Source organism: Streptomyces roseolilacinus (assembly GCF_014649335.1).
GTDB lineage: Bacteria > Actinomycetota > Actinomycetes > Streptomycetales > Streptomycetaceae > Streptomyces > Streptomyces roseolilacinus.
In genome coordinates this window covers 344,334-402,004 of sequence record NZ_BMSV01000001.1, presented here as the reverse complement: position 1 = coordinate 402,004, position 57,671 = coordinate 344,334, and the positions used below count along the sequence as shown (strand labels likewise).

The window sequence follows — 57,671 nt, the reverse complement described above, 5'->3', positions numbered from 1 at the left end:
ACCGCCCGCTGCGTCTGCGCCCGCCACTTGGCGTGCGCGGGGACCCGCACCTCGCCCATGGAGTCGTGCTCGACCCGGTAGCCGCCGTCGCCGTCGTGTCGTCCACTTGTGTCCGTCATCGTCCCGTCCTCCCGGAAAAGTTGAGCACCTGTCTGGTTCCCTGTATTCCCAAGTGCTTTACCGGCCAGTAAAAACCGTGGGTAACCCCACTTCCAGGAGGCGCAATGGCGCGCACCAGACGGAAACTCGGATGCGCGGCGGCCGTCGCCGCGCTCACCGCCACCCTCGGCGGCCTCGCCGCCGCCCCACCCGCCACGGCCGCCGACACCCCACGGGCCGTCACCTCCACCCCCCTCCCGGCCGAACTGGAGCGCGTCCGCGCGGCCGAGGCCACCGCCCTCTACGGCAGCCCCGCCGAACGCCCCTTCGCCGAGCGCAGGACCGCCCTGGTCTCCCTCGGCGACAGCGAGATCTCCGGCGAGGGCGTCGGCACGTACGAGCCCGGCACCGACGGCCCCGACAACTGGTGCCACCGCTCACCCGACGCGGCCGTCCACCGCACCGGCATCCCCGCCGACCTCACCTACAACGTCTCCTGCTCCGGCGCCGCCACCACCCACATCCGCATCGGCGGCACCCCGCAGTACGCCGACGAGCTGGTCCAGAGCGACAACCTCGCCGTCAAGGCCCGCAACACCCGCGTCAAGATGGTCCTCCTCGTGGCCGGGGCCAACGACGACCTCCAGTTCGGCCCCGTCATGACGGACTGCGTCACCCGCTACGTCCTCCTCCAGGGCCCCTGCGAGCCGAAGTACGCGCCCGGCTGGCAGGCCCGCGTCGACGGCCTCGTCCCCAAGGTCGAGCAGACCGTCCGCGACCTGCGCACCGTCATGCGCGGCGCCGGCTACGCCGACGCCGACTACCGGCTCGTCGTGATGAGCTACCCCAGCCCCATCGGCCCCGACTTCCGCGACAACCCCGACTTCCCCGGCAAGGTCGCCTGCGGCGGCCTCGGCTACGACTCCGACACCGTCTGGGGCCGCGACAGCGCCGTCCCCGCGTTCGAACGCGGCGTCCGCACCGCCGCCGCGAACACCGGCGCCGTCTACCTCGACGCCTCCCGCCTCTTCCACGGCCACGAGGTCTGCATGGACCAGGCGTGGGCGCGCGGACTCTTCGTCGACGTGTCGAAGTTCCCCTGGGACGAGAACTCCGTCCGCCAGTCCTTCCACCCCAACCGGGCCGGCCACGCCGCCTTCGCGTCCTGCCTGACCCAGCTGTACGCGGCCGGCGTGCGCGAGGCGGGCTGCGCCGACCCCGCCTCCACCGGCAGCCCCGTCCTGGTCCCCGGCGCCTGGGACGACAAGTTCGCCCCCCTCGCCAACGCCGCCACCGGCAGCTGCGTGGACGTCTCCGGCGCCACCACCCGCAACGGCACCGCCGTCATCGGCTGGGACTGCCACGGCGGCCGCAACCAGGGCTGGTGGCACGACCCCGCGCGCGGCTCCGTCCACACCGAGCTCACCCACGACCGGTGCCTGGACGTGCCGGGCGCCCGCTACGAGCCGGGCGCGGCCCTGGTCGTCTGGAACTGCTCCGGCGCGGCCCACCAGAGGTTCACCCGCGACGCGGGCACCCTGCGCCCCGCCGCCGCGCCGCACCTGTGCGCGACCCTCGCCCCGGCCGGGGCCCCGCTGCGCCTGCAGCCCTGCGTCACGGGCGCCGCGAACCAGCGCTTCGCGTGACGCGCCGGGGCCCGGCCGCCCCGCCGTACGGCGTGACGCGCCGGGCCCCGGTCCCGCGCCGGCCCCGGGGCCCCGCCCCGGGGCCGGCGTTTCGTGGTCGGCGGCCGCCCCGCGGCGGCCGCGGCGTCAGGAGCGCACCGGGATCGACGTGAACGTCGGCGCGGGCGCCGGGTCCTTGAAGAAGTCGTTGCCCTTGTCGTCCACGACGACGAACGCCGGGAAGTCCTCGACCTCGATCCTCCAGACCGCCTCCATGCCGAGCTCCTCGTACTCGACGACCTCGACCTTCTTGATGCAGTCCTGCGCCAGGCGGGCCGCCGGGCCGCCGATGGAGCCCAGGTAGAAGCCGCCGTGCGCGGCGCACGCGTCGGTCACCTGCTGGGAGCGGTTGCCCTTGGCGAGCATGACCTTCGAGCCGCCCGCCGCCTGGAACTGCTCCACGTACGAGTCCATGCGGCCGGCCGTCGTCGGGCCGAAGGACCCGGAGGCGTACCCCTCGGGCGTCTTGGCCGGGCCGGCGTAGTACACCGGGTGGTCCTTCAGGTACTGCGGCATCTCCTCGCCGGCGTCCAGCCGCTCCTTGATCTTGGCGTGCGCGATGTCGCGCGCCACGACCAGCGGGCCGGTCAGCGACAGCCGGGTCTTGACCGGGTACTTGGTCAGCTCGGCGAGGATGTCGTCCATCGGCTGGTTCAGGTCGATCCTGACGACGTCGCCGCCCTCGTCGAGGTGCTCGTCCGTCGTGTCCGGCAGGAAGCGCGCCGGGTCGGTCTCCAGCTGCTCCAGGAAGACGCCCTCGGCGGTGATCTTCGCGACGGCCTGGCGGTCGGCGGAGCAGGACACCGCGATCGCGACCGGGCAGGACGCGCCGTGCCGCGGCAGGCGCACCACGCGCACGTCGTGGCAGAAGTACTTGCCGCCGAACTGCGCGCCGATGCCGATCCGCTGCGTCAGCTCGAAGACCTTCTCCTCCAGCTCCTTGTCGCGGAAGCCGTGGCCGAGGACCGAGCCCTCCTCCGGCAGCTCGTCCAGGTAGTGCGCGGAGGCGTACTTGGCGGTCTTCAGCGCGTACTCGGCCGACGTGCCGCCGACGACGATCGCCAGGTGGTACGGCGGGCAGGCGGCCGTACCGAGGGAGCGGATCTTCTCCTCCAGGAACTTCATCATGGAGGCCTCGTTCAGGACCGCCTTCGTCTCCTGGTACAGGAACGACTTGTTGGCCGAGCCGCCGCCCTTCGCCATGAAGAGGAACTTGTAGGCGCCGCCGTCCGTCGCGTACAGCTCGATCTGCGCGGGGAGGTTGGAGCCGGTGTTCCGCTCCTCCCACATCGTCAACGGGGCCATCTGCGAGTACCGCAGGTTGAGCCGGGTGTACGCGTCGAAGACGCCGCGCGACAGCGCCTCCTCGTCACGGCCTTCGGTCAGCACGTTCTGGCCGCGCTTGCCCATGACGATCGCGGTTCCCGTGTCCTGGCACATGGGCAGGACGCCGGCGGCGGCGATGTTGGCGTTCTTCAGCAGGTCCAGCGCCACGAACTTGTCGTTCGGCGACGCCTCGGGGTCGTCGACGATCTTCCGCAGCTGCGCGAGGTGCGCGGGCCGCAGGTAGTGCTGGATGTCGTGGATGGCCTCCTCGGCCAGCTTGCGCAGCGCCTCCGGCTCGACCTTGAGGAAGGTCCGCCCGTCGGCCTCGAAGGTGGACACACCCTCCGAGGTCACCAGGCGGTAGGGCGTGGTGTCCTCTCCCAGCGGGAGCAGATCGGAGTACGCAAACTCTGGCATGACGGCCATTCCTCACTCGGCAGACAGCGGCGCGGCCTCCCTTGGCAACGCGTCCACAAGCGTAGAGCGCCGCCGGGCGCCCGGGTCTGTGAGGTAAGGCTCATCCCGCCCTAGTCGCGATCTATCGCGTTTCGCTACGCTGAGGCCGTGGACTTCGACAAGCAGCCCCAGAAGCAGCCCGATTCCCGCGCCCCGCAGTCCGCCCCGGCGATGCGCGCCTCGGACGCCGACCGCGACCGGGTCGCCGACATCCTCCGGGAGGCGCTGGTCGAGGGGCGGCTCGACGCCGAGGAGCACGGCGAGCGCATCGACGCCGTGTACCGCGCGAAGACCCTCGCCGAGCTGGAGCCGCTCGTCGGCGACCTCCCCGCCGCCGCGCAGGCCGCGTCCCGCGCGCAGGCCGCGCACGGCGCGTACGACGCGGCGGGGGCGGACGGCGCGGTGGAGCGGCTGGTCGCGGTGTTCTCCAGCAACACCCGCCGGGGCCGCTGGCGGATCGGGGCCCGCACCACCGTCTTCTCCCTCTTCGGGAACGTCGAGATCGACCTCACCGAGGCCACCTTCACCCAGCGCCTCACCACTCTCGACGTCACCGCCGTCTTCGGCAACATCGAGGTCCGCGTCCCCGAGAACGTCTCCCTGCGCGGCAACGGCACGGGCGTCCTCGGCAACTTCGAGGTGCGGGCGCTGGAGGCCGACGACCCGGAGGCGCCCGTCGTGGTCGTCAACGGCTACTCGGTCCTCGGCAGCGTGGAGGCCCGCCCCAAGAGCGGCAAGCGCATCGCGGACCTCCTCCACGACAAGCTCCGCAAGCACCTCGGGCACTGACCCGGGGCGGGCCCCGGGCCCGTTCGCCGACCGTCGGGTTTCGGCCGCACCCGGCCCCCTCCGGGGAAGCGCGCGCCACGCAGTGCATAGGCGTGCGCACAGCGGGTAGGGCTTGCTGCATCGTCTCTCTCTCCCGCGTAAGCCGTCGTCAGGAGTAGACCGTGCTGCAACTGCCGCATCAGCCCCTCCAGGTCGCCGCCGTCCCGTCCCAGCGCGTTCCGGCGCGGGAGGACGAGGGGGGCCCCTGGCACACGGAGGCGGTGTGCCGCCGCGACGAGGCGGGGCTCTTCTTCGCCCCGTCGAAGGAGCCCACGGCCGCGCGGCTCGCCCGCGAGGAGGCCGCCAAGCGGGTCTGCGCCCGCTGTCCCGTGATGGTCGAGTGCCGCGAGCACGCGCTGCTCCAGCCCGAGCCGTACGGCGTGTGGGGCGGCCTGACCGCCGCCGAGCGCCGCGTGGCGCTGGCCCGCCGCCGGCGCCGCGAGGTGGAGCTGAAGAAGGCCGCGTCGGCCGGCCAGCAGATCGCCGCCGCCGGCTGACCGCCCGGGCGGCGGCACGGACGGTACGGCGGACCACGCGGCACGGCCCGCACGGGAAGGGGCGCTCCCACCGCACTGGGAGCGCCCCTCTTCGTATCGCCGTCCCGCGGACCGGGCCGGAGGCCGTCCGGCCGGAAGACCGCCGTCGGGCGTGGTCCTTCGGCTACTTCGCCCGGTCGAAGTCGATCTGGCTGTACGCGCGCAGCTTGGACAGCCGGTGCGTCGAGTCGATCTGCCGGATCGTGCCGGACTTCGAGCGCATCACGAGCGACGAGGTCGTCGCCGTCTCGGAGCGGTAGCGGACGCCGCGCAGCAGCTCGCCGTCGGTGATGCCGGTCGCCACGAAGAAGACGTTGTCGCCGCGCACCAGGTCGTCCGTGGACAGCACCCGGTCCAGGTCGTGGCCCGCGTCGAGGGCGCGCTGCCGCTCCTCCTCGTCCTTCGGCCACAGCTTGCCCTGGATGACCCCGCCCAGGCACTTGATGGCGCAGGCGCTGATGATGCCCTCGGGCGTGCCGCCGATGCCCATCAGCAGGTCGACGCCGGTGCCCTCGCGGACCGCCATGATCGAACCGGCCACGTCACCGTCCGAGATGAACTTGATCCGGGCGCCCGTCTCGCGGATCTCCTTGACGATGCCCTCGTGGCGCGGGCGGTCCAGGATGACGACGGTGACGTCCTCGGGCGCGGAGTTCTTCGCCTTGGCCACCCGCCGGATGTTCACCGACACGGGCGCGTCGATGTCGACGAAGTCGGCCGCGTCGGGGCCGGTGACCAGCTTGTCCATGTAGAACACGGCGGACGGGTCGAACATGGCGCCCCGGTCCGCGGCGGCCAGCACGGCGATCGCGTTGGGCATGCCCTTCGCGGTGAGGGTCGTGCCGTCGATCGGGTCCACGGCGATGTCGCACTCGGCGCCGGTGCCGTCACCGATCCGCTCGCCGTTGAACAGCATCGGCGCCTCGTCCTTCTCGCCCTCGCCGATGACGACGACGCCGTTCATCGAGACGGTGGAGACGAGGGTGCGCATGGCCCGCACGGCGGCGCCGTCGGCGCCGTTCTTGTCGCCGCGGCCGACCCAGCGGCCCGCCGCCATCGCGGCGGCCTCGGTGACCCGGACCAGCTCCAGGGCGAGGTTGCGGTCGGGGGCCTCGGGGGAGACCACGAGTTCGGACGGCAGATGATGCTCGGTCATCGGAGCGCACCTTTCTGTACGGCGACGGCCGGTGGTGAAGAGGGTGCTGCGACTCTATCGGTACGTCGACAAATTGAGCAGAGGGGCCCACGTATGAGCGGGATGCCCTGATGCGACCATGGGGGGGTGGCAGGTATGCGAGGCAAGCAGACAGTGCGCGGGATGTTCCAGTCGATGGCGGTGATCTGCGCCGCCGCCGGGGTGATCTACCTCTTCATCCCGCACGACGACACGGCGGACCCGATCAAGCCGGTCGACTACCGCGTCGAGCTGGTGACGGCCCAGCGCGTCGCGCCCTACCCGGTCGCGGCCCCCGAGGGCCTGGGCGCGGGCTGGCGGCCCACGTCGGTCTCGTACGACAGCCGGGAGGCCGACGCCTGGCACCTGGGCTTCCTGACGCCGGAGCGCGAGTACGTCGCCGTCGAGCAGTCCACCGACTCGCCGATGCGGCACGTGGTCAGGGTCACCCACGACGCGCGGGACACCGGCGAGGTGCAGCAGGTCGCCGGGCGGGCCTGGCAGCGCTGGGAGGGCCCCAAGTACGACGCCCTGGTGCTGCGCGAGGAGGGCGTGACGACGGTGGTCACCGGCACGGCGTCCTTCGAGCGGCTGGGTCAGATGGCCGCGGCGCTCAAGGCGAAGCAGGGCTGAGCCGGGGCGCGGCGCCCGCCGTCCGGGCGCCGCGCCGCACGCTCCTAGGTCGTGTCTTCAAAGTCCCGTCTGCCGGGCGGCGCCTGGCACGCCCTCCCCCGAGCTCTCGGCTGCGCTCGAGCAGGGGGGACCCCCAGCCGCGTTGTCGTCGGTCGCCCATGCTCCGCAGTGGCTCCCTCCTCCGCCTTGCGATCGCACGCACCAGACGCCGCCCGGCCCGCCCTGCGGGCGGACGACGCCACTTTGAAGACACTCCCTAGCGGCGCCCGGCCGCGGCCATGGCCGCGCCCACGATGCCGGCGTTGTTCTGCAGCTGCGCCGGGACGACCTCCGCCCGGATGCCGTCGATCAGCGGCAGGAACTTCTCCGCCTTGCGGCTCACCCCGCCGCCCACGATGAACAGCTCCGGCGAGAACAGCATCTCCAGGTGCGCCAGGTACGCGCGCACCCGGTGCGCCCACTCCTGCCAGTCGAGGTCCTTGTCCTCCTTGGCCTTCGTCGAGGCGTGCTTCTCGGCCTCCTTGCCGTTCAGCTCCAGGTGGCCCAGCTCGGTGTTGGGTACGAGGCGGCCGTCGACGAAGAGGGCGCTGCCGATGCCCGTGCCGAACGTCAGCATGAGCACCGTGCCGGTACGGCCCCGGCCCGCGCCGTGCGTCATCTCGGCGACGCCCGCCGCGTCCGCGTCGTTCAGCACCGTCACCGGCAGCCCGCCGAGCCGCTCGCCCAGCAGCACCGCGGCGTCCACGTCGATCCAGCCCTTGTCGACGTTGGCGGCCGTACGGATCGTCGACCCCGTCACCACGCCGGGGAACGTCACCCCGACCGGCCCCGACCAGCCGAAGTGCGCCACGACCTCCGCGACGCAGCCCGCGACGTCGGACGGCGTCGCGGGCTGCGGTGTCAGTACCTTGTGGCGGGGCTCCGCCAGATCGCCGCGGTCCAGGTCCACGGGAGCGCCCTTGATCCCCGACCCACCGATGTCCACTCCGAAGACGTTCATGGACACCACGTTACGGCGCCGGGGCGGCGCGCACCGCGAGGACCGCGGGACCGGCGGAGCGGAGCGGTCCGGGGCGGTCAGCCCTCCGACATCGCGGCGGCCTCGGCGCGCAGGTCGCGGCGCAGCTCCTTCGGCAGCGAGAAGGTGATGGACTCCTCCGCCGCCTTCACGATCTCCACGTCCTCGAAGCCGCGCTGCGCCAGCCACTCCAGGACGCCCTCGACCAGGACCTCGGGCACCGACGCGCCGGAGGTGACCCCGACCGTCGACACGTCCCGGAGCCACTCCTCCTCGATCTCGTCGGCGAAGTCGACCAGGTACGCCTCGCGGGCGCCGGCCAGCTTGGCGACCTCGACGAGGCGCTTGGAGTTCGACGAGTTGCGCGAGCCGACGACGATGACCAGGTCCGACTCGGCGCCCATCTGCTTCACGGCGAGCTGGCGGTTCTGCGTGGCGTAGCAGATGTCGTCGCTCGGCGGCGAGACCAGCAGCGGGAACTTCCCCTTCAGCGCGTCGACCGTCTCCATCGTCTCGTCGACCGACAGCGTGGTCTGCGACAGCCAGACGACCTTCGACGGGTCGCGCACCTCGACCTTCGCCACGTCGTCGGGGCCGTCGACCAGCTGGATGTGGTCGGGCGCCTCACCGGACGTGCCGATGACCTCCTCGTGCCCCTCGTGGCCGATGAGGAGGATGTCGTAGTCCTCGTCGGCGAACCGCACGGCCTCCTTGTGGACCTTGGTGACCAGCGGGCACGTCGCGTCGATCGTCGCGAGCTTCCGCTCGGCGGCCTCCTCGTGGACGGTCGGGGCGACGCCGTGCGCGGAGAACATCACGATGGAGCCCTCGGGCACCTCGTGCGTCTCGTCGACGAAGATCGCGCCCTTCTTCTCCAGGGTCTGCACGACGTACTTGTTGTGGACGATCTCGTGCCGTACGTAGATCGGCGCGCCGTACTGCTCCAGCGCCTTCTCGACGGCGATCACGGCGCGGTCCACGCCCGCGCAGTAGCCGCGCGGAGCGGCGAGGAGTACCCGGCGGGCAGGAGGCGTAGGAGTCATGCCCCCCATCGTAAGGGTGGGCGGATCAGGCCGAAGATCCCCCACGGGCGGCGGGGGCGTGTTGTCGGCGGCGGCGCGTACGCTCCCCGTATGTCACTGACTACGTCCGCCGAAGCCCCGCTGCCCGTCGGTCAGGTCTCCCGGCTCATCGGGGGGTGGATCGACCGGCTCGGCGCCGTCTGGGTGGAGGGCCAGATCACGCAGCTGTCGCGGCGGCCGGGCGCCGGGGTGGTCTTCCTGACGCTGCGCGACCCGTCGCAGGACGTCTCGGTGAGCGTGACGTGCTACCGCCAGGTGTTCGACGCGGTGGCGGACGTGGTGTCCGAGGGCGCGCGGGTCGTGGTGCACGCGAAGCCGGAGTGGTACGCGCCGCGCGGCCAGCTGTCGCTGCGGGCCGCGGAGATACGGCCGGTCGGCATCGGGGAGCTGCTGGCCCGCCTGGAGCAGCTGAAGCGGACGCTGGCCGCGGAGGGGCTGTTCGCGGCGGAGCGCAAGCGGCCGCTGCCGTTCCTGCCGCAGCTGGTCGGCCTGGTGTGCGGCCGGGCGTCGGCCGCGGAGCGGGACGTGCTGGAGGTGGCGCGGCGCCGCTGGCCGGCGGTCCGCTTCGAGGTGCGCAACGTCGCGGTGCAGGGCGTCCACGCGGTGCCGCAGGTGGTGCGGGCGGTGCGGGAGCTCGACGAACTGGAGCGGGTCGACGTGATCGTCGTCGCGCGCGGCGGCGGCAGCGTCGAGGACCTGCTGCCGTTCTCCGACGAGCAGCTCGTACGGGCGGTCGCCGAGTGCCGTACGCCCGTGGTGTCCGCGATCGGGCACGAGCCGGACTCGCCGCTGCTGGACCTGGTCGCCGACCTGCGGGCGGCGACGCCGACGGACGCGGCGAAGAAGGTCGTCCCGGACGTGCGGGAGGAGCTGGAGCGGGTGCGCGCGTTGCGGGACCGCGCGCTGCGCTGCGTGCGCGGGCTGCTGGAGCGGGAGGAGCGGGGCCTGGCGTACGCGCTGGCCCGGCCCGTGATGGAGCAGCCGCAGCGGATGGTCGAGGAGCGCGGGGCGCAGGTCGAGGCGCTGCTGGCGCGCAGCCGGCGGGTGCTGGGGCACCTGCTGGACCGGGCCGACTCGGAGCTGGCGCACACCCGCGCGCGCGTGGTCGCCCTGTCGCCCGCGGCCACCCTGGAGCGGGGGTACGCGGTGCTCCAGCGGCCGGACGGCGCGGTGGTGCGCTCGCCGGACGAGGTGGCGGAGGGCGGGGAGCTGAGGGCCCGGGTCGCCGCCGGCGAGTTCACGGTGCGGCGCGTGGACGGCGGCGGTGTCGGATCCCGACCGTAGGGTGGGGGCATGGCGAGGGCACAGGACACGGCGGCGGACACGACGGACACGGCGGCGGCCGGGGAGGACACGGCGGTGACGGGGGGCGGCGCGGCGCTCGGGTACGAGCAGGCGCGCGACGAGCTGGTGGACGTGGTGCGCCGCCTGGAGGCGGGCGGGACGACGCTGGAGGAGTCGCTGGCGCTCTGGGAGCGCGGCGAGGAGCTGGCGAAGGTCTGCCGCCACTGGCTGGAGGGCGCCAGGGCGCGGCTGGACGCGTCGCTCGCGGAGGAGCGGGAGGGCTCCGACCGGGAGGACTAGACACCGGGTGGAGTGGGTGCCGGGCGGGTGCGGCGCTGTGAGGCGGCACACCGCGCCCCGCCTTTAGTTGAAACTTCACCTATCTCGGCGTACGGTGGAGGCATCGCGCGGCACCCCGCCGCGCGGTAGCCCGGACTCCGTACGTCGGAAGGCACCACCCCCATGTCGCTCGTCCTCGACCCCGCCGCGCAGGACCTGCTGTTCCGCGAGGCCCGCACCGCCAACACGTTCACCGACGAGCCGGTGACCGAGGAGCAGGTCCAGGCGATCTACGACCTGGTCAAGTACGGCCCGACCGCCTTCAACCAGACCCCGCTGCGCGTCGTCCTCGTCCGCTCCGCCGAGGCCCGCGAGCGCCTGGTCCCGCTGATGGCCGAGGGCAACCAGGCCAAGACCGCGACCGCCCCGCTCGTCGCGATCCTCGCCGCCGACAACGAGTTCCACGAGGAACTGCCGAAGCTGTTCCCCGCGTTCCCGCAGGCCAAGGACGCCTTCTTCGCCGAGCGCCCGGCCCGCGAGTCGGCCGCCGCCATGAACGCCGCCCTCCAGGCCGCGTACTTCATCGTCGGCGTCCGCGCGGCGGGCCTCGCGGCCGGCCCGATGACCGGCTTCGACTTCGCGGGCGTCCAGAAGGAGTTCCTGGACGACGACCACACGCCGCTGATGATCGTCAACATCGGCAAGCCCGGCGACGACGCCTGGTACCCGCGCTCCCCGCGCCTGGCGTACGACGAGGTCGTCACCACCGTCTGACCCCCTCCCGCGAGGAGGGCCACAGAGCCGGCGGCCCCGCGGCACCACCCCCCTGGTGCCGCGGGGCCGCCTTCTTCCGCACCGGCTCCGCGCCGGGACGGGCAGGCGTCCGTCAGGGCCGCCGCTGGGCCGCCGCCGCCCGCGCGGCGGCCGCGGCCGCCCGCTGGCGCCGCCCCATGAGCCGCACCTTCCGCACGCAGGTGATCAGGCCGGCCACCAGCGTCCCGCCGTACAGCCACCCGGCGTGCACGGCGAGCGCGGTCACCAGGGCCATCGCGTGGCCGCCGAACCCGCCCTCCCCGCCGGCGATCGGCACGACCCCGACGGCGAACGCGATGGGCACGCTGATGGGCGCCGACACCAGGTCCGCCGCCCGCACCCAGAGCGCGGTCACCGCGCTGACCGGCAGGAACAGCAGCCCGTACACGAGCGGCGAACCGTCGAACAGCCACCCGTCGACACACCCGACGAGCAGCATGGCGGCAGCCGCGAAGAGACCCCCGCCGAGCCCGGTGAGCCGGGGCCGGGGCAGCCGCCGCACCGCGGCGAGCACCCCCGCGAGCCCCCGCCCGCCCGTGCCGGGCGCCCCGCCGCCCCGCGCCCCGGGCCGCGCCGCGGCCGGAACCGCCCCGCGGCCCCCGCGCCCGGCGCCGGGCGGGGCGGGACGCCCGCCGTCCCGCGCCCCGGGCCGGCCGTCGCGCCGCTGCGGCCGCCCACCGGGCTGACCCCCGCGCGGTGCCTCCGGCCGGGGATCGAGCCGCCCGCCACGCCGTCCACCGGACCGCCCGTCCATGTGCGCACCCTCCTGGCTGTCGCGCCGCGAACCGGTCCCGCCGGCCGCGCCCTCCCCAGCTGCCCCGGTGGCGCCCTCCGGGACCGCGCCCCGGGGCGGCCCGGCGGGCCGCGGGGGCCTCGGGCGGCGAGGGGGACTGCTCCTGTGCTGCTCCACGGTGACAAAGTAGGCGGGGGATGGCCCGAGAACCGGTACGAGACACACCTTTGGGATGACCTTGGCGTGAAGTCCACCGGCCGGACCCGGCCGCCCGCCCGTCGCTGCCGCCGCCGGCACGCCCGTAAACTGGGGGGTCGGCCCACCATCCACACTTCTAGGGAAGTCGCCAACGTGTCGCTCACGATCGGAATCGTCGGCCTGCCGAATGTCGGCAAGTCGACCCTGTTCAACGCCCTGACCAAGAACGACGTGCTGGCGGCCAACTACCCGTTCGCCACGATCGAGCCCAACGTCGGCGTCGTCGGCGTCCCGGACGCCCGCCTCGACAAGCTGGCCGAGATCTTCTCCTCGCAGCGCGTCCTGCCCGCCACGGTCGACTTCGTCGACATCGCGGGCATCGTGCGCGGCGCGAGCGAGGGCGAGGGCCTGGGCAACAAGTTCCTGGCGAACATCCGCGAGTCCGACGCGATCTGCCAGGTCATCCGCGCCTTCAAGGACGAGAACGTCGTCCACGTCGACGGCAAGGTCTCGCCGAAGGACGACATCGAGACGATCAACACCGAGCTGATCCTCGCCGACCTCCAGACCATCGAGAAGGTCCTGCCGCGCCTCCAGAAGGAGTCCCGGATCAAGAAGGACGTGGCGCCGAAGGTCGCCGCCGTCGAGGCCGCCAAGGAGATCCTGGAGCGCGGCGACACCCTCTTCTCGCAGGGCGTCGTCCAGGGCGGCGAGAAGGCGGAGCTCCTCCACGACCTCCACCTCCTCACCACCAAGCCGTTCCTCTACGTCTTCAACGTCGACGAGGACGAGCTGACGGACGAGGCGTTCAAGGACGAGCAGCGCGCCCTGGTCGCCCCGGCCGAGGCGATCTTCCTCAACGCCAAGCTGGAGGCGGACCTCGCCGAGCTGGACGAGGAGGACGCCATGGAGCTCCTGCAGTCCGTCGGCGCCGAGGAGCCCGGCCTGGCCACGCTGGCCCGCGTCGGCTTCGCCACCCTGGGCCTCCAGACGTACCTGACGGCCGGCCCGAAGGAGGCCCGCGCCTGGACGATCAAGAAGGGCGCGACGGCCCCCGAGGCGGCCGGTGTCATCCACACCGACTTCCAGAAGGGCTTCATCAAGGCGGAGGTCATCTCCTACGAGGACCTGGTCGCCACGGGTTCGGTGGCCGAGGCCCGCGCCGCCGGCAAGGCCCGCATGGAGGGCAAGGAGTACGTGATGCAGGACGGCGACGTGGTGGAGTTCCGCTTCAACGTCTAATACGTTCGGCGAAAGGCCGTCTGACCTGCGGCGGAGCGGGTTGGGCGGCCTTTGTGGTCCGCACAGAGTCCGCACCGCGCCCGGCGACCGCTACCTCACCGACGCCGAGTGGGCCGAGGTCGCCCGCCGCATCGTTCACGCCGCCGGCATCGCCCCCGACGGCGACGAGAAGGCATGCCGGTGGATCGCGGTACGCTACGCCGACGACCACATCCACATCATGGCCACCACCATCCGCGCCGACGGACGCCGCCCCCGCACCCACCGCGACGGACAGCGGCCCAAGCCGAGTGCCGCAAGATCGAAGCCGAGTTCGGCCTGCGCCGCCTGAAGTCCGGCGACCTCACCGCGCCCCGCACCCCTACCGGTGCCGAACGCGCCAAGGCCGAGCGCCAGGGCCAGACGGCCACGGCACGGCACTGGCTGCGCGAGCAGGCGTACGCGGTCGCCGCCGCCGTACGAACCGAAGCCGACTACTTCACCGTGCTGCAGTCCCTCGGCATCAAGGTCAAGACACGCCTCGGCCCCGAGACAGGCGACGTGATCGGCTACAGCCTCGCCGCCCCCGGCGACACCAACGCGGCCGGCGAACCCGTCTGGTACGGCGGCTCGAAACTCGCCCCCGACCTCTCCATCAACCGCCTACGCGAACGCCTCCCCGACCGGAAGGTGGCCGACCACCCGCGGTATGTGGCGGACCCCGCCGACCCATGGCGCCACACCACCACCGCCATACACACGGCACGCACCGTCCTCGACTCCGGTGACGATGCCGCCGCTCAGGGCCACCTGGCCGCCTTCGGCGACGCCCTGTACAACATCGCCAGCGCCACGACCGGCCCACACCGGGCGGAACTGCGGGCGGCGGCGATGGCGTTCAACCGCGCCCGCCGCTCCGCGACCCGCGCCGACCACCAGGCCGCCACCGCCCTGCACAAGGCCGCCAAGGAACTCGCCTACGCCTCCAACGAGCCGGGCGGACTCGCCATCGCCCTGCTCTTCGCCACCGTGCACCTGGCCCGCGCCGCCGCCAAGTGGCACGAACAGCGCGGCCACGCACAGCAGGCCGCCGCGGCCGAAGAAGCCTTCCGTCACCTCCAGGCGGGCTACCAGCAGGCCGCCACACCCGTCCTGGCTGGCCTGACCCGCCGCGCACCACGAGCCGCAACCGCCCGCCGCTACGAACAGGACGTGCGCGCGGCCCTCCCCGACCACGCCGACCGGATCTTCACCGACCCCACTTGGGCCGCCCTGACCACCACCCTGCCGCCAGCGCCGCAACCGGCTATCGGGTGTAGGGGGATCCTGGCAGGAAGGGCAAGTTCCTCGATGGGATCCCGGAGCTCGATGAGGAGCATGGGTAGCCCGAGATGCGGTTGTGCTCGCCAGGATGGCGGATGAAGTACAGAAGACTCGCCAACTGTGTTCCACCGTAGTGTCGTTGTCAGTCCTCCGGTTTAGCCTTCGGCCATGCGACCGCCTCTTGAAAACGTTCTGCGCGACGCGCTCGTACAGAACCTGCAGTTGATCGAGCCAGGGCTCCGGCCGGTTCAGTTCGCGGAGTACCCGCTGCCCAACGCACACGGCACCAGGGGGAGCATCGACATCCTGGCCCGTGACCGCCATCACATGTGGGTGGTCATCGAGCTAAAGCGGTCCCGGTCCAGCGCGCGGCAAGCCCTGCACGAGGTCAACAAGTACACCGAGCTTCTCTGCCGGGAGAAGAACCTTGCGCCGGATCGCATCCGTGCAGTGATCGTTGCCATGCCGGATGACTGGGAAGAACTCCTGATCGCGGTCAGTCATGCCGCGCGCGACTGGAGTCATGATCTTCGTGGGTACCGACTGCTCTTGGACAGCAGCGGTACCCCCATCGGGGCCGAGCGGGTGGAGCTTCTGCCCCGGGCATTCGAGCCCCGTGTCACCCCCATCCACAACCTGTTCTTCTTCACCACGGAGGAACAGCGTGAGCAGGGCTGGAGGATCATCAGCAAGGTCGCGGACGAGCTGGGGGCGCTCGACCTGCTGGCGGCGGATCTGGACCGGGTAGCGGAGAAGCACTACATCCCGGCGCCTTTCGGCCTGTACCTGGCGGTAGGCCGGGTGAACGAGGAACTAGCCTCGGCGGATCTCCTGGGTGGTTACGACGGGCCCGAGCCATTCGCCGCCGAGCACCAGGCTGAGTACCTGGCCCTTTCCGAGATCTGCAACCGTCTTGCCCGCAGCAAGCTGCGTGGAATGAACATGGAATCTGCCCGGCCAGGGGTCTTGAAGAATCTCGCCGAGAACCCCAACTGGGCCATCCAAGGCTTCCGAGGCACCGGCGCCTACGACGACACAGCCGCCTTCGAACAGCAGGACCTGTTCCGCTTCCTTGCCGGGGACGAACGAGGAGACAGCCAGATCCTCTACACGGGCACCGCCAGCCCGCAGGTAGCCAGCCGCTGGAAGGCGTTCAGGCAGGAGACTCGGCAGAGCCTGGCCGGCAACTATGAGTGGGAGTCACTCGTGGACGGCTGGCTCGACGAAGTGGGCCCGAAGGTTGGTGAGGGAGACGTCGGATTGCACGTCTACAACCCCTGCGACCTCCTGCAAGCAATCATCCATGGGTGGCCGGACCGCATGGAGAACCTCCTGCCCATGGTGGTGGGCGAAGCCGTACCCAGCCAAGGGCTGCGGCACTCGGTACGTGGCGCCCTGTGCTGGAACGGCCGAGGCATGTCCTTCCCCGATGCCGTGCGGCTCGTGTACCGAGCCCCGCTGTTCCTTGTGAGCAACATGTACGCGGGGACAGTGTGGGAACGTGATCGAGAGCTCTTGGACCTCCTGGGGCTGCACTATGTGCTCCTGGAGAAGGTCGGACCCGTTTGGGCCGAGGCGACCATGGCCGACGAGCACCGCATCTGGGTACATCAAGATCAGGGTGCTCGCGTCTATTCCTCGGACACGGACCCTCGCGGGTACGCACAGGCGTACGCAAGCATTGCGGCTGATGGCGAGATCGTCTCGATCGGGCAGTACCTCAACAGGCATTCCCGCGAGGTGGAGCTGGTGGCCAAGGAGTACCGCGCCTTCGTTCATACCGTCTAGCTCTTACAGGATCCAGCTGTGGCTGGCCCCAGAGCACTGCAATGGGCGGGTCAGCGCGCGGCAGGCCAAAAAGGCTGGACTGATCCATTGCTCCGGTCCCTGGTGCGACTGACCTGACCGCCGGCGAAGCCGCTGTCATCGCCGGGTGCTTCCAGGACGCCTTCGTTCCCGCCCAGCACCTCGTCTGGTTCGGGAGTAGCCTCGCTGTGGCGAAACGTCGAACAGGAACCATGGCCGCTGCCCAGTCGAGGGCGGTGACGAAGGCGTCACGGCGGAGTTGCGCAGGCACGTCGACGCCTTCGAGACCCAGTAGGCCAGTCCGCAGACAGTCCGCAGGACACTCGTAAGAGACTGTCGGACCCTAACGCTCGCCAACGGAGAAACGCCTGCTCAGGGCGCTTTACAGGGCTCCGCCGCAGGTCAGGATCAGTCCGCAAACATTCCGCTTCAACGTCTGACGTGTCGTCGAGAGCCATGTCCGGCCGGCTCGTCGGCGGGTCGGGTACGGGCTTCTCCCCGCAGGGAGACCTCACCCCGCCGCGAGGGTTCGCGGCCGGCGGGGTCGGCGTGGCAGTGGCACTGCCTCAGACCTTGACGACCTCCACGGAAGGGCCGCACAGGAGTGGCAGGTCCTCGGGGTCGGAGGTGAGGACGGTGACCGGTCGGGATGCGTTGCGGGCGGTGACGGCGAGGACGGCATCGATGGCGTACGTGTGGCCGGGAGAGCCCACGCAGGGGCCTTTGACCTGCGGCAGCGCAGGGCAGGCCCCCTGTCCGACGGGACATCGGCGTCTTGTCCGAGCTCGACGGGCATTCCGTCCGGGGCCGGAGTGGGGGGTGGGAGGATGCGGGGGATTGCGAGAGAGGGGCGGGACGCGTGGGGCGGGGCGAGCGGGACACGGTCGCGAGGGGAGCGCGGCTGTACGAGGCGGCGCAGGCGGTGGTCGGCGACCACGGCAGGGCGGTCGAGGCGGTGCGGGCGGCGCTCAAGCCGATTCACGACGCGGCGGTCGCGCGGGAGCTCGGCGCCATTCCCGTCGCCCGGCTGCAGGACGCCACAGAAGGACGCCTGCGGCTGGGGGCCGTCGAGAAGAACGGCTTCGGCACGGTGGCTCGTGTCCTCGAAGCGGGCCCCTACCGGTTGCGGCAGATCCCCGGTGTCGGGCAGCGCACCGTCGACCAGATCCTGGCCGCTGCGCGCCGGCTGTCCGAAGCGGTGCACGAGACGGTGGCCGTCCACATCGACGTGGACCGGCCGGAACCGAGCACCACCGCGCTCGTCATGGCCCTGCACGTACTGGTGGAAGCCGGCCCGGAGGCCCGGCGCGCGGTGGACCGAGCCACGACCCTGTCGGAACGGCTCGCCCCGTTGCTGGCCGACGCGAGGCCCGCCGCCGGGCGTTTCGGGATGCTGCTGGCCGGCCGGGAGAAGAAGGCACGCGCCCTGGCGGCGGTCGCCGAGATCCGCTCACTGGCGGACGAAGCGGAGCAGGCCGACCTGCCCGAGCTGTTCGCCCAAGCCTCGGTGGACCTGCTGCGCGGATCCTCGTCCGACATCGCGGCGTGGGTGGACTTCGAACTCCGTTCCGCGGAGTACTACAGCCTGCTCGCCGAGATCTCCGGGCGGCTGCCGGACGCCGCGGCCGCCGAGGGGTTCCTGCCGGAGGAGATCGCCGAGCGGGTACGGACGCAGCAGCTCGACGACTCGCACCGACGGGTCTCCCTGCGCGGTTACCAGGCGTTCGGCGCGCGATTCGTCCTCGCGCAGCGCAAGGTGATACTCGGTGACGAAATGGGTCTCGGGAAGACCATCCAGGCGATCGCCGTGCTGGCGCACCTGGCCGCCGAGGGGCAGAGCCATTTCATGGTCGTCTGCCCGGCGAGCGTTCTCGTGAACTGGACCCGGGAGATCGAGGCCCGCAGCACCCTTCGCGTCATGGTGCTCCACGGCCCCGACCGGCACTACGCGTTCGCCGACTGGAAGGGGCGGGGCGGGGTGGGGGTGACCACGTTCGACGCACTGCGCGGATTCCCGGCGCCGGGCGGCGGGGAGGTCGGGCTGCTCGTCGTCGACGAAGCGCACTCCGTGAAGAACCCGAAGACCAAGCGGTCCCAGTCGGTCGCCCTGTGGACGGAGCGCTGTGAGCGCAGCCTCTTCATGACCGGAACCCCGATGGAGAACCGGGTCGTGGAGTTCCGCAACCTGGTCCGGATGCTCGACGGAGGGGTGGCGGACTCCCTCGGCGAGCGGGACGCCCTGGCAGGATCGGTCGCCTTTCGCAAGGCCGTCGCTCCCGTCTACCTGAGGCGCAACCAGGAGGACGTGCTGACGGAACTCCCGAGTCTCCAGCAGACCGACGAGTGGGAGGAACTGAGCGCGTCGGACGAGGAGGCGTACCGGGAAGCCGTGCGCGCGGGCAACTTCATGGCGATGCGCAGGGCCGCGTACATGCGCCCCGAGAAGTCGGCCAAGCTGGACCGGCTCCGCGAGATCGTCCAGGAGGCCGGCGAGAACGGGCAGAAGACAGTGATCTTCTCCAATTTCAAGGACGTGCTGGGCGTGGTGCAGGCGGCACTCGCCGCGCGTCCCACCGCCGGTATCCCGATGTTCGGTCCGCTCACCGGCAGCGTCCCGGCCGGGCGGCGGCAGCAGATCGTCGACGATTTCGCCGGGGTCTCGGGACCAGCGGTCCTCCTGGCGCAGATCCAGGCGGCCGGCGTCGGCCTCAACATGCAGGCTGCCTCCGTCGTCGTCATCTGCGAACCGCAGATCAAGCCGACCATCGAACACCAGGCGGTGGCCCGGGCCCACCGCATGGGCCAGGTCAGGACGGTCCACGTGCATCGCCTTCTCGCCACGGGGGGAGTGGATGAACGCATGGTGCGGATGCTGGAGGAGAAGACCCGCCTGTTCGATGCGTACGCCCGCCGTAGCGCCGTGGCCGAAGCCACCCCGGACGCGGTGGACGTGTCGGACACCGAACTGGCCCGCCGGATCGTCGAGGAGGAGCAGGCGCGTCTGGGTGTGACGAACGGGAGGCCCGCGGCATCGGAGTGAGGGCGCCCTCCGATCGCGACCGGTCCGCGGGAAGCCCGCGAGGCCCTCCCCACTGATCGAGAAGGTCAACGACGATCACGGGGCTACCGGGATCGCCTCCAGGCACGGCGACGCCGTACTCGTCCCGGCCGAGGAGTGCGCGGCGCCACGTGAGGGCTCGTGACGGACGAGGAGATCGTGATCCTCGCGGCCCGGCCGACCCGTTCGGCTCGGCCGTCCGCGCGCCGGCCGTGCCGGCGGGCCCCCGCCGTGCCCCCGGGGCGGGCCGCACCCCGGGGCAGGGCGCGGCCCGCGGCCCGGGATCAGGAGGCGGGGGGCGACGGGGGCGCCGGGTGGGACAGGTGGGCCGCCAGGTGTTCGCGGGTGGTCGTCGGGTCGGCCACCAGGGCGGCCAGGGTGTCGTCCGCCAGGGGGGTCGTCGCCACGGCGGGGCAGCGGTGGCAGGCGGCGGTGCCCGTCTGGTGCCACCACTTGCAGTGCGCCCGCAGGTGGCAGCGGGGGACCGGGGCCGTGTCCGGGGGCGCCGGCAGGGCCAGCATGCGGTCGGCGAGGCCGCAGTCCGGGCCGACGCGGTTGGCGCACCCGCTCACGCAGTGGGACGCGAACCGCAGGACCCGGGTGGGCGGCACGCCCTCCGGCAGGGTGGGGACGACCTCCGCGGCGGCGACCGGCGTCGCCAGGTAGGCGACTTGGCCGTCCGGCCCCGACCGTACGCCGAGCACCACGGACTCCGGGCGGTCGGGCGCGCCGCTCGGACACCACCGGACGGCGGGCTCCTCCGCGTCCACGGTCAGCAGGGCCGGGTGCCGGTGTCGGCCTGGGGCGCGAGGTAGCCCACCACGTTGCCCTCGGCGACGTCGCCGCCGTGGCTCCGCTCCCGTTCGACGGCCTGGCGGAGGCTGTCCGCGAGCTGCTCCGGGGTGGCGATCCGGCCGACGGCCGGGCGGTCCGCCGGGGCCGGGGCGGCCGCGGCCGTCGTCACGGAGGCCGCGGCCAGACCGGTGGCCAGGGCGGCGGCCGCCGCGGCGGAGCGCAGAGTGGACTTCTTCATCCTCAACTCCCAGGAGGAATAGCGGGATTCGGGCAGACTCCACCGTGCCCGGTGCCGTCCGCCACGGCAAGATCCCCGTCCGGGTCGCCGGCGGCGAGTCCCGTCTTCGCCCCCGCCCCGCACAGCGGCACCATCGTCTGGCCCCGCGGCGGTTCCGCCGCGACCGCCGCCCAGCACGCCGCCCCGGTCGGCTCGACGAACAGGCCGCGCCGCGCCAGGTCGAGCTGTGCGTCCCGGATGCCGGCGTCGGTCACCGTGCGGAACGTGCCGCCCGACTCCCGTACCGCCCGCAGGACCTGCCGGGCGCGCCGCGGGTGCGGGACGGCGATGCCCTCCGCCAGGGTCGGCGCGGGCGGTACGGGCTCCGCGTCCGCGGCCCCCGCCGCGAACGCCCGCGCCAGCGGCGCCACCGGCTCCGCCTGGACCGCCACCAGCGGCGGGCGCCGGTCCACCAGGCCCGCCGCCAGCAGTTCGGCGGTCGCCAGGGCGGCGCCCAGCAGCAGCGTGCCGTTGCCGACCGGGACGACGAGCGTGTCGGGGAGGCGGCCGCCCAGGTCCTCCCACAGCTCGTACACGTACGTCTTGGTGCCGTGCAGGAAGTACGGGTTGTCCGCGTGCGACGCGTAGAACACGCCCGGCGCGCCCGCCGCGGCGCGGGCCGCCCGCGCCGCCGCCTCCCGGCCGCCCGGGACGACCTCCGGCCGGGCCCCGCGCGCCCGGATCTGCTCCAGCTTCTTCGGCGGGGTGGACTCCGGTACGTACACGGTGCAGTCCAGCCCCGCCCGCGCGCAGTACGCGGCGACCGCCGTGCCCGCGTTGCCGCTGCTGTCGCAGACGACCCGGTCCGGGCCGAGCCGCCGGGCCAGTTCGACGAGGAGCGCGGCGCCCCGGTCCTTGAAGGACAGCGTCGGCATCAGGTGGTCGAGCTTGGCCGAGACGGTGTCCGTCAGCCGGACCAGCGGGGTGCGGCCCTCACCGAGCGTCACGTACGGGTCGGAGAGCGGCAGTGCCTCCTCGTACCGCCACAGCGGGCCCACCCGGCCGGCCGGCGCGCCGCGCGGGACGGGGGAGGCGGTGAAGTCCAGGTCCCAGGGCCCGGCGCAGCGCGGGCAGTTCCAGGTCAGTGCCGAAACGGGGGCCCGCACTCCGCATGTCCCGCAGCTGTGGTGCGCATCCTCCAGCATGGCGACCAGCATGACAGTTGTGTGGCACACCTGTTAACGACGGTTCAGCACCCTTGTGGGATTCCTATGGATCGGCCAACCTTTCGCGTGGCAGGCCAAGGTGGTCGGCGTCGCTCACCCCGCGGCGTCCTCCGTCGTGCATGCGTACATCAGGGGTTGTCATGCACCTGCCGAAAAATCCCCCACAGCAACGCACCACCAATGAGGAGGATCCCTCACATGTCAGTGATGCGTACGTCGCGGCGCAGAGTCGCCACCGCCGCCGGCGCGGCAGTCGTCGCCGCCCTCGCCCTCGGCACCCTCTCCGGCCACCCGGCGGCCGCCGCCGGCGCCGCGCAGGAGGGCGTGATCCAGTACGCCGACGCCCCCAACGCCGTCCAGGGCAGCTACGTCGTCACCCTCGACGAGTCCGCCGCCGACTCGGACGCCGCGTCCGGCAAGGCGGTCGCGGCGCGGTACGGCGCGAAGATCAAGAAGACGTACACCGCCGCGCTGAACGGCTACTCCGTGACGCTCTCCGAGGCGCAGGCGAAGAAGCTCGCCGCGGACCCGGCCGTCGAGTCCGTCGTCCAGGACCGCGTCTTCACCATCAACGGCACGCAGCCGAACCCGACGTGGGGCCTCGACCGCATCGACCAGCGGAGCCTGCCGCTCGACCGGAGCTACACCTACCCGGACCCGGGCGGCGAGGGCGTCACCGCGTACGTCATCGACACCGGCGTCCGCATCACCCACAGCGACTTCGGCGGCCGCGCCTCCTACGGCTACGACGCCGTCGACAACGACAACACCGCCCAGGACGGCCACGGCCACGGCACCCACGTCGCCGGCACCGTCGGCGGCACCGCGTACGGCGTCGCCAAGAAGGCGAAGATCGTCGGCGTCCGCGTCCTCAACAACCAGGGTTCCGGCACCACCGCCCAGGTCGTCGCCGGCATCGACTGGGTCACCAAGAACGCGGTCAAGCCGGCCGTCGCCAACATGAGCCTCGGCGGCGGCGCGGACACCGCCCTCGACACCGCCGTGCGCAACTCCATCGCCTCCGGCATCACCTACGCCGTCGCGGCCGGCAACGACAACGCCAACGCGTCGAACTCCTCGCCCGCCCGCGTCGCCGAGGCGATCACGGTCGGCGCGACGACCAACTCCGACGCCCGCTCCAGCTTCTCCAACTACGGCAGCGTGCTGGACATCTTCGCGCCGGGCTCGTCGATCACGTCGGCGTGGAGCACCGGCGACACCGCCACCAACACCATCTCCGGTACGTCGATGGCCTCCCCGCACGTGGCGGGCGCGGCCGCCCTGTACCTGGCCAACAACCGGTCCGCCACCCCGGCCCAGGTCTCCACGGCGCTGACCTCCGCCGCCACCAGCGGTGTGGTCACCAACCCCGGCACCGGCTCCCCGAACCGCCTGCTGTACGTCGGTGACGGCGGCACCACGCCCCCGCCGACCGGCCCCCGCTTCGAGAACACCGGCGACTACACGATCAACGACCTCGCCACCGTCGACTCCCCGGTCACCGCCACCGGCGTCGAGGGCAACGCCCCGACCGACCTGAAGGTCGAGGTCAACATCCAGCACACCTACATCGGCGACCTGCGCGTCCAGCTCGTCGCGCCGGACGGCACCGCCTACACGCTGAAGGACTACAGCACGGGCGGCAGCGCCGACAACATCAACACCACGTACACCGTGGACGCCTCGTCCGAGGTCGCGAACGGCACGTGGAAGCTGCGGGTGAACGACAACGCCCGCTACGACACGGGCAAGATCGACTCGTGGGCGCTGCAGTTCTGACGCACCGCGGGATCTGATCCGACAGGGGCGGTCGCCGGTCTCGGCGGCCGCCCCCACGCGTGCCCGCCGCCGTCCGGGCGGGGGAGGGCACGCGGGGCCGGAGGCCGGAGGCCGGTCGGGGGGGAGGCCGAGGGGCCGCGGGGCCGGAGGCCGAGGGGGCGAGGGCCGCGGGGTCGGGGGCCGGTCCGGGGCGGGGAGAGGCCGTGCGCCGCGCCCGGAACCGTCCGCCCGGCGAACCGGCCCCGGCCGCAGCCGTGTTGCCGCAGGTCCCCGCTCCGCGGGCCACCGGACGGGCCGCCACCCGGATTGTCCGGTTCGTCGGCCGTCTTGGGGCGCCTGCCCCGCACCGCGTACGATGCGCGCCGCTCATACGTTTGTTCGTCTATTGCCCCGACAGGAGCACCGTACCCGTGTCATCGTCTCCCCAGGGCTGGCCCGCGCCGCAGCAGCCCTACCCGCCGGTGCCCCCGCCGCCCGGGGCGCCGCACCCCTCGGCCACCACCAACGGCCTGGCCATCGCCTCCCTCGTCACCGGCATCGTCTGTCTCGTGCCGCCGCTCGGCCTGGTCCTCGGCGCGGTCGCGCTGGGCCAGATCAAGCGCAAGGGGCAGCGAGGCAAGGGCCTCGCCATAGCCGGCATGGTCCTGTCGCTGATCAGCACGCTGCTCGTCGCGGCCGGCTTCGCCACGGGGGGCTTCAAGGAGTTCGTCGACGACGCCCGCAAGGTGCAGGAGGACGTCGCCAGCACCGACTCCGCGTTCAGCCTGCGCACCGGCGACTGCTTCAACCAGCCCGGCGGCACGGTCGACCAGCAGGAGGTCGAGACGATCAAGAGCGTCGACTGCGCCAAGCCGCACGACGCCGAGGTGACCGGCGCGTTCCAGCTGACCGGCAGCGCCTACCCGGGTGTCCCGGCGATCGAGAAGCAGGCCGAGGAGCGCTGCCTCAAGATCAGCGAGCAGTACTCGCTCGACTCCTGGGCGGTGCCGGAGAACGCGGTGACGTTCTACTACCACCCCACCGAGGACAGCTGGCGGCGGGTCAAGGACCGTACGGTGACGTGCGCGTTCGCCGCCGAGAAGGGCAAGCTGACCGGCTCGCTGCGCGCGGACGCCACCACGCTGGACGCCGGCCAGGTGGCGTACCTCAAGGCGATGAACTCCCTCGACGCCGTGCTCGTCGCGGAGCCCGAGGACGACCCGGAGACCGACCTCGACGCCAACGTCGCCTGGGCCGGATCGCTGGAGAAGGCCCTCGACGGCTCGATCGCCCAGCTGGAGGGCCACACCTTCCCCGGCGCCTCCGCCCAGCCCGTCGCGGACGTGGTGAAGGAGCTGGAGAAGGCGCGCAAGCACTGGGCGAAGGCCGCGAAGGCCTCCGACGCCGACACCTTCTGGACGCACTACGAGCCCGGCTACGAGGCCCTGCCGCTCGACCTCGGCAAGGAGGCGCGCGCCGCGCTGAAGCTCTCCACCAAGGCGCCGGTCGAGCCGACCAGCTGACGCCGCCGCTTCCGGGGCGCACGACGGCCACCGCCGCCGTGCGCCCCGCGCGTGGGGGACCGGCGGACCGCCCGCCAAACAGCTGTCATCACTTCGAGTGAAACCCTGGCCCATGCTTGCGGGGGTGAGCGCCGGATTGCCAGGCTGTCGCTGTCCGTCAAGCTGATGGGAGTGGCCTGTGACATTCGGCGAGCAGCCCGCCTATCTGCGTGTTGCGGGCGATCTCCGGAAGAAGATCGTCAACGGCTCGCTGCCCCCGCACACCCGGCTGCCCTCCCAGGCGCGCATCCGCGAGGAGTACGGCGTCTCGGACACCGTCGCCCTGGAGGCGCGCAAGGTCCTGATGGCCGAGGGCCTGGTCGAGGGCCGCTCCGGATCCGGTACGTACGTGCGGGAGCGCCCCGTGCCGCGCCGGATCGCCCGCTCCGGGTACCGCCCGGCGCACGGGCCGGTGACCCCGTTCCGCCAGGAGCAGACCGCCGAGGGCGCGCGCGGCACGTGGGAGTCCGGCAGCGAGCGGGAGCAGGCGCCGGCGCAGATCGCCGCCCGGCTGGGCATCGCGCCCGGCGACCCCGTGATGCGCACCCGGTACCTCTTCCGGGACGGCGGCGAGCCGATGATGCTCTCCACGTCCTGGGAGCCCCTCGCCCTCACCGGGCGCACGCCCGTGATGCTGCCCGAGGAGGGCCCGCTGGGCGGGTGCGGGGTCGTCGAGCGCATGGCCGCGATCGACGTCGTCGTGGACAACGTGGTGGAGGAGGTCGGCGCGCGCCCCGGCCTCGCGGAGGAACTGCTGGCGCTCGGGGGCGTGCCGGGGCACGTGGTGATCGCCGTGGAGCGCACCTACTTCGCGTCCGGGCAGGCGGTGGAGACGGCCGACGTCGTCGTCCCCGCCGACCGCTACCGCGTCGCGTACCACCTGCCGGTGCGCTGAGCGCGGAGGGCCCGAGGCGGGGGAGGCCCGGTCCGCGGTAGAGCGTGGGGGCGTGCTCGGACGAGTGCGCCCCCTCTTCCCGTAGGGCCCCTGGCCGGATCCGTATCTCTTTGTGCAAATGCGTATCCGGTCCGTAAAGGTCAGGCGTAAGCTCAGGCATATGCGGATTGCGGTTTCGACGGAATCCTTCGACACAGCCGACCGGGCGGGGGGAACGGCGTGATGCCCGACAGCGGTACGACTCTTCTCTGGCAGGTCATCCGGCAGGACGGCAACGGCAACCACTACCGGGTCGGCCGGTACGCGACGCAGGACGAGGCGCAGAAGGTCGCCGACAGCCTCGACTCGCCCGGCCCCCGGCAGCTCTACTGGGTGGAGCGCATCGGGGAGCCCGCGCGCTGATCCCCGCCGGCGGATACGCTCCGGCGCATGACGGATCGTGTGGTGGTCGCCGGAGCCGTGTACGACCGGGGGCGGCTGCTCGCCGCGCGCCGCAGTGCGCCGCCCGAGCTGGCCGGCCGCTGGGAGCTGCCCGGCGGCAAGGTGGAGCCGGGCGAGACCCCGCCCGAGGCCCTCGTGCGCGAGCTGCGCGAGGAGCTGGGCATCGAGACGGAACCGGGGGAACGCGTTCCGGGTGCCTGGCCGCTCGGACGCGGCCACGTGTTGCACGTGTGGACGGCCCGCGTGCTCTCCGGTGAGCCCCGGCCCCTCCAGGACCACGACGAGCTGCGCTGGCTGACCCGCGCGGAATGGGACACCGTCGATTGGCTGGAACAGGACGTCCCCGCGGTCGTCGAAGCCCTCCGGTACCTCCCCCCGGACGGCGGTTCCCCGCGCCCCTGACCGCGGCCCGTCCGACGGTACGACGACCCGAATATCGGGTATGTGCTGATTAACCCCCTGAAATCGGACGCGGGTCTGTTCTTGGTCCGGGGAAGTGATCGGCGTGAGCGACACCGACGGCGCGTGTGCCGAGTGGACCTTCCCCGGACGGCCCGACGCCGTGCGCACGGCCCGGCGCGCCGTCCGCGACACCCTGCGCGACTGGCGGCTCGACGCCGCCCTCGGCGACATCGCCGTCCTCCTCGTCAGCGAGCTCGTGACCAACTCCCTGCGGCACGCCCGCGGTCCCGTCGGCCTGCGCATCAGCCGTCCCCCCGCGTCGCACGGACCCCTCCCCCCGCACGCCGCCCTCCTCGTCGAGGTCTCCGATCCGGTTCCGGATCCGCCCCGCACCCGCCCCGCAGGCCCCGACGACGAGAGCGGACGAGGGCTGGGACTGGTCGCCTGTTCCGCCCGTCGCTGGGGTACGAGGAAAGGTCGGGCCGGCAAGACCGTGTGGTTCGAGCTGCCTCTGCCGGGTTAGAAGAGGGAAGGGACAACGATCACCGCAGGCTCGGCTCAAAACGAACGAGACCACCCTGTGATCGTGAACGGCGTGCCGACGGGGGCCGTAGTGCTGAATACTGCGGGAATGGCCGGTCCGGTGCGGTGAGCTGGAGGGGACGGTCGCGTGAGCGAGATACCTGGGACGGCGGACGGCGTCGTGTGGCAGAGCAACCCGCCTGGCTCGATCTACGACTACATCAGAGTGGCGTCGTTCTCCATCGGCCCCGACGGGCTCGTCGACCAGTGGAGCCTGCGGGCCGCCGAGATGTTCGGCATCCCCGCCGAGGCGGTCAGGGGCATGGACCCCGTCGAGGCGTTCATCCCCGCCGAGCTGCGGCCGCGCGGCCACCGCAAGGTCGCCGAGATCCTCGACGGCAAGGAGTGGACGGGCCTCGTCCCCTTCCGCGTCCCCGGTGAGCGGCACGCGCGCGGCCTCGCCGAGGTGTACGTCATGCCGAGCGAGACCGAGCACGGCGAACGCGGTGCCGTCTGCATCGCCGTGGACGTGCGCGCTCTGCGCCGGATCGAGACCGACCTGGCCTCATCACAGGCGATATTCGGACAATCTCCCTTCGGTTTCCTGCTGTTCGGTACGGACCTGACGGTCCAGCGCGCCAACCAGCGCTTCGCCACCGTCTTCGGCGGCACCGCCGAGGGCCACCGCGGCCGCACCGTCCACGACTACCTCTCCCGTCCCGAGGCGGACCGGATGACCGCCGCGCTCCGCCGCGTCCTGGAGACCGGCGAGGCCGTCACCGACCTGGAGATCGTCGGGACCGTCCCCGGCTCCACCGAGCGCCGCCACTGGTCCGTCAACCTCTACCGGGTGCACAGCGGCTCCGGCCGCCCCATCGGCGTCGCCGGTCTCAGCACCGACGTGACCCGCCGTCACAACGCCGCCCGCGAGGCCGCCAGCGCCCGCCGCAACCTCGCCCTCCTCAACGAGGCGACCGCCCGCATCGGCACGTCCCTGGACCTGGAGACCACCGCCCGCGAACTCCTCGACGTCGCCGTCCCCGGCTTCTGCGACCTCGCCGCCGTCGACCTCTACCAGGGCCTCCTCGCCGGTGACGAGGCCCCGCCGGGCCAGGCCGGCGGGCGCACCGCCCAGCTCCGCCGGGTCGCCTTCGCCAGCGCCGTCTCCGACACGCCGCCCCTGGTCGGCCCGTCGGCCGGCGGGCCCGCCTGCTGCGAGGCCCGGTCCCCCCTCGTCGGCTCCGTCCACCGCTTCCCGTTCCACTCGCCCTGCGCCAAGGCCCTGCACACCGGCCGCCCCGTCCTCGTCCCCGCCGACGACGGCCTCGTCCACTCCACCCTCGCCGTGCCGATGGTCGCCCACGACACCGTCGTCGGGCTCGTCCAGTTCTCCCGCGCGAAGGGCAGCGAGCCGTTCGGGGAACGCGACCGGGCCCTCGCCGTCGAGCTCGCCGCCCGCGCCGCCGTCTGCATCGACAACGCCCGCCTCTACCGCCGCGAACACGAGCGCGCCCTGATCCTCCAGCGCAGCCTCCTCCCGCCCGGCGACCCGGAGGCCGCCGGACTGGACATCGCCTGCCGCTACCTCCCCGGCAACGCCGCCACCGAGGTCGGCGGCGACTGGTTCGACGTCATCGACCTGCCCGGCCACCGCACCGCCCTGGTCGTCGGCGACGTCATGGGCCGCGGCCTGCGCGCCGCCGTCGCCATGGGCGAACTCCGCACCGCCGTACGCACCCTGGCGCAGCTCGACCTCGAACCGGCCGAGGTCCTCTCCCACCTGGACGAGATCGCCCGTGGCCTCGGCGCGCCCATCGGCGCCCAGTCGTCGCGCGCGGCCCACAAGCCGCGCGGACCCGAACTGTCCGAGGTGTACCTGGCGACCTGCGTGTACGCCGTGTACGACGCCGTCACCCGGCGCTGCACGTTCGCCAACGCCGGCCACCTGCCGCCCGTGCTGGTCGCGCCCGGGCAGGAGGCGCGGCTGCTCGACGTACCGCCGGGGATGCCGCTCGGCGTGGGCGGGGAGCCGTTCGAGGAGGTCGAGGTCGAACTGCCCGAGGGGGCGCTGCTGTCCCTCTACACCGACGGGCTCGTCGAGTCCCGCGACCATCCCCTGGACGAGGGCCTGCAGGCGCTCCAGCGCGTCCTCACCGGTCCCGAGCGGCCGCTGGAGGACGCCTGCGACCACGTCCTCAACACCCTCGACACCCGGCACGGCCAGGACGACATCGCGCTGCTGATGGCCCGGGTCCGCGGGCTGCCCGCCGAGGCGGTCGGCGACTGGCGGCTGCCGCGCGAGCCCCGGTCCGTGGGACGCGCCCGCGAACTGGCCCGCGCCCAGCTGACCGCCTGGGAGCTGGAGCCGCTGATCGACACCGTCGAACTGCTCGTCAGCGAACTCGTCACCAACGCCCTGCGCTACGGCGAGGGCGAGATCCGGCTGCGCCTGCTGCGCGACCGCACGCTGGTGTGCGAGGTGTGGGACGCGGGCCTCGTCCAGCCCCGCCGCCGCCGCGCCCGCGACACCGACGAGGGCGGCCGCGGGCTCCAGCTCGTCGGGCTGCTCAGCGCCGGCTGGGGCTCACGGCGGACGCCCCGCGGCAAGACGGTCTGGTTCGAACTGGCCCTCCCCGACGGGGAGAGCACGACGGAACCCACGGTGGACCAGCTCCTGAGCATGTTCTGACGCACCCCCGCACCCGGGGCGCCCCTCCAGGCCGCCCGTGGAACCGGGAGGGCGCCCGGGTGCCGTGCCGGCGGGGGCGCGCTTCGTGCGGGGCCACACCTGTGCCGAGGAAGGGGACGGCGCCCCTCCAGGCCGCTCGTGGAACCGGGAGGGCGCCCGGGTGCTGTGCCGGTGGGGGCGCGCTTCGTGCGGGGCCGCATCTGTGCCGGGGAGGGGGATGCCCCCTGTAGTGCTCGTGGAGCCGGGAGGGCGCGCGGGTGCCGGGCCGGTGGGGTGCGCTTCGTGCGGGGCCACCTCTGTGCCGGGGAGGGGGAGGGTGCCGTGTTGGGCCGCTCGTGGAGCCGAAGGGGCGCGCGGGTGTCGGGAAGACGAGCGCGCGCAGGCCCCGAGGTACGAGGGGCCGAGCACGGTCGACTTCCCGACACCCGCTCCCAGCGCCCCGGAGGCGGAACGAGCCAAAAAAATCACGCAGCCTTCAACGCCGCCAACCGCGCCTCGATCTCCGCCGTGTCCCCCGCCGCGTCCAGCTGTTCGAACTGGGCGTCCAGGGACGAAGCGGCCAGTTCCTGCTTGCCCAGGGCCTTGGCCTCCTCGCGGCGCACCTTGTCCTCGAACCGGCTGATCTCGCTGGTCGGGTCCAGGACGTCGATGCTCCGTACGGCGTCGAGCATCCGGTTGCGGGCCTCCGCCGAGCGGGCGCGGGCCACGAGTTCGTCGCGCCGGGTCCGCAGGTCGGCCAGCTTCTCCCGCATCCGGTCCAGGCCCGTCTTCAGCTGTTCGACGACCTCCGTCTGGGAGGCGATCATCGGTTCGGCGGCCTGGGCCTCCTTCTCGGACCGGAGCTGCCGGCCGAGTGCGACCTTCGCCAGGTTGTCGAACTTGTCGGCCAGTTCGGGCCGCTGCGAGCCGCGCAGTTCGTCGGCCTTGGCGCTCGCCGCGCGGGCCTTCTCGCCCCACTCGCGGGCCGCCTCCACGTCCTCCCGGTGGTCGTCCTCCAGCAGCCGCAGGTTCCCGATGGTCGCGGCGACCGCCTCCTCGGCCTCGCCGATGTTCTCCGAGTAGTCGCGGATCAGCTGGTCGAGCATCAGCTCCGGGTCCTCGGCCTGGTCGAGGAGGGCGTTGATGTTGGCCTTCGCCAGCTGGGCGACCCGGCCGAGGACGGAGTGTTTGGTCATGGCACCTCTCCTTGTGCGTGTCGTGCGGTACGCGCCCGCGGCGCGCGGTCCGGGTGCGGGTGCGGTACCCGTGGGGCGTGCGGGCACCCGGCCCGCCGTGCGTGTGGTCAGAAGCGCCCCCCGCCGCCGAGCCGGCCCCGCGTCCTCCCGCCGCCGAAGCTCGCCGGGCCGCCCGGGAAGTCGCCGGGCCGCCCGCCGCCCATGAGGCCGCCCAGCAGGATCCCGCCGAGCACGGCGCCCCCGAGGCCCCCGGGAGGTCCGCCGAGGGTGCCGCGCAGCCGTACGTCCTGCTCGGCCAGCGCCTGTGCCTGCCGGGCCAGCGCGTCCGCCTGCTGGGCCCGTGCCAGCGCGGTGCGCGGGTCCGTGTCCGTGCCGGCGCCGGACGCCTCCGCCAGGTGGCGCCGGGCCTCCGCGAGCCGGGTGCGGGCCACGCCGGCCACGGCGCCCCGGTGCGTCGCCAGGTAGTCCTCCGCGGCGCCCACCGACGACCGGGCGGTCAGCAGCGCCTGGTCCAGGAACGCGCGCGCCCGCCGTGCGCCGTCCTCCCGTTCCAGCGCCTCGTCCAGCGCCGCGTCGGCCTCCTCGGTGCGGCGCAGCACGTCGAGGGGGTCGTACCGGCCGGCCTCCACCGCGCGCCGCACGTCCCGTACGACGGATTCCAGCCGTGCCGCCCGGCCCCGCAGCCCGGCCGTCGGGGCTCCGCCGGGCGTGCCCTCCAGTACGCCGCGGGCCTCCGCGAGGTCGGCCTCGGCCTCCGCGAGCGCCCCGGGCAGCTTCCCGGCGGCCTCCGCCAGTTCCACGGCCCGCCGGTCCACGGCCTCGATCAGCCGGGCGGCCTGCCCGACGGCCCCTTCGGCGGCCCGCAGGTACAGGGCGGCGGCCGCCGGCCCGCCGGCCTCCTCCGGTCCTCCGCCCGTCCGGGCGGCGCCGTGCGCCGGGTCCGGTCCGGTGCCGGGCGGCGGGGGCCCGCTGCCCGCCGCCGTGCGGGTCTCCAGGGCCTGCCGGGCCCGGGCCAGGTTCGCCGCCGCGAAGGCGAGGCGGGCCCTGGCCTGGTCGGGGGCCGTGGCGACGGGGGCCGCCGCCGTGTCCGCGTAGCGGGAGCGCATCGCCGTGAGCGCGGCCTCCGCCGTCGTCAGGCGCCCCTCCAGGTCCCGGTGCGCCGCCTCCGCCGCCGCCAGGGCCGCCGGGGCCGTGCGTTCCAGGTCGCGCAGCGCGTCGAAGGCCGCCGACTCCTCGTCGAGGCGCCGCTCCGCGTCCGCGCACCGGGCGGTGATCTCCTCCAGCATCGTCCGCCGCGTCACCTCGTCCTCCGGTTCGGCGTCGTCGAGCCGCTGCCGCAGCCGGAAGGCCGCCGTCAGCTCGTCCTCCGCGTACGCGACGGCCTCGGCGAACGGCTTCGCCGCCGCCTCGCCGAACTGCGCCACCGCGAACCCCAGCTCCTCCCGGCTCGTCCGCACCGCGTCGTCCGTCTCCACCAGCGTCCGCCGCGTCCGCTCGTCCAGGTCCCGGACCCCCGGCACGGCCGTCCCGCCGTGCGGTGTCGTCCGGGTCCGGGCCCGCCGGCGCCGGCTCGTGTACGCGTACCCGGCCACCGCCAGCGCCCCGGCGACCAGCACCACCGGGACGACCAGGTCCGCGCCGGGGCTCCCGCCGTCGCCCGGGTCGGGCGTGCCCGGGGTGATCGCCGGTACCGGTACGGGCCGTCCCGCCAGGACCGCGCCGTACCCCTCGGCGGCCCCGATCGCGGCGCCCGCCCAGTCGTCGGCGCGCAGCGCGGGCTCCACGGCGGTGCGCGCCACCTCGTCCAGCCGGTCCTGCGCCAGCCGGCCCGCCGCGTCGGCCGTGTACGCGTACCGCCGCTCCCGCGTCGCCACCGCGAGCAGCACGTCGTCGGTGCCGAGCCCGTTGCGGTCGGCGGTCGCGTCGGCCCACTGCTGCGGGGAGCGCCCGGAGAAGTCCCGCACGTACACGACGAACAGCTGGAGGCGCTGTTCGTCGTAGAGCCGGTCGAGGGCCCGGGCCACGTCCGGCGCGCGCGTCCCGAGGGCGTCGACCCGGTCGGTGATCTGGCCCCGCCGGGCCAGGGGGCCGGGGTCCTCCGCGCGCCCGTCCGGGGCGGCGGGTCCCACCAGCCAGCACACCGCCGCCAGCAGCCCGGTGAGGAGGGCCACGAGGGCGCGGGGGGCTCGGCGCGTCACAGGAGTGAGGCTAGGCCGGGCCCCGGACCGCCGCGACCGGACGGCCGGGTCGTCACGGGGCCCCGCGGCGCCGGGCACCGGGGCCCTCGTCGTCGGGGTCCCGCCCCGGGGAGGTGCCGTACGGGGGGCCGGAGAGCGGCACCAGGCCCTCCGGGCGGCCCGGCGCGGCGTCGGGGCGGCGGTCCGCCTCCGGCCGTTGCCGCGCGAGGTCCCGTTCCAGCTGCCCGATCGAGCGGGCCAGGTCGTCGAGGCGCCGCCGGACGGCGGCCACATCGTCCTGGAGCGACATCGGTTGCCCTCACCTCCGGGGCCCGTTGGGCCACACGGGTGGGCTTTCGGACCGCCCCCGCCGTGTCGCCGCCGACCCACCCGTCCGTTCCCCTTCAGTGTATGGGCAATAGGTGTGATCATCTCCAAATTCAGGAAACCCGGACGAAGAGGTACAAGCCATGTCCCAGGTCGGCGTCCGCGCCCTTCGGTCCGCCGCGCTCCTCACCAGCGGGGCGCTCGCCGTGTCCGTACTCGCCGGCTGCAGCTCCGGGGACGAGGAGAGCGAGGCCCGGGCCGTCCCCGCGGACATCGCGGCCGCGCCCCGCCCGGCGGTCGCCGACGGAGGCACCCTGAGCTGGGCGGTCGACGCGCTGCCCAGCACCCTCAACGCCTTCCAGGCCGACGCCGACGCCGCCACCGCCCGGGTCGCCGGGGCCGTGCTGCCCGCCCTCTTCACCCTCGACGAGCGCGGCCGGCCGCAGCCCAACCCGGACTACCTGGAGTCCGCCGAGGTCATCGAGCGCGAACCCAAGCAGGTCGTCCGGTACCGGCTGCACCAGCAGGCCGTGTGGAGCGACGGCCGCGAGGTCGGCGCCGCCGACTTCGTCGCCCAGTGGCGGGCCCTGCGCGGCCGCGACAGCGCGTACTGGACGGCGCGCAACGCCGGGTACGAGCGCATCGAGAAGATCGAGCGCGGCGCCGACGACCTGGAGGTCCGGGTCACCTTCGGCAAGCGCTACGCCGACTGGAAGTCGCTGTTCACACCGCTGTACCCGAAGGAGGTCACGGGGTCGCCGGCGACCTTCAACGACGGCGCCCGCACCGGGCTGCCGCGGACCGCGGGGCCGTTCCGGCTGAAGGCGGTCGACGCGAAGGCCGGCACCCTCACCCTGGTGCGCGAACCGCGCTGGTGGGGCGAGCCCGCGAAGCTCGACAGCCTCGTCCTGCGCGCCGTCCCGCGCGAGCGCCGCGCCGCGGCGCTCGCCACGGGCACCGTCGACGTCGCCGAGGTCGACGCGTCCGTCGCCGCCCGGGTCGCCCGCGCGGCGCGCGAGGGCCGGGCGGGCGCGAAGGGCCGCTCCTCCTCCGCGCACGGGCCCGACGCCGCCAAGGCGCCCTCCGCCGCCCTGAAGTCCTGGGCCACCGCGCACGGCTCCGACGAGGAGAAGGCCGCCGAGGCGCGCGCCGCGCGGCTTCGCGACCGGCGGGCCGCCGCCCTGCACGAGGCCGAGCAGCGGGCCCTGCGCGGCTACGTCGTCCGCAGGACGCTGGAGCCCGCGTACACCCAGCTCGCCCTGAACGGCGAGTCCGGGCCGCTCGCCGACGAGCGGGTGCGCCGGGCGGTCGCCCGCGCCCTGGACCGCCGCGAGCTGGCCGAGGCCGTCCTGGCCCCGCTGGGGCTCCCCGCCGAGCCGCTGGGCTCCCACCTGGCGCTGGCCGGGCAGGACGCGTACGCCGACAACAGCGGCGCCCTGGGCGGCCAGGACACCGAGGAGGCCCTCGCCCTGCTCGCCGACGCGGGCTGGACGAAGGCGGGCGCCCGCGCGAGCGCCGCGCCGAAGGAGGGCACCAAGGCGGGGGCGCCGGCCTCGGGGAGCCCGTCGAAGGGCGCCTCGCCCGCCGCCGCGCCCGCCGCACCCCCCGCGCCCGTCGCGCCCGCCCGTCCGCCGGGCACGGCGGGCGGGGCGAAGACGGTGGACCTGCCGTCCGACGAGGGCCTGTACATCGTCGGCGACGACAAGCGGGCCGCCGACGGCGGGCCCGGCACGCACGTCCTCGCGCCCGCCCCGGCCGCGGCCGTCCACAGCAGGCTCGTCCTCGGCCAGGCCCGCGCCGTCACGGCCGCCCTCACCACCGGCGCCCGGACCGGCGCCCGGGGGGCCGGGGCCGCCGAGGACCCCCGGGACGCCTCCGGCCCCGAACACCCCAAGGCCAAGGGCGGCGCCCCCGGCGCGTACGCCCCCGCCGGCACCGCCGCCCCGACCGGGAAGCCCGCCCCCGGCCCCGCCGCGGGCCCCCTCGGCAAGGACGGCCGGCCGCTGAGCCTCCGCTTCGTCCTGCCCGCCGGCCCCGGCTCCGGGTCGCTGCGGGCGGTCGGCGACAGGATCGCGGCGATGCTGGACCGCATCGGCGTCCGCACCGAGATCGTCAAGGTCCCGGACGAGAGCTTCTTCAAGGACCACATCGCCTCCGGCGACTACGACCTCGCCCTCTACTCCTGGCCCGGCACCGCCTTCCCCGCCACGGACGGCCGGCCGATCCACGCCAAGCCGGAGCCCGCCACGGACGGCTCGCTGCTGGTGGAGCAGAACTACACGCGCGTGGGCACCGACCACATCGACCAGCTCTTCGACCAGGCCGCCGCGGAGCTGGACGAGAAGGCCGCCCGCGACCTGGTGCGCCGCGCCGACGCCCGCATCTGGGCCGCCGCCGGGTCGATCCCCCTCTTCCAGCGGCCCGAGCTCGTCGCCGTCAGGAAGAACGTGGTCAACGCGGGCGCCTTCGGCTTCGCGACGCCGCGCTACGAGAACATCGGGTTCGCGGTGCCGAAGAGGAAGTGAAGGCGCGGCGAACAAGCTCAGAAACCGCTCAGATCCGTTGCCCGCCGGGGCTCCCGGCGGGCACGATCATGCCCGGGAGGCCGAGTGTGCGGCAGCCCCGTACCATGGACAGAGCCGTGGCGCGTCCGCCCGGCGGGCGTACTGAGGAAAACGAGACGCCGCACCCACGATCCGAGAGAAGCGCCAGCCACCCATGCCCACGCGCCACGACATCCGTAACGTAGCCATCGTCGCCCACGTCGACCACGGCAAGACGACCATCGTCGACGCCATGCTCAAGCAGGCGGGTGCCTTCGCCGCCCACCAGCTCGACTCCGTCGACGACCGCATGATGGACTCGAACGACCTGGAGCGTGAGAAGGGCATCACGATCCTCGCCAAGAACACGGCGGTGAAGTACCACCCCAAGGACGGCGGGGCCCCGATCACGATCAACATCATCGACACCCCCGGCCACGCCGACTTCGGCGGCGAGGTCGAGCGCGGCCTGTCGATGGTCGACGGCGTCGTGCTCCTGGTGGACGCCTCCGAGGGTCCGCTGCCGCAGACCCGCTTCGTGCTCCGCAAGGCCCTGCAGCGCCGCATGCCGGTGATCCTCTGCATCAACAAGACGGACCGCCCGGACTCCCGGATCGACGAGGTCGTCAACGAGACCTACGACCTCTTCCTCGACCTGGACGCGGACGAGGAGCAGATCGAGTTCCCGATCGTCTACGCCTGCGGTCGCGACGGCATCGCGTCGCTGACCAAGCCGGAGGACGGCACGGTCCCGGCGGACTCCACCAACCTGGAGCCGTTCTTCTCCACGATCCTGGAGCACATCCCGGCCCCGGTGTACGACGAGGAGGCCCCGCTCCAGGCCCACGTCACCAACCTGGACGCCGACAACTTCCTCGGCCGCATCGCGCTGCTCCGCGTCGAGCAGGGCGAGCTGCGCAAGGGCCAGACGGTCGCGTGGATCAAGCGCGACGGCACCGTCTCCAACGTCCGCATCAGCGAGCTGATGATGACCGAGGCGCTGACCCGCAAGCCGGCCGAGAAGGCGGGCCCGGGCGACATCTGCGCCGTCGCCGGCATCCCCGACATCATGATCGGCGAGACGCTGGCCGACCCGGAGAACCCGATCGCGCTGCCGCTGATCACGGTCGACGAGCCGGCGATCTCGATGGTCATCGGTACGAACACCTCGCCGCTGGTCGGCCGTGGCGCCACCGGCAAGGGCGCGGACAACAAGGCGGCCGTGAAGGACCGGAAGGTCACCGCCCGCCAGGTGAAGGACCGCCTGGACCGCGAGCTGGTCGGCAACGTCTCGCTGCGCGTCCTGGACACCGAGCGCCCCGACGCCTGGGAGGTGCAGGGCCGCGGCGAGCTGGCGCTGGCCATCCTGGTCGAGCAGATGCGCCGCGAGGGCTTCGAACTGACCATCGGCAAGCCGCAGGTGGTCACCAAGGAGATCGACGGCAAGGTCCACGAGCCGGTCGAGCGCATGACCATCGACGTGCCCGAGGAGCACATGGGCGCCGTCACGCAGCTCATGGGCGTCCGCAAGGGCCGCATGGACAACATGTCCAACCACGGCTCCGGCTGGGTGCGCATGGAGTTCGTCGTCCCGTCCCGCGGCCTGATCGGCTTCCGTACCGAGTTCCTGACGCAGACGCGCGGCACGGGCATCGCCCACTCCATCCACGAGGGCCACGAGCCGTGGTTCGGCACGCTGACGACCCGCAACAACGGTTCGCTCGTCGCCGACCGCTCCGGCGCGGTCACCGCCTTCGCGATGACCAACCTCCAGGAGCGCGGCGTCCTCTTCGTGGAGCCCGGCACCGAGGTGTACGAGGGCATGATCGTCGGTGAGAACTCGCGCTCCGACGACATGGACGTCAACATCACCAAGGAGAAGAAGCTCACGAACATGCGGTCGTCCTCGGCCGACTCGTTCGAGGCGATCGTCCCGCCGCGCAAGCTCTCCCTGGAGCAGTCCCTGGAGTTCTGCCGCGACGACGAGTGCGTCGAGGTGACCCCGGAGGCGGTCCGCATCCGCAAGGTCAACCTGGACGCGCGCGAGCGCGCCCGCACGGCGTCCCGCGCCAAGCACGGCTGACACGCGCGCACGGGGAGCGGCTCGCCGCCGCGCACGCCACCACCGACGGCCGCCGGGTTTCGAACCCGGCGGCCGTCGCCGCGTCCGCGCGACGGTGTGACGGACCTCTCGACCGACGCCGTGACGGACCTCTCGACCGGCGCTTTCCGGCCACCACGCGGCCCTTCCGGAGGGCCGGCGCCCGAGATGCCTGACGCGTCTGCGTCAAGGCGTTTTCGCCCGCGAAGCGTCCGGTTATCGACCGTCGCTCTCCGGAACTTGTGTTAACAGTCCGTTTCGCGGGTGTCTGTCTGTGCTCAGTTTGTCTGGATTTCGGGCAGTGGCACTTGGGCGATGTTGTCAAAACGAGACCCTTTAAGTGTGGTTTACAGCCCGGTCGTACTTAATAGTTGGCTCCACTGAGCTCGGGTCGATGGGTCACGCGCTGTGGGGAGCGCCGACTCACGAGCACACGTGGTACAGCACTTCGCCGTCAGGGGTGTCGGCGGAGTGCCCCGTACCCAACCATGCAGTGAATACGTGGACTCATGAGGAGGAACCCATGCGCGGTGCCACGAGCGCCAGTGGGGTCGGGTCGTCGCAGCTGGCTCCAACGGCCGGTCACCCGTGTACGTCAACCGGTCGGGCCGCCTGCAGCGGTCGGCGATTCTGAGACCCGGTCAACCGCTCGGCTCGCGCTCCTCGGGGGAGAAACCACCCCTGCTGACCTTCCTTCCGGCCCACGCCCTCGGGACGCTTCCCGTCCGGCGTGCGGTGCTGCCGTCGTACCCGGCCACGGGTGCCCGGCATGCCCGGAACGTCCGGGAGGATGTCAGGCAGCGGCCCTGATCGACCGGGTGCACCCACCCGGCCGTCGCCGCACGCGCAGGATCGCGGGTCATCCGACACCCGTGAAATGGACACACCATGACCAGTCCAACTGAGATCGAGGGCCCCGAAGCCTCCGTCGCCTTGGACAAAGACGCCACGGCCGAGACCGAAGCCGCGGAGGAGACCAAGCAGGGCCACCAGGGGCGTTCGCCCGGCCAGCTGATGTGGATGCGCTTCAAGCGCGACCGCGTCGGTGTGGTCTCCGCCTTCGTGGTCGTCTTCTTCTTCCTCATCGGCGCACTGGCGCCCGTGATCTCCTCGCTCTACGGCAAGGACCCGTACACGCTGTACCCGTCCGTGCCGGGATACGAGGACATCCTCGACGACTTCGGCATGCCGTACGGCACCTTCGGCGGCGTCTCCGGCGAGTTCTGGTTCGGCATCGAACCCAACCTGGGCCGCGACGTGTTCACGATGCTGCTCTACGGCATCCGCACCTCGCTGTATCTGGCGGTGGTCGTGACGGTGCTCTCCGTCCTCACCGGTGTCCTGATCGGCATGGTCGGCGGCTTCTTCGGCGGCAAGGTGGACTACTGGCTGGGCCGGGTCACCGACTTCTTCCTCGCCTTCCCGAGCCAGCTCTTCTTCATCGCCTTCATGCCCGTCGTGACCGCGCTGTTCGTGGACCCGCGCGAGGAGACGCCGACCTACCTTCGGGCCGTGGCGATCGTCCTCGTGATGTGGTTCCTCGGCTGGATGGGCATGGCGCGCCTGGTGCGCAGCTCCGCACTGACCATCCGTGAGCGCGAGTTCGTAGAGGCCGCGCTGGTCTCCGGTGCCTCCCGGTGGAGGATCGTCCGCAAGGAGATCCTCCCGAACATCGTGACCCCGATCCTGGTGCAGGGCACCTACATGCTGCCCAGCGCCATCCTGTCGATCGCGTTCCTCTCGTACGTCGGTGTCGGCTTCAACGAGTCCACGCCGGACTGGGGGCGGATGTTCTCCATCGGCTCCAAGATCTACGAGCAGGACCCGGCGTTCATGTTCTTCCCCGGTATCGCGTTGGTGGTCTTCATCCTCGCCTTCAACCTGCTGGGTGACTCGGTCCGCGACGCGTTCGACCCCAAGACCGGACGGTGACGTCCACGGGCGGGGGAGCTGCCGCCCCCGCACCGGGCAACCGGACGGCAGGCAGCACTTTTCTGGACAACAACTCACAGGTAGGTGCACGAGCATCATGAAGTCCATCCGATCGCGCTCCGCGCGCGCCATAGTCGTCGCCATGGCGGCCGGCTCTCTGGTGCTGACCGGCTGCAGCAGCAACGAAAAGGGCAAGGGCGACACCGGCAAGGCCGCCCCGGGCGCCAGCGACGCGGCCGAGCAGTCGAAGCCGGTCGTCTACGGCGACGCCGCTGCCTCCACCGGTCCGGCCAAGGAGGTGCCGGGTGCCAAGTCCGGTGGCTTCATCGAGGTGTACCAGCAGTCCGACCTCAGCCACATGGACCCGGGCCAGATCTACGTCTCCGACGGCGGCCAGTTCGCCAACCTGGTCTTCCGCAAGCTGACCAACTACCAGGAGGACGCCAAGGGCAACCTGACCGTCGTCGGTGACATCGCCACCGACTCCGGCCAGACCACCGACGGCGGCAAGACCTGGAAGTACACGCTGAAGGACGGCGTCAAGGACGAGGACGGCAACGTCATCACGTCCGCCGACATCCGGCACTCCGTCGAGCGCCTCTACTCGAAGGTCATCTTCGACGGCCCGACGTTCCTGCAGACCTGGCTGTCCGGTGCGGACTACCGCAAGGCGCTGCCGGACGGTCCGTACACCGGCAAGCACCTGCCGAACACCGTCCTGGAGACCCCGGACGCGAAGACGGTCATCTTCAAGTTCGACCAGCCGCGCCCCGACCTGCCGCAGGCCCTGGCCATGGCCGGTTACGCCATCGTGCCCGCCAAGCAGGACACGAAGGAGAAGTACGACAAGGCGCCCAAGGCGCTCGGTCCGTACAAGATCGCCGAGTACAAGGCCGGCAAGTCCCTCAAGCTGGTGCGCAACACCAACTGGGACCCGAAGACCGACTCGGTCCGCCACCAGTACGTGGATGGTTACAACTTCACCAACACCATCGACGCGACCAGCCAGACGAAGCGTCTGATCGCCGACCAGGGCGAGGCGAAGAACGCCATCCAGTTCACCGACTCGGTCGAGACGTCGCTGGTCCGCGACGTCGTCACCAAGCCGGAGGTCAACAAGCGCACGGTCAAGGGCTACCAGCCGTACGTCTGGCAGCTCACCTTCAACCTGGACCGGGTCAAGGACAAGAAGGTCCGTGACGCGATCACCTACGCCATCCCGAACGAGCGGATGATCCAGGCCGACGGCGGCAAGTACGGCGGCGAGATCGCTGGCGGCCTGTTCGCCCCGACCCTGCCGGGCCACGACCCGAACTACGACCCGTTCGGCAAGAAGAAGAAGCCGAACGGCGACATCGAGAAGGCCAAGCAGCTCCTCAAGGAGGCCGGCGTCAAGGAGGGCACCAAGCTGTCCTACGCCTACGCCAACACCCCGCGCGGCCAGAAGCAGTCGGTCATCATCAAGGACTCGCTGAAGGCGATCGGCTTCGACGTCCAGCTCAAGGAAGTTGAGCGCGCCACCTTCTACGAGCAGGTCGGCAAGCTCAAGAACCCGTACGACATCTACATGACGGGCTGGGGCCAGGACTGGTCCTCCCCCTCCACGGTCGTCACCCCGGTCTACGACGGCACGCAGATCGCCGACGGTGCGCCGAACTACTCGCACATCAACGACCCGAAGGTCAACGCCCTCATCCAGGAGGCCCTGAAGCTCCAGCCGGAGCAGGCCGCCAAGAAGTGGGAAGAGGCGCACAAGCGCATCGTCGAGGAGGTCAACCCGGCCGCCCCGGTCTACTACTCGAAGCAGCTGCAGCTCTTCGGCTCGAACATCGGCGGTGCCCGGTACAGCACCAACTCGAGCTACATCAACATCAACGACCTGTACCTGAAGCAGCCGTAATCCCGAACCTCGGCTGACCCGCGGGGGTGCGCGCCAGGCGGAGCGCACCCCCGCGGGCCCCCACCTCTCACCGCCCGCCGCTTCCGAAGAGAGCAGCTGCCCGCCATGCTTCAGTTCCTCATCCGCAGGTTGACCGGCGCCGTCGTGATCATGTTCCTGATCGGCGCCTTCACGTTCTTCCTGTTCTACACAATCCCCCAGGACTTCGCCGCCCTCTCCTGTGGCAAGAACTGCTCGCCGGAGAACCTGGCCGTCATCCGGGAGAACCTCGGTCTCGACAAGCCCATCACCACGCAGTTCTGGACCTTCATGGTGGGTATCGTCGCCGGCCGCGACTTCGCGCAAGGGCACTGCGCGGCGCCGTGCCTGGGCATGTCCTTCGACTCGGGCGACTTCGTGTGGGACTCGATCGTCGACCGCTTCCCGCTCACCGTGTCGCTCACCGTCGGTGGCCTCATCATCTTCCTGGTGCTGGGCCTCGGCTCCGGCATGCTCGCCGCCTGGAAGCGCGGCACCAAGGTCGACAAGTTCGTCAGTGGCGCCTCGATGGTGCTCAGCTCGTTCCAGATCTACTTCCTCGGCGCCATCGTGCTCGGCCTCATGGTCTACTCCACCGGCTGGATGGAGAACCCGAGCTACACGCCGTTCACCGAGGACCCGCTCGCCTGGGCCACCGGCCTGCTGATCCCCTGGGCCGTGATGGCGACCATCTTCACCGCCCAGTACACGCGTATGGCGCGCTCGACGATGATCGAGCAGCTCCAGGAGGAGCACGTCCGCACGGCCCGCGCAAAGGGCATGCCGCAGCGGTACGTCTTCTTCCGGTACGCCTGGCGTGGTTCCCTGACGCCCATCGTCACCATCATCGGCATGGACCTCAGCGCGCTCCTCTCGGGCGCCGTCGTCACCGAGTTCACCTTCGACCTGGCCGGTGTCGGCCGTCTCGCGGTCGACGCGTCGGTGAGCAAGGACCTGCCGCTCACGATGGGCGTGATGCTGTTCGGAGCCTTCTTCATCCTGCTCCTCAACATCGTCGTGGACATCGCCTACGCCTACATCGACCCGCGCGTGCGCCTCGCCTAGGAGAACGACCGTGACCACACTGACCAAGACCGAAGACAAGCCGGCCCCGACCGGGCCGGAGGCCTTCCTCTCGGTCCGCGACCTGCGCGTGGCCTTCTCCACCGAGGACGGCGTCGTCCGGGCCGTAGACGGACTGTCGTTCGACATCGAGCGCGGCAAGACGCTGGGCATCGTCGGCGAGTCGGGTTCCGGCAAGTCCGTGACCAACCTGACGGTCCTCGGCCTGCACAACCGCAAGACGACCGACATCCAGGGCGAGATCATCCTGGACGGCCAGGAGCTGACCACCGCCTCCGAGAAGGAGATGGAGAAGATCCGCGGCAACAAGGCCGCGATGATCTTCCAGGACCCGCTGACGGCGCTCTCGCCGTACTACACGGTGGGCCGGCAGCTGTCCGAGCCGTTCATGAAGCACCGCGGGGCCTCCAAGAAGGAGGCGAAGGACCGCGCGATCGAGATGCTGGCGAAGGTCGGCATCCCGCAGCCGCAGACCCGGTTCGACGACTACCCGCACCAGTTCTCCGGCGGCATGCGCCAGCGCGCCATGATCGCCATGTCGCTGATGTGCGACCCCGAACTGCTCATCGCCGACGAGCCGACCACGGCCCTCGACGTGACCGTGCAGGCCCAGATCCTGGACCTGCTGCGCGACCTCCAGCAGGAGTTCGGCTCGGCGATCATCTTCATCACCCACGACCTCGGCGTCATCGCCAACATGGCGGACGACCTGCTGGTGATGTACGCGGGCCGGGCCGTCGAGCGCGGCAGCGTCCGCGAGGTGCTGAGCGAGCCGAAGCACCCCTACACCTGGGGCCTGCTCAGCTCGATGCCGCGCCTCGGCGGTGACACCAGCGAGGCGCTCGTGCCGATCCCCGGCACCCCGCCGAGCCTGCTGAACCCGCCCACCGGCTGCCGCTTCCACCCGCGGTGCCGCTTCAGGGACGAGGTCCCCGGCGACCTCTGCTCGACCGAGCGGCCGCTGCTGGCCGACGGCCGCGCCGCGGCCTGCCACCTCACGGGTGAGCAGAAGCAGTCCATCTTCATCGATCAGATCAAGCCCCGGCTGGGCTGAGGAGACGCAGAGACATGAGCGAGAACGTCACTCTGCCGCAGCAGGGAGCAAAGCAGCAGGGAGAAGCGCTGCTGAAGGTGGAGGGGCTGCAGAAGCACTTCCCCATCTACGGCGGTTTCCCCTTCAAGCGCCAGGTCGGTGCCGTCAAGGCGGTCGACGGCGTGGACCTCACGATGTTCGCCGGCGAGTCGCTGGGCCTGGTCGGTGAGTCCGGCTGCGGCAAGTCGACCACCGGCCGGCTGATCACCCGGCTGCTGGAGCCCACCGGCGGCAAGATCGAGTACGCGGGCCAGGACATCACCCACGCCAAGCGCAAGCAGCTGGCGCCGATCCGGTCCGAGATCCAGATGATCTTCCAGGACCCGTACTCGTCGCTGAACCCGCGGCAGACCGTCGGCACGATCATCAAGAGCCCGATGGAGGTCAACGGGATCAACCCGCCCGGCGGCCGCGAGAAGCGCGTCCGCGAGCTCCTCGAGACGGTCGGCCTGAACCCGGAGCACTACAACCGCTTCCCGCACGAGTTCTCCGGCGGCCAGCGCCAGCGCATCGGCGTCGCCCGCGCCCTGGCGCTGCAGCCGAAGCTGATCATCGCGGACGAGCCGGTGTCGGCCCTGGACGTGTCGATCCAGGCGCAGGTCGTGAACCTGCTGCAGAAGGTCCAGGAGGAGATGGGCATCGCCTTCCTCTTCATCGCCCACGACCTGGCGGTCGTGCGGCACTTCTCGCAGCGCGTCGCGGTGATGTACCTGGGCAAGGTCGTGGAGGTCGCCGACCGCGACTCCCTGTACAACCGGCCGCGCCACCCGTACACCCACGCCCTGCTGTCCGCGGTGCCCGAGGCCACGGTCGACGGCCCGCAGCGCGAGCGCATCCGCCTCGCCGGTGACGTGCCGTCGCCGATCAACCCGCCGACCGGCTGCCGGTTCCGCACCCGGTGCTGGAAGGCGCAGGAGAAGTGCGCGACGGACGAGCCGCCGCTGGTGCAGATCTCCGGCAACGCGGAGGGGCACCTGACCGCGTGCCACTTCCCGGAGGAGCCCACCATCAAGGGCGGCAAGGAGGTCGTCCTCGACCCCGCCCTGGCGTCCCTGGAGTCCGACTCCAAGTGACCCGTGCTCCGAAGGCCCCCCCGCCGCGGCGGGGGGCCTTCGGGCTTTCCGGACGCGGTACGCCACCGGCGCGGGAAGCCGGAACCCCTGCCCCGTCCGCCCGCGGAAGGCACCGGGGCGTCCACCGTGTGGGGGCGCGTGGGGTGCGGGGTGCGCCGTATGCGGTGATATTTGGGCCTAGGTCCTGCCCGCGGCCCAACCCCAGGAGGCACCCCATGCGCGGAGCCAGCCACCCCACCCCGTGGGTCGCCTGCGCCGTCGCCGCGGTCCTCGCGGTCACCGCGTCCGCCTGCGGCGGGGGCGGCGGCGGTGGGAGCGACGGCGTCCTGAGCTCCTCCTGGAGCGACCCGCAGAACCCCCTGGAGCCCGCCAACACCAACGAGGTCCAGGGCGGCAAGGTCCTCGACATGGTCTTCCGGGGCCTCAAGCGGTACGACCCCGGGACGGGCGAGGCCCGGGACATGGTCGCCGAGGCGATCGAGACGACCGACTCGCAGAACTTCACCGTCACCCTCAAGAAGGGCTGGACCTTCAGCAACGGCGAGAAGGTCACCGCCGGGTCCTTCGTCGACGCGTGGAACTACGCCGCCCACATCGACAACAAGCAGAACAACGCCCCGTTCTTCTCCGACATCGTCGGCTACGAGGACGTGCACCCCGAGTCCGGCGCCGCCCGGGCGAAGAGCATGCGCGGACTCGTCGTCAAGGACGAGCGCACCTTCACCGTCGCCCTGAAGGACAAGTTCTCCACCTGGCCCGAGACCCTCGGCTACCAGGCGTTCATGCCCCTGCCGCAGGCGTTCTTCACCGACCGCGCCGCCTGGCTGAACAAGCCCGTGGGCAACGGCCCGTACACCGTCGACTCGTACACCAGGGGCAGCGAGATGCGGCTGCGCCGCTGGGACGGCTACCAGGGCCCCGACAAGGCCCGGAACGCCGGTGTCGACCTGCGCGTCTACACCGACAACAACACCGCCTACCAGGACCTCATCTCCGGCAACCTCGACCTGGTCGACGACGTCCCCGCCCAGCAGCTCAAGAACGTCGAGAGCGACCTCGGCGACCGGTACATCAACCAGCCGGCCCTCATCCTCCAGACCCTGGTCTTCCCCCTCTACCGGCCCGAGTGGTCCAAGCCCGGCATGGAGAAGGTCCGCCTCGGCATCTCCAAGGCGATCAACCGGGAGCAGATCACCCGGCAGATCTACCAGGGCACCCGCACCCCCGCGAAGGACTGGACCTCCCCGGCCCTCGGCGAGAAGGGCGGGTACGCCGACCTCTGCGGCGACGCCTGCGTCTTCGACGCGGCCGAGGCCAAGCGGCTCATCGCCGAGGGCGGCGGCCTCCCCGGCGGCAGGATCACCCTGACCTCGAACGTCGACACCGGCTCCCACCGCCAGTGGATGGACGCCGTCTGCAACAGCGTCAACAACGTCCTGGGCCGCGGCCCCGTCTGCACCGTCAACCCCGTCGGCACCTTCGCGGACTTCCGCAACCAGGTCACGGAGGCCCGTGTCACCGGCGCCTTCCGCTCCGGCTGGCAGGCCGACTACCCGCTCATCCAGAACTTCCTGGAGCCCCTGTACTACACCGGCGCCTCCTCCAACTACGGCAAGTTCACCGACCGGCGCTTCGACGCCCTCGTCGACCGCGCCAACGCCGAAGCCGACCAGGCCGCCGCCGTCAAGCACTTCCAGGACGCCGAGCGCATCCTCGCCGCCCAGATGCCCGCCGTCCCCCTCTGGTACCAGAACGGCAGCGCCGGCTACTCCGAGCGGCTCTCCGACGTGAAGCTCAACCAGTTCAGCGTCCCCGTGTACGACCGGATCACGGTCGGCTGAGCCACCCGCACCCCGTCAGGAGGCCCCATGGGACGTTACGTCGTCCGGCGGCTGCTCCAGATGATCCCCGTGTTCATCGGGACCACCCTGCTGATCTTCCTCATGGTGTACGCGCTCGGCGACCCCGTCGCGGCGCTGTTCGGCGACAAGGCGCCCGACCCCGCCACCGCCGCCCGCATCCGCGAGGACCTCCACCTCGACGAGCCGCTGTGGAAGCAGTACCTGCTCTACATGGGGGCGATCTTCCGGGGCGACTTCGGCACCGCGTTCAACGGCCAGCGGGTCACCGAACTGATGGCCACCGCCTTCCCGGTGACGCTGCGCCTCACCCTCGTCGCCGTCGTCATCGAGATCGTCGTCGGCATCACCCTCGGCGTGGTCAGCGGCCTCAAGCGCGGCCGCCCCCTCGACACCGGGCTGCTCGTCGTCACCCTCGTCGTCATCTCCGTCCCCACCTTCGTCTCCGGGTACCTCCTGCAGTTCCTCCTCGGCGTGAAGTGGGGGTGGGTCAGCCCGTCCGTCTCCTCCGACGCCCGCCTCGACGAGCTGATCCTCCCCGGCGTCGTCCTCGCCCTCGTCTCCCTCGCGTACGTCACCCGGCTCAGCCGGACCTCCATCGCCGAGAACACCCGCGCCGACTACGTCCGCACCGCCATCGCCAAGGGCCTCCCGCGCCACCGCGTCATCACCCGGCACCTGCTGCGCAACTCCCTCATCCCCGTCGTCACCTTCATCGGCGCCGACGTGGGCGCGCTGATGGGCGGCGCCATCGTCACCGAGCGGATCTTCAACATCCACGGCGTCGGCTACCAGCTCTACCAGGGCATCCTCCGCAACAACTCGCCCACCGTCGTCGGCTTCGTGACGATCCTCGTGATCGTCTTCCTCGTGGCGAACCTGCTCGTCGACCTGCTCTACGCGGTCCTGGACCCGAGGATCCGCTATGCCTGAGCCCTACGAGAAGGGCCCGTACGAGAAGGGCCCGTACGAGAACCCGCGCGAGGCGATCGCCCCGACCGGCGCCGGCGGCGCCATGGACCTGGCCATGAGCGAGGCGGAGACCCTCGACAAGCGGGAGACCGAACCGACCGGCGAGGAGGGCACCCCGCCCGGCCCCGGCGGCAGGCCCCGCAGCCTGTGGACCGACGCCTGGCACCAGCTGCGCCGCAACCCCGTCTTCCTCGTCTCGTCGCTGCTCATCGCCTTCCTGGTGCTCATCGCGATCTGGCCGCAGGTCCTCACCGACGCCGACCCCCTCCGCTGCGACCTCGCCAAGTCGCAGGAGGGCTCGGAGCCCGGCCACCCCTTCGGGTACGACACCCAGGGCTGCGACGTGTACGCCCGCACCGTCCACGGGGCCCGCGCCTCCATCACCGTCGGGATCGCCGCCACCCTCGGCGCCGCCCTGCTCGGCAGCCTCCTCGGCGGGCTCGCCGGGTTCTTCGGGGGCTGGGGCGACGCCCTGCTGTCCCGTACCGCCGACGTCTTCTTCGGCATCCCCGTCGTCCTCGGCGGCCTGGTCTTCCTGTCCGTCGTCACCAGCACCACCGTGTGGCCCGTGGTCGGGTTCATCGTGCTGCTCGGCTGGCCGCAGATCGCCCGCATCGCCCGCGGCTCCGTCATCACCGCCGCACAGCACGACTACGTCCAGGCCGCCCGCTCACTGGGCGCCGGCAGCGGACGGCTCCTGCTGCGGCACGTCGCACCGAACGCCGTCGCCCCCGTCATCGTCGTCGCGACGATCGCGCTGGGCACCTACATCGCGCTGGAGGCGACGCTGTCGTTCCTCGGCGTCGGACTGCGCCCGCCCACGGTCTCCTGGGGGATCGACATCTCCAACGCCGCCCCGCAGATCCGCAACGCCCCCCACATGCTGCTGTGGCCCGCGGGCGCGCTGAGCCTCACGGTCCTCGCGTTCATCATGCTCGGCGACGCCGTTCGCGACGCCCTCGACCCCAAGCTGCGCTGAGGAGCCGCCCCATGCTGCTGGAAGTACGCGACCTGCACGTCGAGTTCCGCACCCGCGAGGGCATCGCCAAGGCCGTCAACGGCGTCACCTACTCCGTCGACGAGGGCGAGACGCTCGCCGTCCTCGGGGAGTCCGGCTCCGGCAAGTCCGTCACCGCCCAGGCCGTCATGGGCATCCTCGACACGCCGCCCGGCCGGATCACCGGCGGGCGGATCCTCTTCCAGGGCCGCGACCTGCTCACCCTCAAGGAGGACGAGCGGCGCAAGGTGCGCGGCGCCCGCATGGCGATGGTCTTCCAGGACGCCCTGTCCGCCCTCAACCCCGTCCTCACCGTCGGGGACCAGCTCGCGGAGATGTTCACCGTCCACCGCGGCGCGTCGAGGAAGGACGCCCGCGCCAAGGCCGTCGAGCTGATGGACCGCGTCCGCATCCCCGCCGCCCGCGAACGCGCCGGCCAGTACCCCCACCAGTTCAGCGGCGGCATGCGCCAGCGCATCATGATCGCCATGGCGATGGCCCTGGAACCCGCCCTCATCATCGCGGACGAACCCACCACCGCCCTCGACGTCACCGTCCAGGCCCAGGTCATGGAACTCCTCGCCGAGCTGCGGCGGGAACTGCGCATGGGCCTCGTCCTCATCACCCACGACCTCGGCGTCGTCGCGGACGTCGCGGACCGCATCGCCGTCATGTACGCCGGCCGGATCGTCGAGACGGCCCCCGTCCACGACCTGTACAGGGCGCCCGCCCACCCCTACACCCAGGGCCTGCTCGACTCCATCCCGCGCCTCGACCGGAAGGGGCGGGAGCTGTACGCCATCAGCGGCCTGCCGCCCAGCCTCACGGCGATCCCGACCGGCTGCCCCTTCCACCCGCGCTGCCCCCGCGCCCGCGACGTGTGCCGCACCGACGACCCCCCGCTGTACGAGGTCTCCGCCGACCGGCGCAGCGCCTGCCACTTCTGGCGGGAGACCCTCCGCAAGGAGCCCCTCGATGCCCCGCGCTGAGCCGATCCTGGAGGTACGGGACCTCGTCCGGCACTACCCGCTCACCCGGGGCGTCCTCTTCCGGAAGCAGGTCGGCGCGGTCAAGGCCGTCGACGGCGTCTCCTTCGAGCTGCGCCCCGGCGAGACCCTCGGCATCGTCGGCGAGTCCGGCTGCGGCAAGTCGACGGTCGCCAGGACGCTGGTCAACCTGGAACGCCCCACCTCCGGGTCCATCCGCTACCAGGGCGAGGACATCACGCGCCTGTCCGGGCGCGCCCTGAAGGCCGTGCGCCGCGACATCCAGATGGTCTTCCAGGACCCGTACACCTCGCTCAACCCCCGGATGACGGTCGGCGACATCGTCGGGGAGCCGTACGAGATCCACCCCGAGGTCGCGCCCAAGGGCGACCGCCGCCGCAGGGTGCGGGAGCTGCTGGAGGTCGTCGGCCTCAACCCCGAGCACGTCAACCGCTACCCGCACCAGTTCTCCGGCGGGCAGCGCCAGCGCATCGGCATCGCCCGGGGACTCGCCCTGCGGCCGCGGGTCATCGTCGCCGACGAACCGGTCTCCGCCCTCGACGTGTCCGTCCAGGCGCAGGTCGTCAACCTGATGGAGCGGCTCCAGGACGAGTTCGGCCTGTCGTACGTCTTCATCGCGCACGACCTGTCGATCGTCCGGCACATCTCCGACCGCGTCGGCGTCATGTACCTGGGCCGGATCGTCGAGACGGGCACCGACACCGAGATCTACGACCACCCCACCCACCCGTACACCCAGGCGCTGCTGTCCGCCGTGCCCGTACCCGACCCGGAGGCGCGGGAGCGCCGCGAGAGGATCCTCCTCTCCGGCGACGTGCCGTCCCCCGCCGACCCGCCGTCCGGCTGCCGCTTCCGCACCCGCTGCTGGAAGGCGCGCGAGCGGTGCGCCCTGGAGGTCCCGCTGCTCGCCGTCCCCGCGGCGTTCCGGGACGCCGGCACCCCCGCGCGGCACGACTCGGCGTGCCACTTCGCGGAGGAGCTCCCCGTCGTGGCCGGCGGGGCGGGGCCCCCGCGGGACCGGCCCGTCCCGGGGCCGCCGCCGCCCGGCGGGAGCGGGCCGCGGGCCGCGTAACCGGCAGGACACCCGGCCGACCCCGTCCCGATATACGGACACCCCATCCTGGATCCCGTACGGCCGTGCGGGTGCCGTGGACCGGCCGGGACGCCCTGTCGCGCCCCGGCCGGTCACCCGCCGGGCCGGAAGGTCCCCCGCCGGGCCGGTCGCCCGCCCGGGGCGCCGCGGCGGCGGGAGGGGCCCGGCGATCCCGTTCACCCCAGGCCCAGGGACCGCTTCAGGAAGTCCACCTGGAGCAGCAGCAGGTTCTCGGCGACCTCCTCCTGCGGGGTCATGTGGGTCACGCCCGTCAGCGGCAGCACCTCGTGGGGGCGGCCCGCGGCCAGCAGCGCCGACGACAGCCGGAGCGTGTGGGCGGCCACCACGTTGTCGTCCGCCAGACCATGGACGATCATCATGGGCCGGGCCGGCTCCCGCGCCTCCACCAGGCCGTCGTCCCACACCAGCGAGCCCGCCCGGTAGACCTCCGGCACCTCCTGGGGGAGGCCGCCCAGGTACCGCTCGGTGTAGTGGGTGTCGTACAGCCGCTGGTCCGTCACCGGGGCGCCCACCACCGCCGCGTGGAACACGTCGGGGCGCCGCAGCACCGCGAGCCCCGCCAGCCAGCCGCCGTACGACCAGCCCCGGATCGCCACCCGCCCCAGGTCCAGCGGGAACCGCCCGGCCAGCCCCTCCAGCGCCGCCACCTGGTCGTCCAGCGCCAGGGTCTGCCGTCCCGCGATCGCCTTCTCCCAGGCCGGCGAACGGCCCGGCGTGCCCCGCCCGTCCGCGACGACCACCGCGAAGCCCTGGTCCGCGAACCACTGGGACGTCAGGTGCGGGTCGTGCGCCGCCACCACCCGCTGCCCGTGCGGCCCGCCGTACGGGTCCACCAGGACCGGCAGCGGCCCGTCCCCCTCCCGGTACGCGCGGGGCAGCAGCACCGCGCACGGCACCCGCCGCGGTCCCGACACGGTGAGCGCGAGCCGCGGCGACAGCACCGGCGTCTCGGCGTACGACGCGACCACCGCGATCTGCCGCCCGTCCCGCAGCACCCGCACCCGCGTCCCCGGCCCGTCCGGCACCGCCGACGCCAGCACGGTCACCGGGCCGCCGCGGACCGCCCGGTGGACGCCCGGCCCCTCGGAGACCCGCTCCACGCCCCGCCCACTCACCCGGTACACATGGATCTGGCCAATTTCCGGGTCATCCGCCCCTTCGCCCGCCGAGGCCGAAACCAGTACGTCCCCGTCCCCTACGTCCAGTACGCCCCGAATGTGCAACCCCCCGTCCGTGAGCGGGCGCTCGCCCACCACCAACACGCGCGCCCCGTCCTCCTCCGCGACGCGCACGAGCCGCCCGTCCGGCGCCCACGCCGGCGCACCCGGGACCAGTTCCAGCCACCGGGCGTCCTCCTCGACGTGGACCGTCCGCGTCGCCCCGGAGTCCGTGTCGACCGCCAGGTACCGCTGAGTGCGCTGGTCGCGGGCCTGCACCAGCAGCAGCGGCGCTCCCGCCGAGGACCAGTGCACCCGCGCCAGGTACGGGTACCGGACCCGGTCCCACACGACCTCCGTCCGCTCCCCGCCGGCCACCCCGACCAGGAACAGGCGCACGTCCGCGTTGTCCGTGCCCGCCGCCGGGTACGCCACGCGCGCCGGCTCCCGGTCCGGGTGCGCCGGGTCGGAGATCCACCACCGCCGCACGGCGCCGTCGTCCACCCGCGCCACCAGCAGCCGGTCCGACCCCGGTGACCACCAGAAGCCCCGCGAGCGGCCCATCGACTCGGCCGCCACGTGCTCGGCCAGCCCGTACGTCACGTCCTCGCCCTCGGGTTCCGCGAGCACCCGGTCCACCGCGCCGGCCCCGTGGGCCCCCGCCGTCCCGTGCGCCCCTCGCGCCCCGTCCGCCTCCACGGGGACCACCCGCAGCGCCCCGCGCGCCACGTACGCCACCAGCCGCCCGTCCGGCGACGGCCTCGGGTCGATCACCGGCCCGGTCGCGGGCAGCCGGCGGGCCGTCCCGGCCCGCAGCTCCGCCACGTACAACCCGCCCGACAGGGTGAACGCCGCCAACTCCACGGCGGCGTCCGTCGCGTAGTCCACCACGCCCCCCGCCGTCTCGCGGCCGCGCTCCCGGCGCGTGCGCTCCTCGGCCGACAGGTGCTCCTCGGCGCCGCCGAGCAGGACCGGAGGATCGGCGGCGACCCGCTCGCGGGCCCCGTCGCCGTCGAGGTCGAGGACGTACAGCCGGTTGACCGGGTCCGTCCCCGAGGAAGAGCGCAGGAAAACGATCCGTGAACCGTCGGGCGCCACGGTGAACGACCGGGGTGCGCCGAGCGTGAAGCGCCGTGTACGCGCGTACTGGCGGGGGAACGTGGGCTGTTGCCGGGAGGTCATGTGACCGAAACTAGCGGCTGTGCGCCCCCCAATGCTGCCGTGCACCGATCGGTGCGTGGGGACGGAAAGTTATGATCCGTAGCGCAAGGTGGGTATGAACCCCCTGGCACATGCTCGCTGCCCGTTCCCGATCGATATGTATGGAGGTGAACCGCCGTGGCACTCTCGATTTCGGCGGTGGTGCTGCTGGCGATCGTCGTCTTCCTGCTCATCCGGAAATCGGGGCTGAAGGCCGGGCACGCGGTCGTCTGCATGCTGCTGGGCTTCTATCTGGCGAGCTCCTCCATCGCCCCCACCGTCAGTCAGCTCACCACCAGCGTGGCGGGCATGATCGGCAACCTCAAGTTCTAGGGGCCGCCTCCCGGAGCGGACCTCGTAGGGTGTCCGTATGACGGATCTCCCCACCCGTCGTCTGCTCCTGGTGCACGCGCACCCCGACGACGAGTCGATCAACAACGGCGCCACCATGGCCAGGTACGCGGCCGAGGGCGCCCGGGTCACCCTGGTGACCTGCACACGGGGCGAGGAGGGCGAGGTCATCCCGCCCGCCCTCGCCCATCTCGCACCCGACCGCGACGACCGGCTCGGGCCCCACCGCGTCGGCGAACTCGCCGCCGCGATGAGGGAGCTGGGCGTCACCGACCACCGCTTCCTCGGCGGCCCGGGACGCTTCCGCGACTCCGGCATGATGGGCGTCCCGCAGAACCACCGCGAGGGCGCCTTCTGGAGCACCCCCGTGGACACCGCGGCGGCGTACCTGGTGGAGGTCGTCCGGGAGGTCCGCCCCCAGGTCCTGGTGACGTACGACCCCGACGGCGGGTACGGCCACCCCGACCACGTCCAGGCCCACCGCGTGGCCATGCGCGCCGCCGACCTGGCCGCCGACCCGGCGTACCGGCCCGACCTGGGCGCGCCCCACACCCTCGCGAAGATCTACTGGAACCGGGTGCCCCGCTCGGTCGCCGAGGAGGGCTTCGCCGCCCTGCGCGCCGCGACCGGACCGGCCTTCCCCGGCATCGCCGACCTCGCGGACGTACCGGGCGTGGTCGACGACGAGCTGATCACCACCGAGATCGACGGCACCGCGTACGGGGACCGCAAGACCGCCGCCATGTGTGCGCACGCCACACAAATCGCCGTGCGGGGACGGTTCTTCGCCCTGTCCAACGACCTCGGGCAGCCCATCTTCCTCCACGAGTACTACCAGCTGGTGCGGGGCGCCTCCGGCGCTCCCGCGGGGGAGCGGGAGACCGACCTGTTCGCGGGGGTGGCCGCATGAACGCCGCGGTGAAGGCCGTCGTGCACGCGGTGCTCGCCGCGCTCGGCGTCCTCGTGGGGCTGGCCGGCGCGCTCGTCCAGGCCGCCTGGCTCCCCGGCGGGCTGCTGCTCGCCCTGCTGGCGACGGCGTCCCTCTTCTACGGGGGACTGCGCGCCGCCGGAGGGCAGTCGGGCGTGGTGTCGTCCGGCGCGGGCTGGCTGGCGGCCGTCGTGGCGGTCGGCTTCGGGCGCGGCGAGGGCGACAAGGTCCTCTGGGGCGGACTGGCCGACCTGGTGTTCGTCCTCGGCGGCATGGCACTCGCTGTGATGTGCGCCACCCTCTCCGTGCTGCCGCAACAACGGCGGCGGACGGGGCCACTTGACGGTGGACATGCCCGAACTTGAGGGGCCGTGACCGGTGGTGTTCCCCCCGGCAGGGGGTGGTGCGGTGACGGCGGACAGTATGGTGGTGCGCGCCGCCGGGCGCCCGTGGGTGTGTGAGCGGGCGGCGGAGCCAACCGGGAGATCCTGCTTTGAGTCGTGAAACTGACACGTCGTCCTCCGGGCCCCAGGGGCGTGGTGGAGCCGCGTACCCCTCGGGCACACCGCCGTACGGTTCGCCCCAGTACCAGGAGGCGTCCGGGGGCGGCGCGCCCGCGCAGCCCGAGGAGAAGAAGACCGAAACGACCCTGACCACCCGCATCCGGATCAACATCCCGGGTTCGCGGCCCATCCCGCCGGTCGTCGTGCGCAAGCCGGTGAACGGGGACGGTCAGGACGCGCCGGCGGGCGAGGCCGAGCAGGAGGGCCCCGCCGAACGGACGGCGCAGACGCCCCGCCCCGACGTGGACGAGCCGAAGCCGGCCGCCGCGCCGGAGAAGCCCGCCAGCGACTGGTTCGCCCCGCGCAAGCCTCCCGCCGCGGGCACCCCCGGCGCCGACGCCGCCCCGCCCGACGCCGGCCCGGTCACCGGTACGGGACCGGGCACCGGTCCGGGCGCGGACCTGCGCGCCGACGACGGCGGCTACGCGGCGCCGGCCGCCACCGCGCCGCAGGACGGGCCCCGGGGCGGGCCGGCCGCCGGCGCCCCCGGCCTGCCGTACTTCTCGGACGGGTCGAACACCCCCTCCGGCCCGACGACGGGCCCCGCCTTCGGCACCGCCGCGCTGCGGGCCACGAGCACCCGCGCACCGGGCGGCGCCCCGGCCGGCGGGATGTCCGACGACACCGCGATCCTCACCCCGCAGAAGGCGCCCTCGGGCCCGCCGCCCGGCCAGGTCTCGGGCGACACGCTCACGAGCGGCCTCCCCGTCGTCCCGCAGGACGACCGGGAGGCGCCCGCGCCGTCGCCGTTCCCGATGACGGGCCCCGCCCGCGCGACCGGCGGACCCGGCGCGACCGGCGGACCCGGCGCGTACGACGACCCGTTCGAGGCGTACCCGCCGGTCCTCGACGAGCCCGCCCCCGAGGCGCCCGCCCCCACCCCGCCGCCGGCCACCCGCGCCGCGCCCGCCCCCGCGAAGAAGGGCCGCTCCAAGCTGGTCCTCCTCGCCGTGGGCGTGGTCGTCGCCGCCGGCGTCGCCTACGGCGCGGGGCTGCTCCTCAACCAGGCCGACGTGCCGAAGGGCACCACCGTCCTGGGCGTCGACATCGGCGGCTCCACGAAGGAGGACGCCGTCCAGAAGCTGGACGGCGTGCTCGGCGCGCGCGCCGCGACGCCGCTGAGGCTGGAGGTCGGCGGACAGGACCGCACGCTCGCCCCCGACAAGGCGGGCCTGACCCTGGACAGCCAGGCGACCGTCCGCGCCGCCGCCGGCAGCGACTACAACCCCGTCTCCGTGATCGGCTCCCTGTTCGGCGTCGAGCGCGTCGCCGAGCCGGTCATCCCGGTCGACGAGGAGAAGCTGGGCGTCGCCCTGGCCGGCCTGGGCGGCGGCTCCGGCGGGGTCACCGAGGGCACCATCAGGTTCGAGCCAGGCAAGGCCGTCCCCGTACCGGGCAAGGCCGGCGCGGTGCTGGACGTCCAGCGGTCGATGATCTTCGTCAGGGACGCGTACCGCGCCCAGGTCGAGACGGGCCGGGCGAACGTCGTGGAGCTGCCCGTCGCCACCCGCGAACCGATGGTCGGGCAGGCCGAGATCGACCGGGCGATGAAGGAGTTCGCCGAGCCCGCGATGTCCGGCCTGATCACCATCAAGGCCGGCGGCAAGCAGATCCAGTTCGGCCCCCAGCGGTCGCTGCCGCAGATCCTGTCCATGAAGGCGGTCGGCAAGAGGCTGGAGCCGTACTACGACAAGGCGGCCATCAACCGCCTCCTCGACGGCACCTTCGACGGCGTCATGATCACCAAGGGTGACGGCAAGAAGCACCAGCTGTCGGTGGACGACGTGGCCGCCGCCATGCACAAGGCCCTCCTCGGCACCTCCGAGGCCGAGCGCACGGTCACCATCGAGCTCGACCCGCAGGGCTAGGGAGTGTCTTCAAAGTAGCGTCGTTCGCCCGCAGGGCAGGCGGACGGGACTTTGGAGACACGACCCAGGCGCCGTCCCGGACGGCGAAGGGCCGCCCCCGCCGTCGGCGGGGGCGGCCCTTCCCGCGTGCGGCTCGGATCCCGCCGTCGTACGGGGAGACCACCGGTCCCCGCC

At 72.6% G+C, this 57,671-nt stretch carries 46 protein-coding genes and 2 pseudogenes (1 of these 48 only partly in view); 34 read left to right on the top strand and 14 right to left on the bottom strand.

What is annotated here, in order from left to right:
• Positions 1-119, bottom strand: partial view of a class II fumarate hydratase gene (locus IE106_RS01760; RefSeq protein ID WP_189529432.1) — the 5' end (the start) only. 1,300 nt of this gene lie to the left of the window's left edge; the window shows 119 of its 1,419 coding nt (coding positions 1-119); it begins with the start codon at positions 117-119; the stop codon falls past the left edge of the window.
• A gap of 105 nt (positions 120-224) precedes the next feature.
• On the opposite strand from IE106_RS01760, the gene IE106_RS01755 reads away from it, so the two are divergent.
• Positions 225-1,745: a ricin-type beta-trefoil lectin domain protein gene (locus IE106_RS01755; RefSeq protein ID WP_189529431.1), complete on the top strand. Its 1,521-nt coding sequence runs from the start codon at positions 225-227 to the stop codon at positions 1,743-1,745.
• 126 nt (positions 1,746-1,871) lie between these two features.
• On the opposite strand, the gene IE106_RS01750 is transcribed toward IE106_RS01755, so the two are convergent.
• The gene (locus IE106_RS01750) at positions 1,872-3,527 is read right to left on the bottom strand and encodes a fumarate hydratase (protein WP_189529430.1); all 1,656 of its coding nucleotides are present in this window, start codon (positions 3,525-3,527) and stop codon (positions 1,872-1,874) included.
• Positions 3,528-3,674: 147 nt separating this feature from the next.
• Here IE106_RS01750 and IE106_RS01745 point away from each other — a divergent pair, with 147 nt between their 5' ends.
• On the top strand, positions 3,675-4,355 hold the full coding sequence (locus tag IE106_RS01745; protein WP_189529429.1) for a DUF1707 SHOCT-like domain-containing protein: 681 nt from the start codon (positions 3,675-3,677) through the stop codon (positions 4,353-4,355).
• Between the two features lie 161 nt (positions 4,356-4,516).
• Entirely contained in the window at positions 4,517-4,891 is a 375-nt protein-coding gene (locus IE106_RS01740) for a WhiB family transcriptional regulator (RefSeq protein ID WP_189529428.1), read from the top strand.
• A gap of 163 nt (positions 4,892-5,054) precedes the next feature.
• Here the strand turns inward: IE106_RS01740 and glpX are convergent, their stop codons facing one another.
• Entirely contained in the window at positions 5,055-6,086 is a 1,032-nt protein-coding gene (gene glpX / locus IE106_RS01735) for a class II fructose-bisphosphatase (RefSeq protein ID WP_189529427.1), read from the bottom strand.
• Positions 6,087-6,221: 135 nt separating this feature from the next.
• Between glpX and IE106_RS01730 the strand changes: the two genes are divergently transcribed.
• Positions 6,222-6,737 carry a DUF4245 domain-containing protein gene (locus IE106_RS01730; RefSeq protein WP_189529919.1) on the top strand — a complete coding sequence of 172 codons (516 nt, stop codon included), beginning with the start codon at positions 6,222-6,224 and terminating at the stop codon, positions 6,735-6,737.
• 256 nt (positions 6,738-6,993) lie between these two features.
• Here IE106_RS01730 and ppgK read toward each other — a convergent pair whose 3' ends face one another.
• Positions 6,994-7,737, bottom strand: coding sequence for a polyphosphate--glucose phosphotransferase (ppgK, locus tag IE106_RS01725; RefSeq protein WP_189529426.1), 744 nt, complete (start codon positions 7,735-7,737; stop codon positions 6,994-6,996).
• 77 nt (positions 7,738-7,814) lie between these two features.
• A complete protein-coding gene (locus IE106_RS01720; RefSeq protein WP_229839921.1) occupies positions 7,815-8,798 on the bottom strand; it encodes a 4-hydroxy-3-methylbut-2-enyl diphosphate reductase in 984 nt (327 codons plus the stop codon).
• Positions 8,799-8,888: 90 nt separating this feature from the next.
• Between IE106_RS01720 and xseA the strand changes: the two genes are divergently transcribed.
• From xseA to IE106_RS01705, 3 genes are all read left to right on the top strand, one after another.
• On the top strand, positions 8,889-10,121 hold the full coding sequence (xseA, locus tag IE106_RS01715) for an exodeoxyribonuclease VII large subunit (protein WP_189529424.1): 1,233 nt from the start codon (positions 8,889-8,891) through the stop codon (positions 10,119-10,121).
• Between the two features lie 9 nt (positions 10,122-10,130).
• Positions 10,131-10,421, top strand: coding sequence for an exodeoxyribonuclease VII small subunit (locus IE106_RS01710; RefSeq protein ID WP_229839920.1), 291 nt, complete (start codon positions 10,131-10,133; stop codon positions 10,419-10,421).
• A 162-nt stretch (positions 10,422-10,583) separates the two neighbouring features.
• Positions 10,584-11,174, top strand: coding sequence for a malonic semialdehyde reductase (locus IE106_RS01705; protein ID WP_189529423.1), 591 nt, complete (start codon positions 10,584-10,586; stop codon positions 11,172-11,174).
• 112 nt (positions 11,175-11,286) lie between these two features.
• Here the strand turns inward: IE106_RS01705 and IE106_RS01700 are convergent, their stop codons facing one another.
• The gene (locus IE106_RS01700) at positions 11,287-11,727 is read right to left on the bottom strand and encodes a DUF6542 domain-containing protein (protein WP_189529422.1); all 441 of its coding nucleotides are present in this window, start codon (positions 11,725-11,727) and stop codon (positions 11,287-11,289) included.
• A gap of 570 nt (positions 11,728-12,297) precedes the next feature.
• Between IE106_RS01700 and ychF the strand changes: the two genes are divergently transcribed.
• From ychF to IE106_RS01685, 3 genes and pseudogenes are all read left to right on the top strand, one after another.
• The gene (ychF, locus tag IE106_RS01695) at positions 12,298-13,386 is read left to right on the top strand and encodes a redox-regulated ATPase YchF (protein ID WP_189529421.1); all 1,089 of its coding nucleotides are present in this window, start codon (positions 12,298-12,300) and stop codon (positions 13,384-13,386) included.
• Positions 13,387-13,408: 22 nt separating this feature from the next.
• A pseudogene (locus IE106_RS01690) lies at positions 13,409-14,697 on the top strand (relaxase/mobilization nuclease domain-containing protein); the annotation flags it as partial.
• A gap of 159 nt (positions 14,698-14,856) precedes the next feature.
• Positions 14,857-16,476 carry an endonuclease NucS domain-containing protein gene (locus tag IE106_RS01685; RefSeq protein WP_189529420.1) on the top strand — a complete coding sequence of 540 codons (1,620 nt, stop codon included), beginning with the start codon at positions 14,857-14,859 and terminating at the stop codon, positions 16,474-16,476.
• Positions 16,477-17,060: 584 nt separating this feature from the next.
• On the opposite strand, the pseudogene IE106_RS01680 reads toward IE106_RS01685, so the two are convergent.
• A pseudogene (locus tag IE106_RS01680) lies at positions 17,061-17,165 on the bottom strand (DNA-binding protein); the annotation flags it as partial.
• Between the two features lie 188 nt (positions 17,166-17,353).
• On the opposite strand from IE106_RS01680, the gene IE106_RS01675 reads away from it, so the two are divergent.
• Positions 17,354-19,534, top strand: a complete 2,181-nt coding sequence (locus IE106_RS01675) for a DEAD/DEAH box helicase (RefSeq protein ID WP_189529419.1) — start codon at positions 17,354-17,356, stop codon at positions 19,532-19,534.
• A gap of 302 nt (positions 19,535-19,836) precedes the next feature.
• On the opposite strand, the gene IE106_RS01670 is transcribed toward IE106_RS01675, so the two are convergent.
• From IE106_RS01670 to IE106_RS01660, 3 genes are read right to left on the bottom strand one after another with little or no spacing between them, the layout of a single operon-like run.
• Positions 19,837-20,322 carry a hypothetical protein gene (locus tag IE106_RS01670; protein ID WP_189529418.1) on the bottom strand — a complete coding sequence of 162 codons (486 nt, stop codon included), beginning with the start codon at positions 20,320-20,322 and terminating at the stop codon, positions 19,837-19,839.
• A 2-nt stretch (positions 20,323-20,324) separates the two neighbouring features.
• Positions 20,325-20,585 carry a hypothetical protein gene (locus tag IE106_RS01665; protein WP_189529417.1) on the bottom strand — a complete coding sequence of 87 codons (261 nt, stop codon included), beginning with the start codon at positions 20,583-20,585 and terminating at the stop codon, positions 20,325-20,327.
• A 2-nt stretch (positions 20,586-20,587) separates the two neighbouring features.
• Positions 20,588-21,769, bottom strand: coding sequence for a pyridoxal-phosphate dependent enzyme (locus IE106_RS01660; RefSeq protein ID WP_229839919.1), 1,182 nt, complete (start codon positions 21,767-21,769; stop codon positions 20,588-20,590).
• A gap of 219 nt (positions 21,770-21,988) precedes the next feature.
• On the opposite strand from IE106_RS01660, the gene IE106_RS01655 reads away from it, so the two are divergent.
• The 7 genes from IE106_RS01655 (at position 21,989) to IE106_RS01625 (ending at position 30,059) form a co-directional block, all read left to right on the top strand.
• Positions 21,989-23,569 (top strand): S8 family peptidase, encoded by a 1,581-nt coding sequence (locus IE106_RS01655; protein WP_189529415.1) that lies wholly within the window; start codon positions 21,989-21,991, stop codon positions 23,567-23,569.
• A gap of 410 nt (positions 23,570-23,979) precedes the next feature.
• Positions 23,980-25,071, top strand: a complete 1,092-nt coding sequence (locus IE106_RS01650) for a DUF4190 domain-containing protein (protein WP_189529414.1) — start codon at positions 23,980-23,982, stop codon at positions 25,069-25,071.
• Positions 25,072-25,249: 178 nt separating this feature from the next.
• Positions 25,250-26,005: a GntR family transcriptional regulator gene (locus tag IE106_RS01645; protein ID WP_189529413.1), complete on the top strand. Its 756-nt coding sequence runs from the start codon at positions 25,250-25,252 to the stop codon at positions 26,003-26,005.
• A 222-nt stretch (positions 26,006-26,227) separates the two neighbouring features.
• Positions 26,228-26,407 (top strand): SPOR domain-containing protein, encoded by a 180-nt coding sequence (locus IE106_RS01640; protein ID WP_189529412.1) that lies wholly within the window; start codon positions 26,228-26,230, stop codon positions 26,405-26,407.
• A 27-nt stretch (positions 26,408-26,434) separates the two neighbouring features.
• Positions 26,435-26,848: a (deoxy)nucleoside triphosphate pyrophosphohydrolase gene (locus IE106_RS01635; RefSeq protein ID WP_189529411.1), complete on the top strand. Its 414-nt coding sequence runs from the start codon at positions 26,435-26,437 to the stop codon at positions 26,846-26,848.
• 94 nt (positions 26,849-26,942) lie between these two features.
• Positions 26,943-27,371, top strand: coding sequence for an ATP-binding protein (locus tag IE106_RS01630; RefSeq protein WP_189529410.1), 429 nt, complete (start codon positions 26,943-26,945; stop codon positions 27,369-27,371).
• A gap of 147 nt (positions 27,372-27,518) precedes the next feature.
• Positions 27,519-30,059, top strand: coding sequence for a SpoIIE family protein phosphatase (locus IE106_RS01625; protein ID WP_189529409.1), 2,541 nt, complete (start codon positions 27,519-27,521; stop codon positions 30,057-30,059).
• Positions 30,060-30,523: 464 nt separating this feature from the next.
• Here the strand turns inward: IE106_RS01625 and IE106_RS01620 are convergent, their stop codons facing one another.
• The 3 genes from IE106_RS01620 to IE106_RS01610 all read right to left on the bottom strand — a co-directional run bounded on the left by IE106_RS01620 (position 30,524) and on the right by IE106_RS01610 (position 33,721).
• A complete protein-coding gene (locus IE106_RS01620; RefSeq protein ID WP_189529408.1) occupies positions 30,524-31,234 on the bottom strand; it encodes a PspA/IM30 family protein in 711 nt (236 codons plus the stop codon).
• Between the two features lie 107 nt (positions 31,235-31,341).
• The gene (locus IE106_RS01615) at positions 31,342-33,432 is read right to left on the bottom strand and encodes a TPM domain-containing protein (protein WP_189529407.1); all 2,091 of its coding nucleotides are present in this window, start codon (positions 33,430-33,432) and stop codon (positions 31,342-31,344) included.
• A 52-nt stretch (positions 33,433-33,484) separates the two neighbouring features.
• Positions 33,485-33,721 (bottom strand): hypothetical protein, encoded by a 237-nt coding sequence (locus tag IE106_RS01610; RefSeq protein WP_189529406.1) that lies wholly within the window; start codon positions 33,719-33,721, stop codon positions 33,485-33,487.
• Between the two features lie 160 nt (positions 33,722-33,881).
• Between IE106_RS01610 and IE106_RS01605 the strand changes: the two genes are divergently transcribed.
• The 12 genes from IE106_RS01605 to IE106_RS01550 all read left to right on the top strand — a co-directional run bounded on the left by IE106_RS01605 (position 33,882) and on the right by IE106_RS01550 (position 51,388).
• Positions 33,882-36,263 (top strand): ABC transporter family substrate-binding protein, encoded by a 2,382-nt coding sequence (locus IE106_RS01605; RefSeq protein WP_189529405.1) that lies wholly within the window; start codon positions 33,882-33,884, stop codon positions 36,261-36,263.
• A 193-nt stretch (positions 36,264-36,456) separates the two neighbouring features.
• Complete coding sequence (gene typA / locus IE106_RS01600) at positions 36,457-38,364, top strand: translational GTPase TypA (RefSeq protein WP_189529404.1); 1,908 nt, start codon at positions 36,457-36,459, stop codon at positions 38,362-38,364.
• A gap of 906 nt (positions 38,365-39,270) precedes the next feature.
• Entirely contained in the window at positions 39,271-40,314 is a 1,044-nt protein-coding gene (locus IE106_RS01595; protein ID WP_189529403.1) for an ABC transporter permease, read from the top strand.
• A gap of 97 nt (positions 40,315-40,411) precedes the next feature.
• Positions 40,412-42,214: an ABC transporter substrate-binding protein gene (locus IE106_RS01590; RefSeq protein ID WP_189529402.1), complete on the top strand. Its 1,803-nt coding sequence runs from the start codon at positions 40,412-40,414 to the stop codon at positions 42,212-42,214.
• A gap of 105 nt (positions 42,215-42,319) precedes the next feature.
• Entirely contained in the window at positions 42,320-43,297 is a 978-nt protein-coding gene (locus tag IE106_RS01585; protein WP_189529401.1) for an ABC transporter permease, read from the top strand.
• Positions 43,298-43,307: 10 nt separating this feature from the next.
• Positions 43,308-44,369, top strand: coding sequence for an ABC transporter ATP-binding protein (locus tag IE106_RS01580; RefSeq protein WP_189529400.1), 1,062 nt, complete (start codon positions 43,308-43,310; stop codon positions 44,367-44,369).
• Positions 44,370-44,383: 14 nt separating this feature from the next.
• On the top strand, positions 44,384-45,481 hold the full coding sequence (locus tag IE106_RS01575) for an ABC transporter ATP-binding protein (RefSeq protein ID WP_189529399.1): 1,098 nt from the start codon (positions 44,384-44,386) through the stop codon (positions 45,479-45,481).
• Between the two features lie 215 nt (positions 45,482-45,696).
• Complete coding sequence (locus IE106_RS01570; RefSeq protein ID WP_189529398.1) at positions 45,697-47,322, top strand: peptide ABC transporter substrate-binding protein; 1,626 nt, start codon at positions 45,697-45,699, stop codon at positions 47,320-47,322.
• 27 nt (positions 47,323-47,349) lie between these two features.
• Complete coding sequence (locus IE106_RS01565; RefSeq protein ID WP_189529397.1) at positions 47,350-48,273, top strand: ABC transporter permease; 924 nt, start codon at positions 47,350-47,352, stop codon at positions 48,271-48,273.
• A complete protein-coding gene (locus IE106_RS01560; RefSeq protein WP_189529396.1) occupies positions 48,266-49,291 on the top strand; it encodes an ABC transporter permease in 1,026 nt (341 codons plus the stop codon). Before IE106_RS01565 ends, IE106_RS01560 begins: the two co-directional genes overlap by 8 nt.
• 11 nt (positions 49,292-49,302) lie before the next feature.
• Positions 49,303-50,298 (top strand): ABC transporter ATP-binding protein, encoded by a 996-nt coding sequence (locus IE106_RS01555; RefSeq protein ID WP_189529395.1) that lies wholly within the window; start codon positions 49,303-49,305, stop codon positions 50,296-50,298.
• Positions 50,285-51,388 carry an ABC transporter ATP-binding protein gene (locus IE106_RS01550; RefSeq protein ID WP_189529394.1) on the top strand — a complete coding sequence of 368 codons (1,104 nt, stop codon included), beginning with the start codon at positions 50,285-50,287 and terminating at the stop codon, positions 51,386-51,388. Before IE106_RS01555 ends, IE106_RS01550 begins: the two co-directional genes overlap by 14 nt.
• A gap of 197 nt (positions 51,389-51,585) precedes the next feature.
• Here the strand turns inward: IE106_RS01550 and IE106_RS01545 are convergent, their stop codons facing one another.
• Positions 51,586-53,769 (bottom strand): prolyl oligopeptidase family serine peptidase, encoded by a 2,184-nt coding sequence (locus IE106_RS01545; RefSeq protein ID WP_189529393.1) that lies wholly within the window; start codon positions 53,767-53,769, stop codon positions 51,586-51,588.
• 156 nt (positions 53,770-53,925) lie between these two features.
• On the opposite strand from IE106_RS01545, the gene IE106_RS01540 reads away from it, so the two are divergent.
• The 4 genes from IE106_RS01540 (at position 53,926) to IE106_RS01525 (ending at position 57,497) form a co-directional block, all read left to right on the top strand.
• Complete coding sequence (locus IE106_RS01540; protein WP_058940607.1) at positions 53,926-54,120, top strand: hypothetical protein; 195 nt, start codon at positions 53,926-53,928, stop codon at positions 54,118-54,120.
• Between the two features lie 37 nt (positions 54,121-54,157).
• Positions 54,158-55,048: an N-acetyl-1-D-myo-inositol-2-amino-2-deoxy-alpha-D-glucopyranoside deacetylase gene (mshB, locus tag IE106_RS01535; protein ID WP_189529392.1), complete on the top strand. Its 891-nt coding sequence runs from the start codon at positions 54,158-54,160 to the stop codon at positions 55,046-55,048.
• Entirely contained in the window at positions 55,045-55,431 is a 387-nt protein-coding gene (locus IE106_RS01530) for a DUF6113 family protein (protein WP_189529391.1), read from the top strand. Before mshB ends, IE106_RS01530 begins: the two co-directional genes overlap by 4 nt.
• Positions 55,432-55,559: 128 nt before the next feature.
• Positions 55,560-57,497, top strand: coding sequence for a hypothetical protein (locus tag IE106_RS01525; protein ID WP_189529390.1), 1,938 nt, complete (start codon positions 55,560-55,562; stop codon positions 57,495-57,497).
• Positions 57,498-57,671: the final 174 nt, after the last annotated feature.

Excerpts from the sequence above, each read along its gene's own strand:
- IE106_RS01755 (WP_189529431.1), top strand. The coding sequence starts at position 225 with ATGGCGCGCACCAGACGGAAACTCGGATGCGCGGCGGCCGTCGCCGCG.
- IE106_RS01750 (WP_189529430.1), bottom strand. The coding sequence starts at position 3,527 with ATGCCAGAGTTTGCGTACTCCGATCTGCTCCCGCTGGGAGAGGACACC.
- glpX (WP_189529427.1), bottom strand. The coding sequence starts at position 6,086 with ATGACCGAGCATCATCTGCCGTCCGAACTCGTGGTCTCCCCCGAGGCC.
- IE106_RS01730 (WP_189529919.1), top strand. The coding sequence starts at position 6,222 with ATGCGAGGCAAGCAGACAGTGCGCGGGATGTTCCAGTCGATGGCGGTG.
- ppgK (WP_189529426.1), bottom strand. The coding sequence starts at position 7,737 with ATGAACGTCTTCGGAGTGGACATCGGTGGGTCGGGGATCAAGGGCGCT.
- IE106_RS01720 (WP_229839921.1), bottom strand. The coding sequence starts at position 8,798 with ATGACTCCTACGCCTCCTGCCCGCCGGGTACTCCTCGCCGCTCCGCGC.
- xseA (WP_189529424.1), top strand. The coding sequence starts at position 8,889 with ATGTCACTGACTACGTCCGCCGAAGCCCCGCTGCCCGTCGGTCAGGTC.
- IE106_RS01710 (WP_229839920.1), top strand. The coding sequence starts at position 10,131 with ATGGCGAGGGCACAGGACACGGCGGCGGACACGACGGACACGGCGGCG.
- IE106_RS01705 (WP_189529423.1), top strand. The coding sequence starts at position 10,584 with ATGTCGCTCGTCCTCGACCCCGCCGCGCAGGACCTGCTGTTCCGCGAG.
- IE106_RS01685 (WP_189529420.1), top strand. The coding sequence starts at position 14,857 with ATGCGACCGCCTCTTGAAAACGTTCTGCGCGACGCGCTCGTACAGAAC.
- IE106_RS01665 (WP_189529417.1), bottom strand. The coding sequence starts at position 20,585 with ATGAAGAAGTCCACTCTGCGCTCCGCCGCGGCGGCCGCCGCCCTGGCC.
- IE106_RS01660 (WP_229839919.1), bottom strand. The coding sequence starts at position 21,769 with ATGCTGGAGGATGCGCACCACAGCTGCGGGACATGCGGAGTGCGGGCC.
- IE106_RS01655 (WP_189529415.1), top strand. The coding sequence starts at position 21,989 with ATGTCAGTGATGCGTACGTCGCGGCGCAGAGTCGCCACCGCCGCCGGC.
- IE106_RS01640 (WP_189529412.1), top strand. The coding sequence starts at position 26,228 with ATGCCCGACAGCGGTACGACTCTTCTCTGGCAGGTCATCCGGCAGGAC.
- IE106_RS01635 (WP_189529411.1), top strand. The coding sequence starts at position 26,435 with ATGACGGATCGTGTGGTGGTCGCCGGAGCCGTGTACGACCGGGGGCGG.
- IE106_RS01620 (WP_189529408.1), bottom strand. The coding sequence starts at position 31,234 with ATGACCAAACACTCCGTCCTCGGCCGGGTCGCCCAGCTGGCGAAGGCC.
- IE106_RS01610 (WP_189529406.1), bottom strand. The coding sequence starts at position 33,721 with ATGTCGCTCCAGGACGATGTGGCCGCCGTCCGGCGGCGCCTCGACGAC.
- IE106_RS01605 (WP_189529405.1), top strand. The coding sequence starts at position 33,882 with ATGTCCCAGGTCGGCGTCCGCGCCCTTCGGTCCGCCGCGCTCCTCACC.
- typA (WP_189529404.1), top strand. The coding sequence starts at position 36,457 with ATGCCCACGCGCCACGACATCCGTAACGTAGCCATCGTCGCCCACGTC.
- IE106_RS01595 (WP_189529403.1), top strand. The coding sequence starts at position 39,271 with ATGACCAGTCCAACTGAGATCGAGGGCCCCGAAGCCTCCGTCGCCTTG.
- IE106_RS01590 (WP_189529402.1), top strand. The coding sequence starts at position 40,412 with ATGAAGTCCATCCGATCGCGCTCCGCGCGCGCCATAGTCGTCGCCATG.
- IE106_RS01585 (WP_189529401.1), top strand. The coding sequence starts at position 42,320 with ATGCTTCAGTTCCTCATCCGCAGGTTGACCGGCGCCGTCGTGATCATG.
- IE106_RS01575 (WP_189529399.1), top strand. The coding sequence starts at position 44,384 with ATGAGCGAGAACGTCACTCTGCCGCAGCAGGGAGCAAAGCAGCAGGGA.
- IE106_RS01570 (WP_189529398.1), top strand. The coding sequence starts at position 45,697 with ATGCGCGGAGCCAGCCACCCCACCCCGTGGGTCGCCTGCGCCGTCGCC.
- IE106_RS01565 (WP_189529397.1), top strand. The coding sequence starts at position 47,350 with ATGGGACGTTACGTCGTCCGGCGGCTGCTCCAGATGATCCCCGTGTTC.
- IE106_RS01560 (WP_189529396.1), top strand. The coding sequence starts at position 48,266 with ATGCCTGAGCCCTACGAGAAGGGCCCGTACGAGAAGGGCCCGTACGAG.
- IE106_RS01555 (WP_189529395.1), top strand. The coding sequence starts at position 49,303 with ATGCTGCTGGAAGTACGCGACCTGCACGTCGAGTTCCGCACCCGCGAG.
- IE106_RS01550 (WP_189529394.1), top strand. The coding sequence starts at position 50,285 with ATGCCCCGCGCTGAGCCGATCCTGGAGGTACGGGACCTCGTCCGGCAC.
- IE106_RS01545 (WP_189529393.1), bottom strand. The coding sequence starts at position 53,769 with ATGACCTCCCGGCAACAGCCCACGTTCCCCCGCCAGTACGCGCGTACA.
- mshB (WP_189529392.1), top strand. The coding sequence starts at position 54,158 with ATGACGGATCTCCCCACCCGTCGTCTGCTCCTGGTGCACGCGCACCCC.
- IE106_RS01530 (WP_189529391.1), top strand. The coding sequence starts at position 55,045 with ATGAACGCCGCGGTGAAGGCCGTCGTGCACGCGGTGCTCGCCGCGCTC.